Source organism: Bacillus sp. RHFS10 (assembly GCF_016757475.1).
GTDB lineage: Bacteria > Bacillota > Bacilli > Bacillales > Bacillaceae > Bacillus > Bacillus subtilis_G.
This window is the reverse complement of the sequence record NZ_JAESPO010000011.1, coordinates 1-55574: the sequence shown is the minus strand read 5'-3', so window position 1 is coordinate 55574 and position 55574 is coordinate 1. Positions and strand designations below refer to the sequence as shown.

59 protein-coding genes, 2 tRNA genes and 2 rRNA genes are annotated in these 55574 nt (G+C 42.7%); 62 read left to right on the top strand and 1 reads right to left on the bottom strand.

From position 1 onward, the window contains the following. The 14 genes from rrf to rsmI all read left to right on the top strand — a co-directional run. Positions 1-109, top strand: a 5S ribosomal RNA gene (gene rrf / locus JMN17_RS21085); the annotation flags it as partial. 179 nt (positions 110-288) lie between these two features. After that, complete coding sequence (csfB, locus tag JMN17_RS21080; RefSeq protein ID WP_148964443.1) at positions 289-483, top strand: anti-sigma-G factor; 195 nt, start codon at positions 289-291, stop codon at positions 481-483. A 133-nt stretch (positions 484-616) separates the two neighbouring features. Then, positions 617-1231, top strand: coding sequence for a 5-bromo-4-chloroindolyl phosphate hydrolysis family protein (locus JMN17_RS21075; RefSeq protein WP_148964444.1), 615 nt, complete (start codon positions 617-619; stop codon positions 1229-1231). Between the two features lie 19 nt (positions 1232-1250). Continuing rightward, entirely contained in the window at positions 1251-2399 is a 1149-nt protein-coding gene (locus JMN17_RS21070) for a toxic anion resistance protein (RefSeq protein ID WP_202329174.1), read from the top strand. A gap of 82 nt (positions 2400-2481) precedes the next feature. Beyond that, a complete protein-coding gene (locus tag JMN17_RS21065) occupies positions 2482-3921 on the top strand; it encodes an aminotransferase class I/II-fold pyridoxal phosphate-dependent enzyme (RefSeq protein ID WP_087993949.1) in 1440 nt (479 codons plus the stop codon). Next, positions 3918-4556 (top strand): dTMP kinase, encoded by a 639-nt coding sequence (gene tmk, locus JMN17_RS21060; protein ID WP_087993950.1) that lies wholly within the window; start codon positions 3918-3920, stop codon positions 4554-4556. The genes JMN17_RS21065 and tmk overlap by 4 nt, the downstream gene beginning before the upstream one ends. Before the next feature lie 74 nt (positions 4557-4630). Then, positions 4631-4960, top strand: coding sequence for a cyclic di-AMP receptor DarA (gene darA / locus JMN17_RS21055; protein WP_148964448.1), 330 nt, complete (start codon positions 4631-4633; stop codon positions 4958-4960). A 12-nt stretch (positions 4961-4972) separates the two neighbouring features. Further along, the gene (locus JMN17_RS21050; RefSeq protein WP_087993952.1) at positions 4973-5413 is read left to right on the top strand and encodes a YaaR family protein; all 441 of its coding nucleotides are present in this window, start codon (positions 4973-4975) and stop codon (positions 5411-5413) included. A gap of 11 nt (positions 5414-5424) precedes the next feature. Then, positions 5425-6414: a DNA polymerase III subunit delta' gene (gene holB, locus JMN17_RS21045; RefSeq protein ID WP_087993953.1), complete on the top strand. Its 990-nt coding sequence runs from the start codon at positions 5425-5427 to the stop codon at positions 6412-6414. 2 nt (positions 6415-6416) lie between these two features. Continuing rightward, entirely contained in the window at positions 6417-7244 is an 828-nt protein-coding gene (gene ricT, locus JMN17_RS21040; protein ID WP_060397760.1) for a competence/sporulation regulator complex protein RicT, read from the top strand. Positions 7245-7258: 14 nt separating this feature from the next. Beyond that, entirely contained in the window at positions 7259-7618 is a 360-nt protein-coding gene (yabA, locus tag JMN17_RS21035; protein WP_087993954.1) for a replication initiation-control protein YabA, read from the top strand. A gap of 58 nt (positions 7619-7676) precedes the next feature. Then, on the top strand, positions 7677-8420 hold the full coding sequence (locus JMN17_RS21030; RefSeq protein ID WP_087993955.1) for a tRNA1(Val) (adenine(37)-N6)-methyltransferase: 744 nt from the start codon (positions 7677-7679) through the stop codon (positions 8418-8420). Further along, the gene (locus JMN17_RS21025) at positions 8407-8706 is read left to right on the top strand and encodes a GIY-YIG nuclease family protein (RefSeq protein ID WP_087993956.1); all 300 of its coding nucleotides are present in this window, start codon (positions 8407-8409) and stop codon (positions 8704-8706) included. The genes JMN17_RS21030 and JMN17_RS21025 overlap by 14 nt, the downstream gene beginning before the upstream one ends. Next, positions 8681-9559 carry a 16S rRNA (cytidine(1402)-2'-O)-methyltransferase gene (rsmI, locus tag JMN17_RS21020; RefSeq protein ID WP_087993957.1) on the top strand — a complete coding sequence of 293 codons (879 nt, stop codon included), beginning with the start codon at positions 8681-8683 and terminating at the stop codon, positions 9557-9559. The genes JMN17_RS21025 and rsmI overlap by 26 nt, the downstream gene beginning before the upstream one ends. 46 nt (positions 9560-9605) lie before the next feature. Here the strand turns inward: rsmI and abrB are convergent, their stop codons facing one another. After that, entirely contained in the window at positions 9606-9890 is a 285-nt protein-coding gene (gene abrB, locus JMN17_RS21015; protein ID WP_087993958.1) for a transition state genes transcriptional regulator AbrB, read from the bottom strand. A gap of 500 nt (positions 9891-10390) precedes the next feature. Here abrB and metG point away from each other — a divergent pair, with 500 nt between their 5' ends. The 48 genes from metG to JMN17_RS20775 form a co-directional block, all read left to right on the top strand. Next, positions 10391-12385: a methionine--tRNA ligase gene (metG, locus tag JMN17_RS21010; protein WP_202329173.1), complete on the top strand. Its 1995-nt coding sequence runs from the start codon at positions 10391-10393 to the stop codon at positions 12383-12385. A gap of 78 nt (positions 12386-12463) precedes the next feature. Further along, positions 12464-13231, top strand: coding sequence for a TatD family hydrolase (locus JMN17_RS21005; RefSeq protein ID WP_087991884.1), 768 nt, complete (start codon positions 12464-12466; stop codon positions 13229-13231). Positions 13232-13386: 155 nt separating this feature from the next. Next, positions 13387-14700, top strand: coding sequence for a ubiquitin-like domain-containing protein (locus JMN17_RS21000; RefSeq protein WP_087991883.1), 1314 nt, complete (start codon positions 13387-13389; stop codon positions 14698-14700). 145 nt (positions 14701-14845) lie between these two features. After that, a complete protein-coding gene (gene rnmV / locus JMN17_RS20995; protein ID WP_148964455.1) occupies positions 14846-15406 on the top strand; it encodes a ribonuclease M5 in 561 nt (186 codons plus the stop codon). After that, on the top strand, positions 15399-16277 hold the full coding sequence (rsmA, locus tag JMN17_RS20990) for a 16S rRNA (adenine(1518)-N(6)/adenine(1519)-N(6))-dimethyltransferase RsmA (protein WP_087991881.1): 879 nt from the start codon (positions 15399-15401) through the stop codon (positions 16275-16277). Before rnmV ends, rsmA begins: the two co-directional genes overlap by 8 nt. A 160-nt stretch (positions 16278-16437) precedes the next feature. After that, positions 16438-17310, top strand: a complete 873-nt coding sequence (gene prtG, locus JMN17_RS20985; protein WP_087991880.1) for a sporulation-specific protease PrtG — start codon at positions 16438-16440, stop codon at positions 17308-17310. 210 nt (positions 17311-17520) lie between these two features. Next, positions 17521-17781 (top strand): biofilm formation stimulator Veg, encoded by a 261-nt coding sequence (gene veg / locus JMN17_RS20980; protein WP_003218330.1) that lies wholly within the window; start codon positions 17521-17523, stop codon positions 17779-17781. 161 nt (positions 17782-17942) lie between these two features. Next, entirely contained in the window at positions 17943-18128 is a 186-nt protein-coding gene (locus JMN17_RS20975) for a small, acid-soluble spore protein, alpha/beta type (protein WP_003218333.1), read from the top strand. A gap of 146 nt (positions 18129-18274) precedes the next feature. Beyond that, entirely contained in the window at positions 18275-19144 is an 870-nt protein-coding gene (gene ispE / locus JMN17_RS20970) for a 4-(cytidine 5'-diphospho)-2-C-methyl-D-erythritol kinase (protein WP_087991879.1), read from the top strand. 55 nt (positions 19145-19199) lie between these two features. Further along, positions 19200-20057, top strand: a complete 858-nt coding sequence (gene purR, locus JMN17_RS20965) for a pur operon repressor (protein ID WP_087991878.1) — start codon at positions 19200-19202, stop codon at positions 20055-20057. Beyond that, positions 20054-20431 (top strand): 2-iminobutanoate/2-iminopropanoate deaminase, encoded by a 378-nt coding sequence (gene ridA, locus JMN17_RS20960; protein ID WP_003218344.1) that lies wholly within the window; start codon positions 20054-20056, stop codon positions 20429-20431. Before purR ends, ridA begins: the two co-directional genes overlap by 4 nt. Positions 20432-20628: 197 nt before the next feature. After that, on the top strand, positions 20629-20922 hold the full coding sequence (spoVG, locus tag JMN17_RS20955; RefSeq protein WP_087991877.1) for a septation regulator SpoVG: 294 nt from the start codon (positions 20629-20631) through the stop codon (positions 20920-20922). Between the two features lie 191 nt (positions 20923-21113). Next, the gene (gene glmU / locus JMN17_RS20950; protein ID WP_202329172.1) at positions 21114-22484 is read left to right on the top strand and encodes a bifunctional UDP-N-acetylglucosamine diphosphorylase/glucosamine-1-phosphate N-acetyltransferase GlmU; all 1371 of its coding nucleotides are present in this window, start codon (positions 21114-21116) and stop codon (positions 22482-22484) included. 22 nt (positions 22485-22506) lie between these two features. Next, on the top strand, positions 22507-23460 hold the full coding sequence (locus JMN17_RS20945) for a ribose-phosphate diphosphokinase (RefSeq protein WP_064814082.1): 954 nt from the start codon (positions 22507-22509) through the stop codon (positions 23458-23460). Positions 23461-23543: 83 nt separating this feature from the next. Further along, positions 23544-24161, top strand: coding sequence for a 50S ribosomal protein L25/general stress protein Ctc (locus tag JMN17_RS20940; RefSeq protein ID WP_087991875.1), 618 nt, complete (start codon positions 23544-23546; stop codon positions 24159-24161). 106 nt (positions 24162-24267) lie between these two features. Then, positions 24268-24834 (top strand): aminoacyl-tRNA hydrolase, encoded by a 567-nt coding sequence (gene pth, locus JMN17_RS20935; protein ID WP_087991874.1) that lies wholly within the window; start codon positions 24268-24270, stop codon positions 24832-24834. 59 nt (positions 24835-24893) lie between these two features. Then, complete coding sequence (fin, locus tag JMN17_RS20930) at positions 24894-25124, top strand: anti-sigma-F factor Fin (protein ID WP_087991873.1); 231 nt, start codon at positions 24894-24896, stop codon at positions 25122-25124. A 69-nt stretch (positions 25125-25193) separates the two neighbouring features. Beyond that, positions 25194-28727, top strand: a complete 3534-nt coding sequence (gene mfd, locus JMN17_RS20925; protein WP_087991872.1) for a transcription-repair coupling factor — start codon at positions 25194-25196, stop codon at positions 28725-28727. Positions 28728-28862: 135 nt separating this feature from the next. After that, positions 28863-29399, top strand: coding sequence for a stage V sporulation protein T (gene spoVT / locus JMN17_RS20920; RefSeq protein ID WP_202329171.1), 537 nt, complete (start codon positions 28863-28865; stop codon positions 29397-29399). 182 nt (positions 29400-29581) lie between these two features. Further along, the gene (locus JMN17_RS20915; protein ID WP_202329170.1) at positions 29582-31180 is read left to right on the top strand and encodes a putative polysaccharide biosynthesis protein; all 1599 of its coding nucleotides are present in this window, start codon (positions 29582-29584) and stop codon (positions 31178-31180) included. Next, positions 31170-32639, top strand: a complete 1470-nt coding sequence (gene mazG / locus JMN17_RS20910) for a nucleoside triphosphate pyrophosphohydrolase (protein WP_202329168.1) — start codon at positions 31170-31172, stop codon at positions 32637-32639. Before JMN17_RS20915 ends, mazG begins: the two co-directional genes overlap by 11 nt. A gap of 2 nt (positions 32640-32641) precedes the next feature. Beyond that, entirely contained in the window at positions 32642-32902 is a 261-nt protein-coding gene (locus JMN17_RS20905) for an RNA-binding S4 domain-containing protein (protein WP_087991869.1), read from the top strand. 78 nt (positions 32903-32980) lie between these two features. Next, positions 32981-33283 carry a sporulation protein YabP gene (gene yabP / locus JMN17_RS20900; protein ID WP_087991868.1) on the top strand — a complete coding sequence of 101 codons (303 nt, stop codon included), beginning with the start codon at positions 32981-32983 and terminating at the stop codon, positions 33281-33283. Then, a complete protein-coding gene (yabQ, locus tag JMN17_RS20895) occupies positions 33280-33915 on the top strand; it encodes a spore cortex biosynthesis protein YabQ (protein ID WP_087991867.1) in 636 nt (211 codons plus the stop codon). The genes yabP and yabQ overlap by 4 nt, the downstream gene beginning before the upstream one ends. 17 nt (positions 33916-33932) lie before the next feature. Beyond that, positions 33933-34310: a cell division protein DivIC gene (gene divIC, locus JMN17_RS20890; protein ID WP_087991866.1), complete on the top strand. Its 378-nt coding sequence runs from the start codon at positions 33933-33935 to the stop codon at positions 34308-34310. A gap of 80 nt (positions 34311-34390) precedes the next feature. Beyond that, a complete protein-coding gene (locus JMN17_RS20885; RefSeq protein WP_003218379.1) occupies positions 34391-34777 on the top strand; it encodes a S1 domain-containing RNA-binding protein in 387 nt (128 codons plus the stop codon). Positions 34778-34944: 167 nt separating this feature from the next. Beyond that, positions 34945-35021, top strand: a tRNA-Met gene (locus JMN17_RS20880). Positions 35022-35030: 9 nt separating this feature from the next. Further along, a tRNA-Glu gene (locus tag JMN17_RS20875) sits at positions 35031-35102 on the top strand. Between the two features lie 200 nt (positions 35103-35302). Continuing rightward, positions 35303-37786, top strand: coding sequence for a stage II sporulation protein E (gene spoIIE, locus JMN17_RS20870; RefSeq protein ID WP_087991865.1), 2484 nt, complete (start codon positions 35303-35305; stop codon positions 37784-37786). A gap of 85 nt (positions 37787-37871) precedes the next feature. Next, on the top strand, positions 37872-38609 hold the full coding sequence (locus JMN17_RS20865; RefSeq protein ID WP_148964466.1) for a VWA domain-containing protein: 738 nt from the start codon (positions 37872-37874) through the stop codon (positions 38607-38609). Then, positions 38575-39591, top strand: coding sequence for a protein kinase domain-containing protein (gene prkT / locus JMN17_RS20860; RefSeq protein ID WP_202329167.1), 1017 nt, complete (start codon positions 38575-38577; stop codon positions 39589-39591). Before JMN17_RS20865 ends, prkT begins: the two co-directional genes overlap by 35 nt. Before the next feature lie 103 nt (positions 39592-39694). After that, the gene (gene tilS / locus JMN17_RS20855) at positions 39695-41113 is read left to right on the top strand and encodes a tRNA lysidine(34) synthetase TilS (RefSeq protein WP_202329166.1); all 1419 of its coding nucleotides are present in this window, start codon (positions 39695-39697) and stop codon (positions 41111-41113) included. Next, positions 41110-41652, top strand: coding sequence for a hypoxanthine phosphoribosyltransferase (gene hpt, locus JMN17_RS20850; protein WP_202329165.1), 543 nt, complete (start codon positions 41110-41112; stop codon positions 41650-41652). Before tilS ends, hpt begins: the two co-directional genes overlap by 4 nt. Positions 41653-41749: 97 nt before the next feature. Next, positions 41750-43663, top strand: a complete 1914-nt coding sequence (gene ftsH / locus JMN17_RS20845) for an ATP-dependent zinc metalloprotease FtsH (protein ID WP_087991861.1) — start codon at positions 41750-41752, stop codon at positions 43661-43663. A 190-nt stretch (positions 43664-43853) separates the two neighbouring features. Continuing rightward, entirely contained in the window at positions 43854-44630 is a 777-nt protein-coding gene (locus JMN17_RS20840) for a type III pantothenate kinase (RefSeq protein ID WP_202329164.1), read from the top strand. Positions 44631-44641: 11 nt separating this feature from the next. Next, the gene (hslO, locus tag JMN17_RS20835; RefSeq protein WP_202329163.1) at positions 44642-45517 is read left to right on the top strand and encodes a redox-regulated molecular chaperone HslO; all 876 of its coding nucleotides are present in this window, start codon (positions 44642-44644) and stop codon (positions 45515-45517) included. A gap of 48 nt (positions 45518-45565) precedes the next feature. Next, complete coding sequence (locus tag JMN17_RS20830; RefSeq protein ID WP_087991858.1) at positions 45566-46459, top strand: peptidyl-prolyl cis-trans isomerase; 894 nt, start codon at positions 45566-45568, stop codon at positions 46457-46459. 75 nt (positions 46460-46534) lie between these two features. Beyond that, the gene (cysK, locus tag JMN17_RS20825; protein ID WP_087991857.1) at positions 46535-47461 is read left to right on the top strand and encodes a cysteine synthase A; all 927 of its coding nucleotides are present in this window, start codon (positions 46535-46537) and stop codon (positions 47459-47461) included. A 164-nt stretch (positions 47462-47625) separates the two neighbouring features. Next, positions 47626-49038: an anthranilate synthase component I family protein gene (locus tag JMN17_RS20820; RefSeq protein ID WP_087991856.1), complete on the top strand. Its 1413-nt coding sequence runs from the start codon at positions 47626-47628 to the stop codon at positions 49036-49038. A gap of 13 nt (positions 49039-49051) precedes the next feature. After that, positions 49052-49636 (top strand): aminodeoxychorismate/anthranilate synthase component II, encoded by a 585-nt coding sequence (pabA, locus tag JMN17_RS20815; protein WP_087991855.1) that lies wholly within the window; start codon positions 49052-49054, stop codon positions 49634-49636. Beyond that, a complete protein-coding gene (pabC, locus tag JMN17_RS20810; protein ID WP_087991854.1) occupies positions 49636-50517 on the top strand; it encodes an aminodeoxychorismate lyase in 882 nt (293 codons plus the stop codon). Before pabA ends, pabC begins: the two co-directional genes overlap by 1 nt. After that, positions 50499-51356: a dihydropteroate synthase gene (gene folP, locus JMN17_RS20805; RefSeq protein WP_087991853.1), complete on the top strand. Its 858-nt coding sequence runs from the start codon at positions 50499-50501 to the stop codon at positions 51354-51356. Before pabC ends, folP begins: the two co-directional genes overlap by 19 nt. After that, positions 51349-51711 carry a dihydroneopterin aldolase gene (gene folB, locus JMN17_RS20800; protein WP_087991852.1) on the top strand — a complete coding sequence of 121 codons (363 nt, stop codon included), beginning with the start codon at positions 51349-51351 and terminating at the stop codon, positions 51709-51711. The genes folP and folB overlap by 8 nt, the downstream gene beginning before the upstream one ends. Then, complete coding sequence (gene folK, locus JMN17_RS20795) at positions 51708-52211, top strand: 2-amino-4-hydroxy-6-hydroxymethyldihydropteridine diphosphokinase (protein ID WP_202329162.1); 504 nt, start codon at positions 51708-51710, stop codon at positions 52209-52211. The genes folB and folK overlap by 4 nt, the downstream gene beginning before the upstream one ends. After that, complete coding sequence (locus JMN17_RS20790) at positions 52163-52381, top strand: helix-turn-helix domain-containing protein (protein ID WP_202329161.1); 219 nt, start codon at positions 52163-52165, stop codon at positions 52379-52381. Before folK ends, JMN17_RS20790 begins: the two co-directional genes overlap by 49 nt. 13 nt (positions 52382-52394) lie before the next feature. Further along, complete coding sequence (gene dusB / locus JMN17_RS20785) at positions 52395-53396, top strand: tRNA dihydrouridine synthase DusB (protein ID WP_087991849.1); 1002 nt, start codon at positions 52395-52397, stop codon at positions 53394-53396. Between the two features lie 91 nt (positions 53397-53487). Next, positions 53488-54987 (top strand): lysine--tRNA ligase, encoded by a 1500-nt coding sequence (lysS, locus tag JMN17_RS20780; protein WP_087991848.1) that lies wholly within the window; start codon positions 53488-53490, stop codon positions 54985-54987. Between the two features lie 369 nt (positions 54988-55356). Beyond that, positions 55357-55574, top strand: a 16S ribosomal RNA gene (locus tag JMN17_RS20775); the annotation flags it as partial.

The following is a 55574-nucleotide window of genomic DNA, read 5'->3' as shown; positions in this document are numbered from 1 at the left end:
GCGATAGCGAAGAGGTCACACCCGTTCCCATGCCGAACACGGAAGTTAAGCTCTTCAGCGCCGATGGTAGTCGGGGGTTTCCCCCTGTGAGAGTAGGACGCCGCCAAGCAAGGTAAAACCCAGCTCATTGAGCTGGGTTTTTTGTTTATTTAAGAGCGATAAAATCAAACAAATACAAACACCGACAGCTTATATAGCCCATATACTGATTTCAAGTTTCAAAAAGATCTAAATAGTGTATACAATATACGATTTAAGGGAAGGCTAATTGTACGGAGGTGGGAACGATTGGACGAAACACGTAAACCTAATCATACATGTGTGATTTGTGATCAAGAGAAGAATAGAGGCATTCATCTTTATACGAAATTCATATGCTTAGATTGTGAGAGAAAAGTAATTTCTACATCAACTTCCGATCCTGACTATGCCTTTTATGTAAAAAAATTAAAAAGCATTCATACACCGCCATTATATTCTTAAGACCTGAAAAGGTCTTTTTTTATACTCTTTCATAAAGATATTGGTAATAAAGAGAAGATGAAACTTGTTTAGGGATTGAACGTAGTAGATAATAATATTAAAACTGAGAATATACACAGGAGTCGATGATCTCATGCAGAGATTTTTTCACTTTTTAATATGGAGTTTAACGAGCAGTGCGACTTTTGTTTTCATAGGGATATTGAGCTTTTTCGGTTTAAATCAGCCGCTTTTTTTATCTTTTGTTTATGGGTTCGCTTCAGGAGCAGTCGTATATACAGCTGGCATTTGGAATTCGAGACGGTTATTTCTTAAAAAGCATGCGCTGACAGGAAGAGAATATGCCTATATTAAGAAAAACCTAGAGGAAGCAAGGCAGAAAATCATACGCCTTCGAAAAGCTTTATTTCAAGCAAAAAGCATTCAAATGTTTAAACAAAATGCAGAAATACTGAGGCTTGTCAGAAGGATTTATATCCTCACCAACAAAGAGCCGAAGCGGTTTTATCAGGCTGAGCGATTTTTTTACCAAACGCTCGATTCAGTTGTTGAACTGACGGAGAAGTATGCCTTTTTATCATCTCATCCGAAAAAAAGCAAAGAGCTGTCGATGTCACTGAGTGAGGCGCGTATCACACTTGCTGAATTGACAAAGCGTTTAGAGGAAGATTTAACTCAATTAATGGGTGATGATATTGACGAACTGCAATTTGAATTAGATGCGGCGAAACATTCATTAAAGAAATAATGGAAGGAGGGTAAGAGCGATGAACAGAGATCAGAGCGACCTTCATATCGATGAGTTGTTGGCGGACCCTTTTGGAGAAATAGAGGCGGAGGCTGTAAAAGCAGAGAAGCAGCAAGTACGCCTTGTTGATGTTCTTCCTGAGGAAAACAAGGAAAAAGCAATTCAGCTCGCTGAACAGATTGATCATAAAAATATGCAGAGCATTGTCTTATACGGTTCACAAGCTCAGTCGAAACTGCTGAATTTTTCTCACACTATGATTGATCATGTTCAAAAGAAGGATGTCGGGGAGATTGGCGAAATACTTGGAGAGCTGATGAAAAAGCTGGAGCAAGTAAATCCTGATGACCTTCAGTCTAGGAAAAAGGGTTTTTTGGCGCGTGTGTTTGGAAGAGTATCGAATTCTCTTCAGGAGGTGCTTTCTAAATATCAAAAGACCAGCGTACAGATAGACAGAATCAGTTTGAAGCTGGAACACTCTAAAAATGCTTTAATCAGTGACAATAAGCTGTTAGAGCAGCTATACGAAAAAAATAAAGAGTATTTCACCGCCCTGAATGTTTATATTGCTGCAGGGGAACTGAAGCTGGAGGAATTAAAAACAAAAACAATCCCTGAACTGAAGCAACAGGCTGAATCAGGCGAGCACAATCAAATGGCTGTTCAAGAAGTAAACGATTTGGTTCAATTTGCTGACCGTTTAGATAAAAGGATGCACGATTTGCTGCTGAGCAGGCAAATTACAATTCAAAGTGCTCCGCAAATCAGACTGATCCAGAATACAAACCAAGCGTTAGCTGAAAAAATCCAGTCATCCATTGTGACAGCAATCCCGCTTTGGAAAAACCAAGTTGCGATTGCGCTGACGCTTTTAAGGCAGCGCAATGCAGTGGATGCCCAACAGAAAGTAACTGATACAACCAACGAGCTTTTGCTGAAAAATGCGGAGCTTTTGAAGACCAATACAATTGAAACTGTGCGGGCGAATGAACGAGGCCTAGTTGATATCGATACTTTAAAAAAGGTGCAGGAAAGCTTAATCAGCACGCTTGAAGAAACGCTGACCATACAAGAAGAAGGACGAGTCAAACGCCGTCAGGCAGAAGAAGAACTCATGGTGATGGAAGACGATCTGAAGCACAAGCTGCTTACGATGAAGGAAAGGTAGTTACCAGTAAGTCTTATCTTTAAGTTCTGTCAGAGGAACGATATAATAAAGTGTAAGAAAACATATTCAAAGGATTGTTTTAATGAACACACCTTTATATACAGCATTGATTCAGCACGCGAGAAGAAATTCTCATTCATTTCATGTTCCGGGACATCACAATGGAGATGTCTTTTTTGATGACGCTAAGTCGATATTCAATCCGCTGCTCACTATTGATGTAACTGAACTGACAGGGCTGGATGACCTCCATCATCCTTCTGGGGTGATTAAGGAAGCACAAGAGCTTGTCAGTCAATTATATGGATCGGCGGAAAGTTTTTTCTTGGTGAATGGAACAACTGTCGGAAACTTAGCGATGATTTTATCTGTTTGTGAACCGGGTGATATAATTCTGATTCAAAGAAACTGCCATAAATCTGTCTTTCATGCTGTTGATATGGCTGGTGCTGAACCGGTTTATCTCGCACCTGACATTGATGCAGCAATGCATGTGCCTACGCATGTTCCGCTAAATACAATTCAAGAAGCCTTGGCAGCGTATCCAGATGCGAAAGGCTTGGTGCTGACCAATCCGACATATTACGGGCATAGTGCTGATTTGACCGAAGTCATTTCAGAAGCTCATCATTACGGGATTCCTGTTTTAGTGGATGAAGCGCATGGCGCACATTTTGTTTTAGGGGAGCCTTTTCCGCCCTCAGCTTTAAAAATGGGGGCAGATATCGTTGTTCAGTCCGCTCATAAAACGCTGCCTGCCATGACGATGGGTTCTTATTTGCACCTTAACAGCAGCAGAGTTGACAGGAATCGGGTGGCAGAGTTTTTAAACCGATTACAAAGCAGCAGTCCGTCTTATCCGATCATGGCTTCATTAGACATTGCACGCGCTTATGTACAGCGTATGATAGAAGAACATAAGCTTTCTGACATTCTGCAACGTATACAATCATTTAAACAAACGTTTGATTCACTTAGAAATGCAGAAGCAGTCAAACCGGCAGATCCACGTACGATAACGGATCCGCTGAAACTCACAATTCGATCAAAGCGGGGGCATTCTGGGTATACGCTGCAAAACATATTAGAGCGTGCTAACATATTCACTGAGCTTGCGGATGAAAATCAAGTCTTGTTCGTTCTTCCATTGGGAGGAAATCGCAGAATAAACGCTGAAATAATGAAAACCATTGATGCAGAGGTTGAAAACACGCCTCCAGATCAGAGGTTTGCCTCTGCAGAATGGGGCTTGCGGCCTGTTACTGTCTTGCCTTATCAAAAAAAGGTCTTACAAACGTTTAAGAAAGAATATGTGGACTTTAATGAAGCGGCAGGCCGGCTGAACGCGGAGGATATCATACCTTATCCTCCAGGTATACCGATGATCATGGCGGGAGAAAGAATAACGAAAGAAAGTGTGCAAAAGCTCAGCCGCTTGATCAGCATGAAAACGCATGTTCAAGGGAATACGAAAATCAAAGAGAAACAACTACTTGTTTATATAGAAGAGGAGAAATCATGAGCGGTTTATTTATTACATTCGAAGGTCCTGAAGGTGCGGGGAAAACGACTGTTCTGCAGGAAATCAAAAACATACTGACAGCAGAAGGCCTTCAAGTTACAGCAACTCGAGAGCCGGGCGGCATAGATATTGCAGAACAAATACGAGAGGTTATTCTGAATGAAAACAACACATTAATGGACCCAAAAACAGAAGCTCTCTTATATGCGGCTGCAAGACGCCAGCATTTAGTTGAAAAAGTAAAACCAGCATTAGAACAAGGGCAGGTTGTTCTTTGTGACAGATTCATAGACAGTTCGCTCGCGTACCAAGGATACGCAAGAGGGCTTGGGATTGATGAGGTTCTGTCGATTAATGAGTTTGCCATCGGCGATATGATGCCCCATGTAACGGTTTATTTTTCAATTGATCCGGAAGAAGGGCTGAAGCGAATTCATGCAAACGGCTTACGGGAGAAAAACAGGCTTGATTTAGAAAAATTAAGCTTCCATACAAAGGTACAGGAAGGTTATCAAGAGCTGATGAAGCGATTCTCAGAAAGATTTAACTCAGTTGATGCCAGCCAATCCAAAGATCTTGTTGTTCAGGACGTCATGAAGGTAATCAATGAAGCGTTGAAAAAAATTCAATTGTGACCTGTTTCCCGATAGTTGATATAATAATGTAAACGAGATCATTGTTGTTTCTAATCTAAAGGAGGCCTTCACAGATGAAATTGATAGTGGCAGTTGTACAAGATCAGGACAGCAACCGGCTTTTGAAAACCTTAACGGATCACAACTTTAGAGTTACAAAGCTTGCAACGACGGGAGGATTTCTTAAATCAGGCAATACAACGTTTATGATTGGTGTCGAGGATATACGCGTCGATAAAGCATTGAGTCTCATTAAGGAAAACGGACAGAAACGTGATCAGATGATTGCCCCTGTATCTCCGATGGGCGGGAATGCTGATTCATATGTCCCTTATCCAGTCGAAGTTGAAGTTGGCGGAGCGACAGTATTTGTCCTTCCAGTCGATGAATTTTATCAATTTTAAGGATTTGAAACTGTGAAAATTAATAAAGATATACGTACATTTATAGATAATAAGCAGCTTCCTTCTGTGAAAACATCTGAGATCACAGCGTCGTTTAAAACATCAATGGAAAATCAAAGCAGCAAATTGAAATTTGATCAGCTCACCAGGCTGTTATCGGATATAGAGGCGTTTGGAAAAAGGCTGACAAAATCCCGGAATTTTAAAGACTTAGCGAGATTCAAAGGACTTGTGAAACGTTTTGTCAAAGAAGCCGTAGACAGCGGCCTTTCACATGAAACGTCGCAAAGCTTTGACCTGTACGGAAACAGCAGAACGCTAGGACTTGTAAAAGAAATAGATGACAAATTGATACAGCTTACGGAAGAGATGATGGATCAGGAAAAACCGGCAATTGATTTGCTGGAGCGTATTGGCGAAATAAAAGGTTTATTAATTAACCTTTACACATAGAGAGTGATACAATGGCAATATCTTGGAACGAAATGAACGAGCTTCAGCCCAGAGTGATGAAGCTTTTATATAATAGTATTGAGAAGGACAGACTATCACACGCTTATTTGTTTGAGGGAAAAAAAGGAACAGGAAAGCTTGATGCCGCGCTGCTTCTTGCGAAAAGCTTTTTTTGCCTGGAGGACGGCGCGGAGCCTTGTGAGAGCTGCCGAAATTGTAAACGGATAGAGTCAGGGAACCACCCTGATCTCCATCTTGTTCAGCCTGATGGTTTATCGATCAAAAAGGCGCAAATTCAAGCGTTGCAAGAAGAGTTTTCGAAGACAGGGCTTGAATCGCATAAAAAGCTGTATATTATTTCGCACGCAGATCAAATGACAGCGAATGCGGCGAACAGTCTGCTGAAATTTTTAGAAGAACCGAATAAAGATACAATGGCCATCCTCATCACTGAGCAGCCCCAAAGGTTATTGGATACCATCATCTCAAGATGCCAAACCCTTCCTTTTCAGCCTTTGCAGCCCAAAGCAATTGAAGATAGACTAATCGAACAGGAAGTCTCGCCTCATATGGCAAGGCTTCTCGCCAACATGACCAACAATGTAGCAGAAGCAGTCGAATTAAGTCGAAATGATGAGTTTGCAGAGTCTAGAGCGAAAGTGATAAAATTGTATGAAGTCCTACACCAGCGGAAAGGACATGCTTTTTTCTTTATTCAAGATCAATGGATGCCCTTTTTCAAAGAAAAAACCCATCAAGAAATGGGTCTTGATATGCTCTTATTGATATATCGCGATGTGTTGTCCATCCAAATAGGAAATGAAGATAAATTGATTTATCAAGACTTATTCCAATCAATAAAACAGCATGCGCTACAATCAACACAACAAAGCGTTACGAATCAGATTCTTGCTGTTTTAGAAGCAAAGAAACGGCTTCATTCCAATGTGAATGTACAAGGATTAATGGAGCACTTGGTGTTAATGTTGCAGGAGGGATAAGCTTGTACAATGTAATTGGAGTCCGCTTTAAGAAAGCGGGTAAAATATATTATTTTGATCCGAATGGATTTCATATAGAACATGACAGTTGCGTAATTGTAGAAACTGTCAGAGGCGTTGAGTACGGTCAGGTCGTGATTGCAAATAAACAGGTGGATGAGCATGATGTCGTGCTGCCCCTTCGAAAAGTGATACGTGTGGCTGACGAGCGTGACCTTCTCATCGTAGAAGAAAATAAACAGGAAGCTTTATCAGCATTTGACATCTGCCAAAAGAAAGTGGTTGAACATGGCTTGGATATGAAGCTGGTCGATGTTGAATTCACGTTTGACCGCAATAAAGTCATTTTTTACTTCACTGCTGACGGCCGAGTAGATTTTAGAGAGCTTGTAAAAGATTTGGCTTCTATCTTTAAAACAAGAATTGAGCTGCGCCAAATCGGAGTAAGGGATGAGGCGAAAATGCTTGGAGGAATCGGTCCTTGCGGAAGAATGCTTTGCTGTTCAACGTTCCTTGGAGATTTTGAACCTGTTTCCATTAAAATGGCCAAGGATCAGAACTTATCTTTAAATCCTACGAAGATTTCAGGTCTTTGCGGACGCTTGATGTGCTGTCTAAAATACGAGAATGATGAATATGAGACGGCAAAAGAGCAGCTTCCTGATATAGGAGAAATGATTACGACAGCAAACGGCCCTGCGAAGGTCGTCGGACTTAATATTCTGGAACGGGTGCTTCAGGTGGAACTGATAAACCGTGAAAAAGTGATAGAATATACTTGGGAAGAGCTCTTGGAAGAGGGCGTCGTATCCGCACAAACCACAGATTAACGAGGTGTGGAACCTTGGATAAAAAAGAGTTATTTGATACCGTCATTAACTTAGAAGAACAAATTGGCTCACTGTACCGACAGCTGGGGGATTTAAAGCAGCATATTGGTGAGATGATAGAAGAGAATCATCATTTGCAGCTTGAAAATAAGCATTTGCGCAAACGGCTGGACGATACGACGCAGCAGATTGAAAAGTTCAAAGCTGATAAAAAAGAATCAAAAACACAGAAGACAGAGCAATCTGATATAGGCGAAGGGTATGATAATCTGGCACGTCTGTATCAAGAAGGGTTTCATATCTGCAATGTCCACTATGGAAGTGTTCGAAAAGAAGATTGTCTGTTCTGTTTGTCATTCTTAAATAAAAAATAAGGAAAAGGCTTCCGCATAAGACGGGAGCCTTTTTCAAAGGTACTGAAAGGATAAGAAGATGGTTTCATTACGTGATGATGAAAGATTAGATTATTTGCTGGCAGAGGACATGAAAATCATACAAAGTCCAACAGTTTTTGCCTTTTCATTGGACGCTGTGCTTCTCTCCAAATTCGCATACGTTCCGATTCAAAAAGGAAAAATCGTTGATTTATGCACGGGGAATGGCATTGTGCCACTTCTGCTCAGCACAAGATCAAAAGCAGACATTATTGGAGTTGAAATTCAAGAAAGGCTTCATGATATGGCTGTTCGCAGTGTGGAATACAATAAGCTTCAGGAACAAATTCAGATGATACATGATGATCTGAAAAACATGCCGGAGAAGCTGGGACATAATCGATATGATGTTGTCACCTGCAATCCGCCATATTTTAAAACACCGAAACAAACTGAACAAAACATGAATGAGCATCTCCGGATCGCAAGACATGAAATCCACTGCACACTGGAGGATGTCATTTCAGTCAGCAGCAAGTTGCTTAAGCAAGGAGGAAAGGCAGCCCTTGTTCATCGGCCGGGCAGGCTTTTAGAGATTTTTGAGTTGATGAAGGCTTACCAAATCGAGCCGAAGCGTGTGCAATTTGTCTACCCGAAACAAGGGAAAGAAGCAAATACCATTTTGGTTGAAGGAACCAAAGGCGGACGTCCGGATTTAAAAATTCTTCCCCCTTTGTTCGTTTATGACGAGCAAAATGAATATACAAAAGAAATCAGGACCATTTTATATGGAGACAAATAACCATTTTTTCTACGTCGTGAAATGTAGAGACAATAGCTGGTATGCCGGGTACACCAACAATCTGCAGAAACGGGTAAACACACATAATGATGGAAAGGGCGCAAAGTATACAAAAGTAAGACGTCCGGTTGAATTGATTTTTGCCGAAGCTTTCACAACGAAGCGGGAAGCCATGCAGGCGGAATATTATTTCAAAAAACTGACTCGAAAGAAAAAAAAGCTTTATATAGAAGAAAAGCGGAACAGCAAGGAGGCTGTATATGTTAAGGCGCCAAATGAGCTTTAATGGAAAGTCAGACATGGGAATTCTTTATTTGGTCCCAACACCAATCGGAAATTTAGAGGATATGACATTCCGGGCGATCGACACGCTAAAATCAGTGGATGCGATTGCTGCGGAAGATACGAGACAAACGAAAAAGCTTTGTCATGTATACGAAATTGAAACACAGCTTGTCAGTTATCATGAACATAATAAAGAAAGCAGCGGCCACAAAATCATTGAATGGCTGAAATCCGGAAAAAACATTGCCCTTGTCAGTGACGCTGGGCTGCCGACGATTTCTGATCCGGGAGCGGAAATCGTGAAGGATTTTAGCGAGATAGGCGGTTATGTTGTTCCGCTGCCGGGAGCGAATGCTGCATTAACGGCTCTAATCGCTTCAGGTATTGTACCGCAGCCTTTCTTCTTTTACGGTTTTCTGAACAGGCAGAAAAAAGAAAAGAAGAAGGAGCTTGAAAGTCTTAAAAAACGGCAGGAAACGATTATCTTCTATGAAGCGCCCCACAGACTTAAGGAAACCTTGTCGGCGATGGCCGAGATTTTGGGAGATCGGGAAATTGCTGTAACGCGCGAGCTTACTAAGAAATATGAAGAGTTTATCAGAGGCACGATATCTGAGGTCATCGAATGGGCAAACGAGGATCAGATACGCGGTGAGTTTTGTCTTGTAGTAGAAGGCAATAAAAATGAAGAATCAGATGAGGAAGCACAATGGTGGGAAACCCTCACGCCTAAAGAACATGTCGAGCATTACATTGCGAAAGGTGCTACTTCTAAAGAAGCCATTAAAAAAGCTGCAGTCGATCGCAATATTCCAAAGCGTGAAGTGTACGATGCTTACCATATTCAGCAATAAAAAAAACGTTCTTGTGTCGTAACAAGAACGTTTTTTGTAAAAAGTATTATTTTTGGTTTTGAAGCTGCTTTTGGATTTCGCTGATGATTTGCTCAGCGCCTTCTTGGCTAAGAACCAATTTACCGCCAGCAAGTTTAAGGTTATCATCAGAAACTTCACCAGTTACTTGGCAAGTCATGTTTGGTTTATATTTTTTAAGGATGATTTTTTCATCATCAACATAAATTTCAAGAGCATCTTTTTCTGCGATTCCAAGAGTACGACGCAATTCGATAGGAATAACTACACGTCCTAATTCATCAACTTTACGCACAATACCAGTAGATTTCATAAACTTTCTCCTCCCAAGAGATGATTATTTGTTTAAATTATATTTTTCTTCGTCATTATTCGACAAAATACTTACCTTCATAGCATAACAAGGTTTCCAATAATCGTCAATCATTTTGTTTACTATTGATTGTAAGAATTAGTTCTTATAGTCAGTAATGTAACAGAAACTACTGAAATAACAGCTTTTTATAAATTTATAATAAAGCTATTATCCTACTAAAAATCCTTTTAAATCAAGACTTTTGAACCAAGGTTTTTTGTTTCATTTGATTATATACGACAAAATTCGACATGAACAGACTTTTTTTATTTTCATTAAAGATTTTTAATTTTAATTATTCTTTTTCAAGGCATACGTATATATTCTTGATCTTAAAGGCTAAGATGGTATCATAGATAAAGGATAAATATAAATAATAATCATTTTTGATTTGCACTTATCGCCGCTCTCGTCCTTTGGGCGGGAGCTTTTTGACATTCTGATTGGGAGGTTTCAAGATGCCGCAAGAAAACAATACATTTTATATTACAACACCGATTTATTATCCGAGCGGAAAATTACATATCGGCCATGCATATACGACAGTCGCAGGAGATGCAATGGCACGTTACAAAAGATTAAAAGGGTTCGATGTTCGCTATTTAACGGGAACGGACGAGCATGGACAAAAGATCCAGCAAAAAGCTGAGCAGGAAAACATTACACCTCAGGAGTATGTGGATCGCGCAGCGGCAGATATTCAGAAACTATGGAAACAGCTTGAAATCTCAAACGACGACTTTATCCGTACAACAGAAAAACGGCATAAAGTTGTGATTGAAAAGGTATTTCAAAAGCTTCTTGATAACGGGGACATCTATCTTGATGAATATGAAGGCTGGTATAGTATCCCTGATGAAACATTCTACACGGAAACTCAGCTGGATGATATCGAGCGGAATGAAAAGGGAGAGGTCATCGGCGGAAAAAGTCCTGACAGCGGACACCCAGTTGAATTAATCAAAGAGGAATCTTATTTCTTCCGTATGGGAAAATATGCGGATCGTCTTCTGAAATATTATGAAGAAAACCCGACATTCATCCAGCCGGAATCACGCAAAAACGAAATGATTAACAACTTTATCAAGCCTGGACTTGAGGATTTAGCTGTATCACGTACCACTTTTGATTGGGGCGTGAAGGTGCCGGAAAATCCAAAACACGTAGTATATGTTTGGATCGACGCGCTATTTAACTATTTAACAGCACTCGGCTATGATACAGAAAATGATGAGCTTTATCAAAAATATTGGCCTGCCGATGTTCATTTAGTCGGTAAAGAGATTGTGCGATTCCATACCATTTATTGGCCAATTATGCTGATGGCACTCGATCTGCCGCTGCCGAAGCAAGTATTTGCGCATGGCTGGCTTTTGATGAAAGATGGAAAAATGTCGAAATCAAAAGGGAACGTTGTAGATCCGGTTACATTAATTGAACGCTATGGTTTAGATGAGCTTCGTTATTACCTGCTTCGCGAAGTACCGTTCGGGTCTGACGGTGTCTTTACACCGGAAGGCTTTGTTGAGCGGATTAACTATGATTTGGCGAATGATTTAGGCAATCTATTGAATCGTACTGTTGCGATGATCAATAAGTATTTCGACGGACAAATCGGTTCTTACAAAGGTGATGTAACGGAATTTGACAAAACGCTTGCTTCAGTCGCTAATGAAACAGTGAAGTCTTACGAGAAAGCAATGGAAAACATGGAGTTCTCAGTAGCTCTTTCAACATTATGGCAGCTAATCAGCCGTACTAACAAATATATTGATGAGACAGCTCCATGGGTGCTTGCGAAGGATCCAGAAAAAGAAGAAGAACTGAAGTCGGTCATGTACCATCTGGCTGAGTCATTGCGTATTTCAGCAGTACTGCTTCAGCCGTTCCTAACAAAAACACCGGAAAAAATGTTTGAGCAGCTGGGCATTACTGATAAAACTTTGAAATCTTGGGATAGCATTACAGCTTTCGGCCAACAGCAGGATGCAAAAGTACAAAAAGGTGAGCCGTTGTTCCCTCGTTTAGAGGCAGAAGAAGAAATTGCTTACATCAAAGGCAAGATGCAGGGCTCAGTGCCAGCTAAAGAAGAGACAAAAGAAGAGGAGCCGCAAGAGGTTGATCGCTTACCCGAAATTACGATTGATCAATTCATGGATGTAGAACTTCGTGTGGCAGAGGTCATTAAGGCTGAGCCGGTAAAAAAAGCAGACCGTTTATTGAAGCTGCAGCTGGATCTTGGTTTTGAAAAACGCCAAGTTGTATCCGGTATTGCGAAGCATTATACGCCTGAAGAGCTTGTTGGGAAAAAACTCGTATGTGTAACAAATCTAAAGCCGGTTAAGCTGAGAGGAGAGCTTTCTCAAGGTATGATCCTTGCGGGGGAAGCTGACGGCGTATTAAAAGCCGTATCTATCGATCAGTCGTTACCGAAAGGCACAAGAATTAAATAATGACAAACAAAAGGTGTTTCACGTGTAACAATTCGTCGAACACCTTTTGTGTTTCGACAAGAAAGGAGTTTTTTACTTATGTTATTTGACACACACGCGCATTTAAATGCAGAACAATATGATACTGATCTAGAAGAAGTTATTGAACGGGCAAAAGCTGAACAAGTGAATCGAATTGTCGTAGTGGGTTTTGACCGTCCGACCATCACACGTGCGATGGAAATGATTGAGGAATATGATTTTATTTATGCAGCCATCGGCTGGCACCCTGTTGATGCAATCGACATGACTGAGGAAGATTTAGCGTGGATAAAAGAGCTTTCTGTTCATGAAAAAGTGGTGGCGATAGGTGAAATGGGGTTGGATTATCATTGGGACAAATCTCCTAAAGAGATCCAAAAAGAGGTATTCAGAAAACAAATCGCCTTAGCGAAAGAGGTCAATCTGCCTATTATCATTCATAACCGTGATGCAACGGAGGATGTCGTGACCATTTTGAAGGAGGAAGGCGCAGAAGCTGTGGGCGGAATCATGCACTGCTTTACAGGAAGTGCGGAAGTGGCGAGAGAGTGCATGAAAATGAATTTTTATTTATCATTTGGGGGACCGGTGACTTTCAAAAATGCGAAGAAGCCTAAGGAAGTCGTGAAGGAAATTCCGAATGACCGTTTGCTGATTGAAACGGATTGCCCGTTTCTCACACCTCATCCTTTTCGCGGAAAAAGAAATGAGCCGAGCTATGTAAAATATGTGGCTGAGCAAATTGCTGAATTAAAAGGAATGACTCTCGAAGAGGTTGCTTCAATTACGACTGAAAATGCAAAAAGACTTTTCCGTATAAACTGACAAAAAACGCTAGCGGGTTTTGTAAGAGCTTGTCCTTTTCAGCGCTTATTCATAAAAGTTCTACATGCTTTCTTCTCCTCATAGGATAGGGTTGTCGACAAGTCTTTCTTCCGTTTCTCAGTGTATTTCAGGATAATGAAGAAGACACTAGGCTTTTGGGAGAAAGAGAGAGGAGGGTTGACAGCCTTTTAGATACTCTATATAATCTCTCCGAGGAGAAGGAGGCGTTTTTCATCACACAAAAAATGAAAAAGCTGTTTTCCGTAAAGCTTAGCAAAAGCAAAGTCATTCTGGTTGCTGCTTGTTTGCTTTTGGCGGGAAGCGGGACTGCGTACGCGGCTCATGAGCTGACGAAACAATCAGTCTCAGTTTCTATCAATGGCAAAAAGAAACATATACGCACACACGCAAAAACGGTCGGTGATCTTTTAGATACGCTTGATATAAAGACAAGAGACGAAGACAAGATCACACCTGCTAAACAGACAAAGATAACAGCAGATATGGCCGTTGTGTATGAGGCTGCAAAACCTGTCAAGCTTACAATAAACGGGGAAGAAAAGACATTATGGTCAACAGCAAAAACGGTCGGTGCATTACTGGACGAACAAGATGTTGATGTGAAAAAACACGATCAAATTGATCCCGCAATAGATACAGATATTTCGAAAGACATGAAGATTAACATAGAACCCGCATTCCAGGTTACTGTAAATGATGCAGGAAAACAAAAGAAGATCTGGACGACTTCGACTACCGTCGCTGACTTTTTAAAACAGCAAAAGATGAACATAAAAGACGAAGATAAAATCAAGCCTGCGTTAGATGCAAAGCTGACGAAAGCAAAGGCTGATATTACAATTACTCGTATCGAAAAGGTCACCGATGTAGTTGAAGAGAAAATCGCGTTTGATGTGAAAAAACAAGAAGACGCTTCTCTTGACAAAGGGAAAGAAAAGGTCGTCCAAAAAGGAAAAGAAGGCAAGCTTAAAAAACACTTCGAAGTCGTTAAAGAAAACGGCAAAGAAGTCTCCAGAGAGCTTGTGAAAGAAGAAACAGCTGAACAAAGCAAAGATAAAGTGATTGCTGTCGGCACAAAGCAAAGCAGTCCAAAGGTTGAAAAGGTCAATGCTTCCGGCGATTCAAAAACGGTTGTTTCCCGTAGCGATGAGTCAACAGGCAAAGTGATGACTGTATCATCTACGGCTTATACGGCAAGTTGCAGCGGTTGTTCAGGACATACAGCTACAGGCGTTAACTTAAAAAATAATCCGAATGCGAAAGTCATCGCTGTAGATCCAAATGTCATTCCGCTAGGCTCCAAAGTTCACGTTGAAGGCTATGGATATGCCATTGCTGCAGATACTGGTTCAGCGATTAAAGGGAGCAAAATAGACGTCTTTTTCCCGGAGAAATCATCGGCGTACCGATGGGGAAATAAAACAGTCAAAATTAAAATCTTAAATTAATATATACTTATGTATTCAGAGGGTTTTGCGCCCTCTGTTTTTTTCGTTATAATAGACAAAGTGTATTTTCTGCTTTATTAGACGCTCGACACAAGAAAAAGTTTCATGAATATACAAAAGTTTTTAATTTGTCTTGGAGGAAATAATGAAAATTAAAGAGATCATTGTGGTCGAGGGGCGTGACGATACGGCCCGCATCAAATTGGCTGTTGATGCAGACACAATTGAAACAAATGGTTCAGCCATCGATGATCATGTGATTGACCAAATCCGTTTGGCCCAGAAGACCAGAGGTGTCATTATTTTAACAGATCCGGATTTCCCGGGTGAGAAGATCCGCAAAACCATTTCAGAAGCTGTATCCGGCTGCAAGCATGCATTTTTGCCAAAACATCTTGCCAAACCTAAAAACAAGCGGGGAATTGGTGTGGAGCACGCATCGATTGAAAGCATTAGGGCATGTTTAGAAAACGTGCACGAAGAGATGGAAGCGCAGCCGAGTGACATTTCAGCTGAGGATTTGATTCATGCCGGGCTGATTGGCGGATCTGCGGCCAAACGCCGCCGCGAACGACTGGGTGATCTATTGAAAATCGGCTATACAAATGGAAAACAGCTTCAAAAACGGCTGCAAATGTTTCAAATTAAAAAAAGTGATTTTATGAGTGCGCTCGATACCGTTATGCGGGAGGAACAGAATGAATAAAGATATTGCGACACCGATAAGAACGAAAGAGATACTGAAAAAATACGGTTTTTCTTTTAAAAAGAGCTTAGGACAGAATTTCTTAATTGATACGAACATTTTAGACAGAATTGTCGATCACGCGGAAGTGACGGAGAAAACGGGTGTCATTGAAATCGGCCCGGGAATCGGGGCTTTGACCGAGCAGCTCGCCAAGCGGGCGAAAAAGGTCGCGGCATTTGAGATTGACCAGCGATTATTACCGATTCTAAAGGACACGCTGTCTCCTTACGACAATGTCACCGTCATTCATCAGGACGTATTAAAGGCTGACGTTAAATCCGTCATTGAAGAACAATTTCAAGACTGTGATGAAATCATGGTTGTAGCCAACCTTCCTTATTACGTGACAACGCCGATTATCATGAAACTGCTTGAAGAACATCTCCCGCTGAAAGGGATTGTGGTCATGCTGCAAAAAGAAGTAGCTGAGCGCATGGCGGCAGACCCTTCATCTAAGGAATACGGTTCACTTTCAATCGCAGTCCAATTTTATACAGAAGCCAAAACGGTGATGACCGTTCCAAAAACCGTGTTTGTTCCTCAGCCTAATGTAGATTCCGCAGTCATTCGGCTGATCCTCCGCGATGGCCCGGCAGTGGACGTGGAAAACGAAGCCTTTTTCTTTCAGTTGATCAAGGCAAGTTTTGCTCAGCGCCGTAAAACGCTGCTCAATAACTTAGTCAACAACCTGCCGGATGGAAAAGCACAAAAATCAAAGATTGAGCAAGTGCTGGAAGAGACAAATATTGACGGCAAGCGCCGTGGTGAATCTCTGTCTATAGAGGAGTTTGCAGCGCTGTCTAACGGATTGTATAAAGCCCTTTTTTAAAAGGGCTTTTTGTTTTGCGCACCACTTGGACTGCCGCTACATAGGCTAGAGAAGGACCTTAAATTCAATGAGAAGAAAAACTTGGACTCAGCGAAAAAAGGCGCTTTCTCAAGGCTCTTTCTTTCATGATGAGGCTTAGTCTATGTGTGGAGTGAGGAACGTGCAATTTCAAATAGGAGATATGGTAGCCAGAAAATCCTATCAAATGGATGTTTTGTTTCGCATTATAGGAATAGAGCAAACAAGCAAAGGAAATTCAATCGCTATTTTGCATGGTGATGAAGTCAGGCTGATTGCTGATGCAGATATTTCTGATCTTGTAGCAGTAAAAAAAGATGAGCAAATGATGCGGAAAAAGAAAGATGAGAGCAGAATGAATGAATCGCTCGAATTGCTCCGCCAAGATTATAAGCTGCTCAGAGAAAAACAGGAGTACTATGCGACAAGCCAGTATCAGCATCAGGAGCATTATTTCCATATGCCGGGCAAGGTGCTTCATTTGGACGGCGATGAAGCATATCTGAAAAAATGTCTGAATGTCTATAAAAAAATTGGAGTGCCCGTCTATGGCATCCATTGTCATGAAAAGAAAATGTCTGCTTCTATTGAAGAATTACTCGACAAATATCGACCTGACATCTTGGTGATAACAGGGCATGATGCGTACTCAAAGCAAAAGGGCGAGATTGATGATTTGAACGCGTACAGACATTCAAAGCATTTTGTTGAAACGGTTCAAAACGCCCGAAAAAAGATCCCTCACTTAGATCAGCTTGTTATTTTTGCGGGGGCTTGCCAATCCCACTTTGAATCGCTCATAAGAGCGGGGGCAAATTTCGCGAGTTCACCGTCAAGAGTAAACATTCATGCGCTTGATCCGGTGTATATCGTCGCGAAAATCAGCTTTACGCCGTTTATGGAACGAATTAATGTATGGGAAGTGCTCCGTAATACGCTGACAAGAGAGAAAGGGCTTGGAGGTATAGAAACAAGAGGAGTACTGAGAATTGGAATGCCTTATAAGTCCAATTAACAGATGAAAACCTGCATAGGAGAACTATGCGGTTTTTTTATTTTACATAATGATACATAATTTACCGAAACTTGCGGAAAATAATTAAGGAATCATAGAATTTTGTCAAAATAATTTTGTTGACAACGTCTTATCAACGTTGATATAATTTAAATTTTATTTGACAAAAATGGGCTCGTGTTGTACAATAAGTATAGTGAGGTGGATGCAATGGCGAAGACGTTGTCCGACATTAAAAGATCGCTTGATGGGAATTTAGGTAAAAGGCTGACGTTAAAGGCAAACGGTGGCCGCCGAAAAACGATTGAGCGCTCGGGCATTTTAGCTGAGACGTACCCTTCTGTTTTTGTGATACAACTAGATCAAGACGAGAACTCGTTTGAAAGAGTTTCATACAGTTATGCTGATATTTTGACTGAGACTGTTGAGCTGACTTTTAATGATGACGCCGCAAGCTCAGTGGCATTTTAACGGGCAGTGAACCTTTTGTTTACTGCTTTTTGTTTTGCCCTTTTTTTGTTTCCAGTAATTTTAACGAAAGTTTCATCTGTTATTAACAAAAGATAAAAACGGTCACATATTATCGTGACGTGCACGAATGGCTATCACTTCTAAAAAAGGGGTTGTTTCGTTTGGGCAGACGTCGTGGAGTTATGTCAGATGAGTTTAAATATGAGCTGGCTAAAGACCTTGGTTTTTATGACACAGTGAAAAATGGCGGCTGGGGCGAAATTCGCGCCCGCGATGCCGGTAACATGGTAAAGCGCGCCATTGAAATCGCTGAACAGCAAATGGCTCAGAATCAGAATAACCGATAAGGATGTGACCCGGGGGACGTGCAGTTCCCCGGTTTTTATTTTGGATATAAATACATAATAGGCTGCAATATGGATATGTTCATCCTGTACTTCAAATGTGATACAATGTTCATACTTATGTTTAGATGGAGAAGTAGGTGAAAGCTATGCGTATTTTAGAAAAAGCGCCAGCGAAGATCAATCTGTCACTTGATGTCACCCGAAAACGCCCGGATGGCTATCATGAAGTCGAAATGATCATGACGACGATTGATTTAGCGGATCGGATTGAATTGACGGAGCTGGCAGAGGATGAAGTGAGAGTCTCCTCCCACAACCGTTTTGTGCCTGATGATCAAAGAAACTTAGCTTATCAGGCTGCCAAACTGATCAAGGACAGATACAACGTAAAAAAGGGAGTTTCCATCATGATTACGAAGATGATTCCGGTGGCTGCTGGTCTTGCCGGCGGAAGCAGTGATGCGGCGGCGACGCTCAGAGGGCTGAACAGACTGTGGAATTTAAATCTCTCTGCAGAAACGCTTGCCGAGCTTGGAGCGGAAATTGGCTCCGATGTTTCATTTTGTATCTATGGCGGAACTGCACTGGCAACTGGACGCGGCGAGAAAATTAAACACATCAGCACGCCTCCGCACTGCTGGGTCATTTTAGCGAAACCGACAATCGGTGTTTCAACTGCTGAAGTGTACAGACAGCTGAAGCTGGATGATGTTGAGCATCCCGATGTACATGGCATGATTGAAGCTATAGAGGAAAAGAGTTTTCAAAAGATGTGCAGCCGTTTAGGCAATGTGCTCGAATCTGTTACGCTTGATATACATCCTGAAGTTGCGATGATCAAAAACCAGATGAAACGCTTTGGCGCAGACGCCGTGTTAATGAGCGGGAGCGGCCCGACCGTGTTTGGACTGGTTCAGTATGAGTCGAAGGTGCAGAGAATTTATAACGGGTTAAGAGGCTTCTGCGATCAGGTTTATGCGGTGAGAATGATCGGCGAACAGAACGCTCTTGATTAAATCCGTATGTTAAGTTATATTGATCTTAAAATATTCGGATTTTGGGGGTAAGTTCATGAAGTTTCGTCGCAGCGGCAGATTGGTGGACTTAACAAATTACTTGTTAACCCATCCGCACGAGTTAATACCGCTAACCTTTTTTTCTGAGCGGTATGAATCTGCAAAATCATCGATCAGTGAAGATTTAACAATTATTAAGCAAACCTTTGAGCAGCAGGGGATTGGTACTTTGCTTACTGTTCCCGGAGCTGCCGGGGGCGTCAAATACATTCCGAAAATGAAACAGGCTGAAGCTGAAGAGTTTGTGCAGACACTTGGACAGTCGCTGGCAAATCCTGAACGTATCCTTCCGGGCGGTTATGTATATTTAACGGATATCTTAGGAAAGCCATCTGTACTCTCCAAGGTAGGGAAGCTGTTTGCTTCTGTGTTTGCAGAGCGCAAAATTGATGTTGTCATGACCGTTGCCACTAAAGGCATCCCTCTGGCGTACGCGGCTGCGAGCTATCTGAATGTGCCTGTCGTCATTGTTCGCAAAGATAACAAGGTAACAGAAGGCTCTACAGTCAGCATTAATTACGTCTCAGGCTCATCAAACCGCATTCAAACGATGTCACTTGCGAAAAGAAGCATGAAAACGGGTTCAAACGTACTCATTATTGATGACTTTATGAAAGCAGGCGGCACAATTAATGGTATGATTAACCTGTTGGATGAGTTTAACGCAAATGTGGCGGGAATCGGCGTCTTGGTTGAAGCCGAAGGAGTAGATGAACGTCTTGTTGATGAATACATGTCACTTCTTACTCTTTCAACCATCAACATGAAAGAGAAGTCCATTGAAATTCAGAATGGCAATTTTCTGCGTTTTTTTAAAGACAATCTTTTAAAGAATGGAGAGACAGAATCATGACAAAAGCAGTCCACACAAAACATGCCCCAGCGGCAATCGGGCCTTACTCACAAGGGATTATCGTAAATAATATGTTTTACAGCTCAGGCCAAATTCCTTTGACTCCTTCAGGTGAAATGGTGAACGGTGATATTAAAGAGCAGACTCATCAAGTATTCAGCAACTTAAAAGCGGTGCTGGAAGAAGCAGGCGCTTCTTTAGAAACAGTTGTAAAAGCAACTGTATTTATTGCGGATATGGAACAGTTTGCAGAAGTAAACGAAGTGTACGGGCAATATTTTGACACTCACAAACCGGCGAGATCTTGTGTTGAAGTCGCGAGACTGCCGAAGGACGCCCTAGTCGAAATCGAAGTTATTGCATTGGTAAAATAATAATAAAAAGTGATTCTGGGTGACCCTCGGAATCACTTTTTTTATTTACCTTATGCCCGAAATAAAAGCGTTATGACCTAATTGTGTAACTATATCCTATTTTTTCAAAAAATATTTTAAAAACGAGCAGGATTTCAGAAAAAATCGTGGAATTGATACACTAATGCTTTTATATAGGGAAAAGGTGGTGAACTACTGTGGAAGTTACTGACGTAAGATTACGCCGCGTGAATACCGATGGTCGCATGAGAGCGATTGCATCCATCACGCTGGATCACGAATTTGTTGTTCATGATATTCGTGTGATTGATGGAAACAATGGTCTTTTCGTTGCGATGCCGAGTAAACGCACCCCTGATGGAGAGTTCCGAGATATTGCTCATCCTATTAATTCTAGCACGCGAGGGAAGATTCAAGATGCCGTGTTAAATGAGTATCATCGTATGGGTGACACTGAAGCATTAGAATTCGAAGAAGCTGGAGCTTCTTAAAAAATAACCAAAAAGCAAGGACTGCTGAAAGGGCTGACAAAAGCCTTTGCCGGCAGTCCTTTTTTAATTCTGATTTTTCAAACTTAATTGCACTCAATAGAAAATTCTTGCACTTCATGAAGTCTCCTTGAAATCAGAAGATATTTAGGATATATTTTTCTATGGATAAAAGGGATATTGGAGGCCAATAAATGGATAAGCGGTTTGCAGTTGTTTTAGCGGCTGGACAAGGAACAAGAATGAAATCGAAGCTTTATAAAGTCCTTCATCCAGTTTGCGGTAAGCCTATGGCAGAGCACGTCGTGGATGAAGCCTTAAAGTTATCTTTATCGAAGCTTGTCACGATTGTCGGACATGGTGCGGAAGAAGTGAAAAAGAAGCTTGGTGATAAAAGCGAGTATGCGCTTCAAGCAGAACAGCTTGGCACTGCTCATGCTGTAAAACAGGCACAGCCATTTCTTGCTGACGAAAAAGGCGTCACAATTGTCATTTGCGGAGATACGCCGCTTTTAACAGCTGAGACAATGGAACAGATGCTGAAAGAACATACACAAAGAGAAGCGAAAGCTACGATTTTAACTGCGGTTGCAGAAGATCCAACCGGATATGGACGTATTATTCGCAGCGAAAACGGAGCGGTTCAAAAAATTGTTGAGCATAAGGACGCCTCTGAAGAAGAACGTCTTGTAACTGAGATCAATACCGGTACGTATTGTTTTGACAATGAAGCGCTATTCCGGGCCATTGATCAGGTGTCTAATGATAATGCTCAAGGTGAGTATTATTTGCCGGATGTCATAGAGATTCTTAAAAACGAAGGCGAAACTGTTGCCGCTTACCAGACTGGTAATTTCCAAGAAACACTCGGAGTTAATGATAGAGTCGCTCTTTCTCAGGCAGAACAATTTATGAAAGAGCGTATTAATAAACGGCATATGCAAAATGGCGTAACGCTGATTGACCCGATGAACACGTATATTTCTCCTGACGCTGTTATCGGAAGCGATACTGTGATTTATCCTGGAACTGTGATTAAAGGTGAGGTGCAAATCGGAGAAGATACGATTATCGGACCTCATACGGAGATTATGAATAGTTCAATTGGCAGCCGTACGGTGATTAAACAATCGGTAGTCAATCACAGTCAAGTGGGGAATGATGTAAACATAGGACCTTTTGCTCACATCAGACCTGATTCTGTCATCGGGAATGAAGTGAAGATCGGAAATTTTGTTGAAATCAAAAAGACTCAATTCGGAGACCGAAGCAAGGCTTCTCATTTAAGCTATGTCGGTGATGCTGAGGTAGGCACAGATGTTAACTTGGGCTGCGGTTCAATAACTGTCAATTATGATGGAAAGAATAAATATTTGACGAATATTGAAGACGGCGCGTTTATCGGCTGCAATTCCAACTTGGTTGCCCCTGTCACAGTCGGAGAAGGCGCTTATGTTGCTGCGGGTTCAACTGTTACGGAAGATGTACCTGGAAAAGCGCTTGCTATTGCCAGAGCGAGACAAGTAAATAAAGACGATTATGTGAAAAATATTCATAAAAAATAATCCTAAATTCGGAGGTTTATCCATGTCTAATCAATACGGAGATAAGAATTTAAAGATTTTTTCTTTGAATTCGAATCCAGAGCTTGCAAAAGAAATCGCAGATATAGTTGGAGTTCAATTAGGGAAATGTTCTGTCACAAGATTTAGTGACGGGGAAGTCCAAATTAATATCGAAGAAAGTATTCGCGGATGTGACTGTTATATCATCCAGTCTACAAGTGCCCCCGTTAACGAGCATATTATGGAACTGTTAATTATGGTAGATGCGTTAAAACGCGCTTCTGCAAAAACGATTAACATTGTTATTCCTTATTATGGTTATGCGCGTCAAGACAGAAAAGCAAGATCCCGTGAGCCAATCACAGCAAAACTTTTCGCAAATCTGCTTGAAACAGCCGGTGCTACTCGCGTAATTGCGCTAGACTTGCATGCGCCGCAAATTCAAGGATTCTTTGATATACCGATTGACCACTTAATGGGTGTTCCGATTTTAGGAGAATATTTTGAAGGCAAAAACCTTGAAGATATCGTCATTGTTTCACCAGACCACGGCGGTGTGACACGCGCCCGCAAACTGGCTGACCGACTAAAAGCGCCGATTGCGATAATCGATAAACGCCGTCCGCGTCCAAACGTGGCGGAAGTCATGAATATTGTAGGTAATATCGAAGGGAAGACCGCTATCCTTATCGATGACATTATCGATACTGCAGGTACCATTACACTTGCTGCTAATGCGCTCGTTGAAAACGGAGCGAAAGAAGTATATGCATGCTGCACACACCCTGTACTATCAGGCCCTGCTGTTGAACGTATTAATAATTCAACAATCAAAGAGCTTGTTGTGACAAACAGCATCAAGCTTCCTGAAGAAAAGAAAATTGAACGGTTTAAGCAGCTTTCAGTCGGACCGCTTTTGGCTGAAGCCATTATTCGTGTTCATGAGCAGCAATCAGTCAGCTATCTGTTCAGCTAAACCGAATTTTGAGGTTTAAATCCTTATCGTTATGGGTATTGTTTGTAGTAGGACAATAAAACGATTATAGGATGGTGCTGAATATGGCAACTTTAACGGCAAAAGAAAGAACGGATTTTACTCGTTCGTCTCTTCGGAATATCCGTACTTCAGGACATGTTCCAGGTATCATATATGGGAATGACACGGGAAACAAACCTGTATCATTAGACAGTGTGGAGCTGATTAAAACGCTGAGGGACGAAGGTAAAAATACAGTCATCACGCTTGACGTCAGCGGAGAAAAACATTCTGTCATGGTGACAGACCTGCAAACGGACCCGCTGAAAAATGAAATCACTCACGCTGACTTTCAAGTGGTCAATATGAGTGAAGACATTGAGGTGGAAGTTCCGATTTATTTGACCGGAGAAGCCATCGGAGTGAAAAACGGAGGCGTATTGCAGCAGCCGCTGCATGCACTTACTGTAAAGGCAAAGCCAAAAGCCATTCCGCAAACGATTGAGGCTGATATTTCAAACCTTGATGTAAATGAGGTACTCACTATTGCGGATCTGGCTGCTGACGGTGACTACGCCTTTAATCAAGAATCAGATGAGGTCGTAGCTTCTATCCTTCCTCCGCAGCAACAGGAAGCAGCTGAGATAGATGAAGAGGAATCTGCCGATGCTCAGCCTGAAGGTGAAAACAAAGAACATTAATAGCTTAAGGCGTAACCCTCCCGCGGTTACGTCTTTTGTGCTAGAATGAGAAGAATTATAGCCCGCTATGCAGACGGGAGTTTATGTGACTAAGGGAGGATTCGCCATGCTTGTGATTGCCGGTCTCGGAAACCCGGGGAAAAACTATGAAAACACACGGCATAATGTCGGATTTATGGTGATAGATCAGCTTGCGAAGGAATGGAATATTGAGCTGAATCAAAATAAATTTAATGGATTATACGGAACTGGATTTGTTTCCGGCAAAAAGGTTCTACTTGTTAAACCGCTTACATATATGAATTTATCAGGAGAATGTTTGCGGCCTTTAATGGACTATTATGATGTCGAAAACGAAGATTTAACAGTCATTTACGACGATCTTGATCTTCCGGCTGGCAAGATCCGTTTAAGAACAAAAGGAAGCGCCGGAGGGCACAATGGCATCAAATCATTGATCCAGCATCTTGGAACATCCGAGTTTGACCGCATTCGCATCGGAATCGGCCGGCCTGTAAACGGTATGAAGGTCGTTGACTATGTGTTAGGCTCCTTCACCAAGGAGGAGGCACCTGATATAGGTGAAGCGATCGAAAAATCTGTGAAGGCTTGTGAAGCTTCTCTGAGCAAGCCGTTTTTAGAAGTCATGAACGAATTTAACGCAAAGGTATAAAATGAATCAACAAAGCCCATACTACACCAAAATAACTTTTTCATCAGGAGGTCCCTTGTATGGCTTTGCATTATTATTGCCGTCATTGCGGAGTGAAAGTAGGCAGTCTCGAATCTTCCATGGTATCGACTGACTCACTCGGTTTTCAGCACTTAACAAACGAAGAAAGAAACGATATGATTTCTTATAAAGAAAATGGAGATGTTCAAGTTTTGACAATATGTGAAGATTGCCAAGAGGCGCTTGACCGAAATCCGCATTACCACGAACATCACACATTTATTCAATAAAAAGCTTTGGTGTAGATACTAGACCAAAGCGTTTTTCTGTTCTCACAGGAAACAGAGAGGAGGGGCCATATGGACAACATTCAAACCTTTATAAAAGAAAGCGATGACTTTAAATCCATCATCAACGGTTTACACGAGGGGCTGAAGGAACAGCTGCTCGCGGGTCTGTCGGGTTCCGCGCGTTCTGTTTTTACTTCTGCCTTGGCTAATGAAACGAATAAGCCTATCTTTCTAATCACCCATAATTTATATCAAGCCCAGAAAGTAACGGATGATCTGACTGTACTCCTAGGGGATCGATCTGTCCTTTTGTACCCCGTCAATGAACTCATTTCATCAGAAATAGCAGTCGCAAGCCCCGAATTGCGGGCGCAGCGATTAGATGTCATTAATAGATTAACGAATGGAGAAGCGCCAATTGTCGTTGCTCCTGTAGCTGCAATCAGAAGAATGCTGCCGCCTGTAGAGGTGTGGAAAAACAGTCAAATGCTCATTCAAGTTGGCCATGATATCGAACCTGATCAGCTCGCATCACGGCTGGTAGAGGTAGGATATGAGCGGTCTGATATGGTGTCTGCACCCGGGGAATTCAGCATTCGCGGAGGAATCATTGACATATACCCGCTGACTTCAGAGCATCCGGTGAGAATTGAACTTTTTGACACCGAAGTGGATTCAATCCGCAGCTTTAACTCAGATGATCAGCGGTCAATTGAGACCCTTACCTCTATCAATGTTGGCCCTGCTAAGGAACTGATTATCAGATCTGAAGAAAAAGTTCGGGCGATGGAGAAACTTGATAAAGGCCTTGCCGCAAGCCTAAAAAAATTAAAGAACGACAAGCAAAAAGAAATTCTTCATACGAATATTTCTCATGACAAAGAACGCTTGTCTGAAGGTCAGACAGATCAGGAACTGGTGAAGTATCTCTCATACTTCTATGAAAATCCTGCTAGTTTACTAGATTATACACCTGATAACACACTTCTGATTTTAGATGAAGTCAGCCGAATTCATGAGATGGAAGAGCAGCTTCAAAAAGAAGAAGCGGAGTTCATAACAAACCTTCTTGAGGAAGGGAAGATTTTGCATGACATCAGTTTGTCATTCGACTTCCAAAAAATAGTATCTGAGCAAAAACGGTCTCTGCTGTACTATTCTTTATTTTTGCGGCATGTACAGCATACGAGCCCGCAAAATATCGTCAATGTGTCAAGCAGACAAATGCAGAGTTTTCATGGCCAAATGAACGTGCTTGCGGGTGAAATGGAACGCTTTAAAAAATCAAACTTCACCGTTGTATTCTTAGGTGCAAACAAGGAACGTACACAGAGGTTATCTTCTGTGCTGGCTGATTATGAAATCGAAGCCGCCGTGACGGACAGCAAAAAAGCGCTTGTTCAGGGACAGGTCTATATCATGGAAGGTGAGCTGCAATCGGGATTTGAGCTACCGTTAATGAAGCTTGCTGTTATTACAGAAGAAGAACTGTTCAAAAACCGTGTGAAAAAGAAGCCTCGTAAACAGAAGCTTACAAATGCGGAGCGCATCAAGAGCTATTCCGAGCTTCAAATCGGTGATTATGTCGTTCATATTAATCACGGGATCGGAAAGTATTTGGGGATTGAAACCCTTGAAATCAATGGGATCCACAAAGACTATTTAAACATTCATTATCAGGGAAGCGACAAGCTATACGTACCTGTCGAGCAAATTGACCAAGTGCAAAAGTATGTTGGCTCCGAAGGAAAAGAGCCGAAGCTGTATAAATTAGGCGGAAGCGAATGGAAGCGGGTCAAGAAAAAAGTAGAGACATCGGTTCAGGATATTGCGGATGACTTAATTAAGCTTTATGCCGAAAGAGAAGCGAGCAAAGGCTATGCGTTTACTCCTGATCAGGAGATGCAGCGGGAATTTGAATCGGCGTTCCCTTATCAAGAGACTGAGGATCAGCTCCGTTCCATTCACGAAATCAAAAAGGACATGGAACGAGAACGTCCGATGGACCGCTTGCTATGCGGAGATGTGGGCTATGGAAAAACAGAGGTTGCTATACGTGCTGCATTTAAGGCGATAAGTGACGGAAAGCAGGTAGCGCTGCTTGTTCCGACAACAATTTTGGCACAGCAGCACTATGAAACCATTACTGAGCGCTTCCAGGACTATCCGATTAATATCGGCCTGCTCAGCAGATTTAGAACGAGGAAAGAAGCGAACGAAACGCTCAAAGGATTGAAAAACGGTACTGTTGATATCGTCATCGGAACGCACCGGCTGCTATCCAAAGATGTCGTTTATAAAGACTTAGGGCTCCTCATCATTGATGAAGAGCAGCGTTTCGGTGTAACCCATAAAGAAAAGATCAAGCAGATCAAAGCCAATGTGGATGTATTAACATTAACCGCGACGCCTATTCCGCGTACGCTGCATATGTCTATGCTTGGCGTAAGGGATCTTTCAGTCATTGAGACTCCGCCGGAAAACCGCTTCCCCGTACAGACGTATGTTGTGGAATACAACGGCGCCCTTGTCAGAGAGGCGATTGAACGTGAGCTTGCGCGTGGAGGCCAGGTCTATTTCTTGTACAACCGGGTAGAGGATATTGAGCGGAAAGCGGATGAGATCTCTATGCTTGTCCCTGACGCTAAGGTAGCGTATGCGCATGGGAAAATGACAGAAAACGAACTAGAAACCGTTATGCTAAGTTTTCTTGAAGGAGAATCAGACGTTCTCGTTAGCACAACCATTATTGAAACCGGCGTAGACATCCCGAACGTCAATACGCTGATTGTATTTGACGCCGACAAAATGGGACTTTCTCAGCTTTATCAGCTGCGGGGGCGTGTCGGCCGTTCTAATCGTGTGGCGTATGCGTACTTTACGTACCGCCGCGATAAAGTACTGACAGAAGTTGCTGAAAAAAGGCTGCAGGCCATTAAAGAATTCACAGAGCTTGGTTCCGGTTTTAAAATCGCAATGCGTGACTTAACGATTCGCGGAGCCGGGAATCTTCTCGGCGCCCAGCAGCACGGCTTCATCGACTCGGTCGGATTTGACCTCTATTCACAAATGCTGAAGGAGGCCATTGAAGAGCGTAAAGGAGACACAGCGAAAACGGAGAAGTTTGAAACAGAAATTGATGTCGAGCTTGATGCCTATATTCCTGAAACTTATATTCAAGACGGAAAACAGAAGATTGATATGTATAAACGCTTCAGGTCTGTGGCTACAATCGAAGAAAAGAATGAACTTCAAGACGAAATGATCGACCGATTTGGAAACTATCCAAAAGAAGTTGAATACTTGTTTACTGTTGCAGAAATGAAGGTTCATGCGAAACATGAACGTGTTGAGCTGATTAAGCAGGATAAAGATGCTGTCAGATTGACGATTTCTGAAGAAGCAAGTGCTGAAATTGACGGACAGAAGCTGTTTGAGCTCGGCAATAAATATGGCAGACAAATCGGACTGGGAATGGAAGGAAAAAAACTCAAAATTTCCATACAGACGAAAGGCCGCAGTGCCGATGAATGGCTCGAAACCGTGCTGGGCATGCTGAAAGGCTTAAAAAATGTGAAAAAGCAAACCATTTCTTCAACGTAAATTTTGTTACTCTCTGGTGTATATTACATTTGATGTGACGGATACTAATTTCAAGCGAGGCGGAAGGTACATAAAGTAACTGCTTTAGGTCTTTCCCACATGTATATACCATCAAATGAAAGAGAGGCACCAGAGATGAAAGCAACCGGTATCGTACGTCGTATTGATGACTTAGGTCGGGTCGTGATTCCTAAAGAAATTCGCAGAACTCTGAGAATCAGGGAAGGCGATCCGCTTGAGATTTTTGTAGATCGTGACGGAGAAGTCATTTTGAAAAAGTACTCTCCGATCAGTGAGCTTGGAGACTTTGCAAAGGAGTATGCAGACGCGCTTTATGACAGTCTCGGACATTCAGTACTGATTTGTGACCGTGATGTCTATATTTCCGTGTCCGGCAGCTCGAAAAAAGACTACTTAAACAAGCCGATCAGTGAAATGCTGGAAAAAACAATGGATCAGCGCAGTTCCGTGCTTGAGAGTGATGCTAAAACAGTACAGCTTGTTAATGGCATAGATGAGGAAATGAATTCTTACACTGTCTGCCCGATTGTGGCGAATGGTGATCCGATAGGCGCCGTGATTATTTTTTCAAAGGATCAGACAATGGGCGAAGTAGAGCATAAAGCCGTTGAGACAGCAGCTGGATTTTTGGCGCGACAAATGGAACAGTAGGTCTTATTCCTTTTATCGAAAATAGGTATGAAAAGAACAGCTCTCCTGGGGACGCTGTTCTTTTTTCGTGCATGCCCAGAAAGGATTCCGAGGGTTGGGATGTGGTATAATAACCTCGTTTTTATTTGTGCCGCGGCAATACGTGAACCGTATTGTCCCTGACGTTGGGAAGGAGCTTTTGGATGGACGATTCAATAGGCGTCAAACGGCATTGGATTTGGCAGGGGGCTGTTGTTTTAATTCTGGCAGGCGTCATCTCAAAAATATTAAGCGCCGTTTACAGAGTCCCGTTTCAAAACATTGTCGGCGATGTTGGATTTTATATATATCAGCAGGTATATCCCTTTCTTGGTATTGCGGTCATGCTGTCAACATCAGGATTTCCGGTCATTATTTCGAAACTGATGAATGATTATAGTGAAAAAAGCCATCACACCATATTAAAAATATCAGCGTTGTTTTTATCTTTAATCGGTATTTTATTATTTCTTTGCTTATATATGGGTGCTGCTCCAATCGCACTTTTTATGGGAGATTCACATCTCGCCGTGTTAATTCAAGTGACTGCGTTTTCATTTTTGCTGTTCCCGTTTGTCGCGTTGCTTAGAGGCGGTTTTCAAGGGCGGCACGACATGCTCCCTTCAGCCTTATCGCAGATGACAGAGCAGTTACTGCGGGTTGCGGTGCTTCTGGGCTTATCATTTTGGCTCGTCAAAAAGGGAGCCTCGCTTTATACTGTCGGAGCGGCAGCCGCTTCCGGGTCTCTTGCCGGAAGTTTAGTTGCATTGATCATACTTGGATTTTTTTGGTTCAAAATGAAAAGAGGCAAACAAACGGGTAGCCAAAATGAAAATGTCATAACAACAAAAGAATTGGTAAAAAAACTGCTTTTATATTCTATTACCATTTGTATAAGCAGTTTGCTCCTTTTGTTGATCCAGCTTGTCGATGCGTTGAATTTATATGCTTTGCTTTCGGGCGGTGAGGCAAGCGAAGAAGCAAAACGCCTAAAGGGGATTTATGATCGGGGGCAGCCTTTGCTGCAGCTCGGTTCGGTTTTCGCGGTGAGCATAGCGACATCACTCGTTCCGTATATTTCCAAGGCCGTAAAGAACAAAGAGCTTAAGATCATGAAAGAAAAAGCCGCGTCATCTTTAAAATTGTGTCTTGTGCTGGGTACAGGCGCGTCGGTTGGATTGATTTGCATTCTTAAGCCGGTCAACATCATGCTGTTTCAAAATGGTGAAGGGACAGCTGCGTTACAAGTATTTAGCTGCTCCATTTTGTTTGCATCCTTGGCGGTCACGGCAGCCGCAGTTTTGCAAGGCGCGGGATACACAGTTTTTCCTGCGATAGCGGTGGGCGCAGGTGTGGCAGTGAAATGGGTGTTAAATACTCTTTTGGTTCCGCGCTATGGGATTGAAGGTGCATCACTTGCGACAGCGGCTTCCTTTGCGGCTGTCGCCGCTCTTAACTTGTATCTGCTTCGGCAAAAGGAATGGCTCGGTAAGCTCAGAGGCGTTATGATTCCGATCATTGGATCCGCCCTTTTGATGTCGGCTGTCTTGCTTGTATATATGCGTCTCTGGACTTTCTTGATTCCTGCAGCAGGCAGAGGAGCGGCTGCGATTGAAAGTCTGTCTGCTGTCGCCATTGGTGGCGCGGCGTTTATTTGTTGTATGATGAAGTTGGGAATATTTACAGATGAAGAGCTGAACAGTGTGCCTTTTGGCAGTAAGTTAAGCAAAATCAGGAGAAGGAGAGAACAAAATGGCGGGTAATATTACAGTTGTCGGACTTGGTGCCGGAGACATGGACCAATTGACAATTGGCATACATAAGCTGCTGACGAAGGCAGATACGCTGTATGTCAGAACCAAGGATCATCCCTTAATTCAGGAGCTTGAAAAAGATACGAAGAACATCCTTTTTTTTGACGATATATATGAGAAACACGACCAATTCGATGCCGTATATGAAGAAATTGCTGATATCCTCTTTGAAGCGGCGCAGGAAGAGGACGTGGTTTATGCTGTGCCGGGACACCCTTTTGTTGCGGAAAAAACAGTACAGCTGCTGACGGATCGGCAGGAAGAGAAAAACGTGCAAGTAAAAGTCGCAGGAGGACAAAGTTTTCTTGATGCCACATTTAACGCCCTGCAAATTGACCCGATTGAAGGCTTTCAATTTGTGGATGCCGGCACATTGTCTGCGGATGAGCTTGAGCTCAGACATCACCTGATCATTTGTCAGGTTTACGACCAAATGACGGCTTCTGAAGTCAAGCTGACATTGATGGAGAAGCTGCCTGATGATTATGAGGTTGTGATTGTGACTGCAGCAGGAAGCCGTGACGAGGAGATCCAGACAGTGCCTTTATTTGAGCTGGACCGCAATGTCGCCTTGAATAACTTAACAAGTGTGTATATTCCGCCGATTAAAGAAGAGAAGCTGCTTTATCACGAATTCTCCGCGTTCCGAAGCATCATTAGAGAGCTTCGCGGGCCTAATGGATGTCCGTGGGATAAAAAGCAGACTCATCAGTCATTAAAACAGTACATGATTGAAGAGTGTTATGAACTTCTCGAAGCAATTGACGAAGAAGACACAGACCATATGATCGAAGAGCTTGGCGACGTTTTGCTTCAGGTCTTACTTCACGCGCAAATCGGTGAAGACGAAGGTTACTTCACAATTGATGATGTCATAAAAGGAATCAGTGAAAAAATGGTCCGAAGGCATCCCCATGTGTTTAAAGATGTTAAGGTTCAGGATGAAAACGATGTTTTGGCAAATTGGGAAGACATAAAAAAAGCCGAAAAAAATACATCGGAAGCATCCTTATTAGACAGCGTGCCGAAGACCCTTCCAGCTCTTTCGAAAGCCGCTAAACTGCAGAAAAAAGCAGCAAAAGTAGGTTTTGACTGGGAAGACGTCAGTGATATTTGGGAAAAGGTAAGCGAGGAAATGAAGGAATTTTCTGCTGAGATTTCTGAAGAGCCTCATGAACACAATCTCAAGGCCGAGTTTGGCGACGTGTTGTTCGCACTGGTGAATGCAGCCCGCTTCTACAAAATAGAACCGGAGGAAGCACTGGCGATGACCAATGACAAATTCAGGAGACGGTTCTCGTATATTGAGAAAACAGCGAAGGAACAAGAAATCGAGCTGGCCGATATGTCTCTTGAGGACATGGATAAACTGTGGAATGAAGCAAAAGAAACTGAGAGGAGATCATAAATATGAGATTAGATAAATTTTTGAAAGTATCACGGCTGATTAAGCGACGTACACTAGCAAAGGAAGTAGCTGACCAAGGACGAATCTCTATTAACGGAAACCAGGCAAAAGCAAGCTCTGACGTGAAAGCCGGAGATGAATTAAAGGTCCGCTTCGGCCAAAAGCTTGTAACGGTTCAAGTAAATGAGTTGAAGGACACGACGAAAAAAGAAGAAGCTGCAAACATGTATACGATTCTAAAAGAAGAAAAACTCGGCGAATAGGCTTGTTCTAAAAATATCCCCCGCCTCATACAATGCAGTAATAATGCTAAAAGTATCGAGGATATGGGGGCTGAATAGATGAATTCATATTATGATCAAAACGGTTCTTCGTCTGTTCCGGAACAGCACGATGTGACAATGAAAGGCCGGAAGCATTTAGATATTTCAGGGGTTAAGCATGTGGAGAGCTTTGACAATGAAGAGTTCCTGCTGGAAACGGTGATGGGAATGCTCTCAGTCAGAGGCCAAAACCTGCAGATGAAAAATTTAGATGTGGAAAAAGGGATTGTATCTATTAAAGGCAGGGTATTTGATTTAGTGTACTTAGACGAACAACAAGGGGATAAAGCTAAAGGGTTTTTTAGCAAGTTGTTTAAATGACGCTGACGACACAATTCTATACAATGCTGGCGATGTCCGGTATGGGTCTCTGGCTTGGCGCGTCGCTTGATACATACCGGCTCTTTGTCATTCGTGCCAAAACTGCCAGATGGCTATTATTTATTCATGATATTCTTTTCTGGATTGTGCAGGGGCTGCTTTTCTTTTATGTCTTGCTTAGTGTAAATGAGGGAGAATTCAGGCTGTATATCTTTTTAGCGGTTCTGCTGGGCATTGCGACGTATCAGAGCCTTTGCAAGCGAATCTATATAAAAACACTGAAATTCGTCATTTACCTTGCAGTTTCTGTTTATCAATTCTTCAAAAAACTTATTCAGCACGTGTTATTTCGTCCTATTTTGTGGACATGCGGAGCGATTATTTGGCTAGCGGCGTTTTTATTAAAGAAAACATACCGCCTAATCGTTTTTCTTTTGTTGTGTCTATATAAAATATTTATGGTTCTGTGTTTTCCGATCCGTTTTATCGCAAAACAATGTTTGAAACTTCTTCCTGAAAAAATACGTCTAACTATGAGACGTTATTTAGAAAAAGGTGCAGGATTTCTTAAAAAGAAGAAGAAACTATTGATAACCATAAGAACGACCATTACACGTTTTTTGAAGAGATGAAAGGAGGACCGTCTGGTTTGAATTTTTCCAGGGAACGAACGATAACTGAAATACAAAATGACTATAAAGAACAGGTAGAGCGGCAAAATCAGCTGAAGAAAAGAAGACGCAAAGGGCTGTACAGGCGGTTGACTGTATTCGGCGCCCTAGTATTTCTGACGGCAATAGTGCTGGCGAGCTCTGTATGGTCCCAAACATCTTCCCTTAGCGCAAAAGAAGAAAAGAAAGAACAGCTTGAAAAAGAACTAAAAAGTTTAAAGACAAAACAAGAGGATTTAAAAGAAGAAATATCCAAATTGAAGGATGAGGATTACGTCACAGAGCTTGCCAGACGGGACTTATTCATGTCCGGAGACGGAGAAATTATCTTCAATGTGGAGAAGAAGAGCAAGTAGCCTTGTTGACACTTAAATTTTTATTTAGGTATAATTAAGCAAACGATCTTTTTATAAGCCTAAGGAGGAGCACTTTTTTTATGTCGATTGAAGTTGGCAGCAAGTTGCAAGGGAAAATTACAGGTATTACAAATTTTGGAGCATTTGTTGAATTGCCTGGAGGCTCAACCGGTCTCGTTCACATCAGTGAGGTAGCTGATAACTATGTCAAAGACATTAACGATCACTTAAAAGTCGGCGACCAAGTTGAAGTGAAAGTCATCAACGTTGAAAAAGACGGGAAAATTGGTTTATCTATTAAAAAAGCTAAAGACCGTCCGCAAGCCAGACCTAGAAATGATTTCCGTCCGAAAGAATCTTTTGAACAGAAAATGAATAAGTTTTTAAAAGACAGCGAAGATCGCTTGTCATCTTTAAAACGCAATACGGAATCAAAACGTGGAGGGCGCGGAGCAAGAAGAGGATAACTTGCTGCTTTCTATAAATAAATGAAGCATCCGTTCATCCCGACGGATGCTTTTTTATAATTCGCCCCCGCTTTAAAAATCAGAAAATTATAACATTAAAGTTTCTGTTGACGAAAAGGACAAACCTTTGTATTATATAACTTGTGCTTAGAAGCATAAAACAATATGGCGGTGTAGCTCAGCTGGCTAGAGCGTACGGTTCATACCCGTGAGGTCGGGGGTTCGATCCCCTCCGCCGCTACCATATTTGTTTGGCCCGTTGGTCAAGCGGTTAAGACACCGCCCTTTCACGGCGGTAACACGGGTTCGAATCCCGTACGGGTCATCCTAAGAAAATCGGTTTCTGATACAGAAACCGATTTTTTTCATTTTTAGACAACATTCCGGATATTCTTTTGATAAACGAATATCTAGGCAGAAACCGTCGAAGACTTCTTTGGTCTTGTTCCCTTCTTTTGACAAAATCCTATCTGTGCTTTCGCTATAATGACAGGCAACGAATATAACAGGTGGGAGATGAGAGGAATGGAAAAAGCAGAAAGAAGAGTGAACGGGCCAATGGCGGGACAAGCTTTGGAAAAACTCCAATCGTTTTTTAACAGGGGCGCGAAGCTAGTGACTCATCATTTGCATTCACTGTTTTTCTATAAAGGGTTCATTTATGTCGTCATTGGATTTTTGCTTGGACGTGCTTTCATATTATCCGAGGTGCTTCCTTTCGCACTTCCTTTCTTTGGAGCGATGCTTCTTATCAGAAGAGACAAGGCGCTTTATGCGGTGCTGGCTGTGCTTGCGGGTGCGCTGACCATTTCTCCGAAGCACTCATTGCTCATACTAGCGGCTTTGCTGGCATTCTTCGTATGTTCTAAAGTGGCCGCCTTCATCACCGACGATCGCGTGAAAGCACTCCCGATTGTCGTGTTTTTCTCCATGGCTGCAGCAAGAGCCGGATTTGTGTACGCTCAAAATGGCGTGTTTACAACCTATGATTATGTAATGGCTGTGGTTGAAGCTGGACTATCCTTTATTTTGACGCTGATTTTCCTTCAGAGCCTTCCGATTTTTACCGTGAAAAAAGTGAAACAATCATTGAAAATAGAAGAAATTATTTGCTTTATGATCCTAATTGCTTCCGTTCTGACAGGGCTTGCCGGCTTGTCCTACCAAGGTATGCAGGCAGAACATATATTGGCACGTTATGTTGTGTTGAGTTTTTCCTTTATTGGCGGTGCAAGCATTGGCTGTACGGTTGGTGTCGTGACCGGTCTGATTCTTGGCTTGGCGAATATCGGAAATCTCTATCAAATGAGTCTGCTCGCTTTTTCGGGTTTATTAGGCGGTTTGCTGAAGGAAGGGAAAAAAGCGGGCGCAGCAATCGGGCTGATCGTTGGTTCACTTCTTATTTCATTATATGGTGAAGGCTCTGCCGGTCTGATGACAACACTCTATGAGTCATTAATCGCAGTCGGCCTGTTTTTGCTTACACCTCAATCAATTACAAAGAAAGTGGCGAGATATATTCCGGGAACTGTAGAGCATCTTCAGGAGCAGCAGCAATATGCTAGGAAAATCAGAGATGTCACTGCTCAAAAGGTAGACCAGTTCTCCAATGTATTCCATGCGCTGTCTGAAAGCTTTGCCACCTTTTATCAAGCATCAGACGAACCGGAAGATGACAGCGAAGTTGATCTGTTTTTAAGCAAAATCACAGAGCATTCCTGCCAGACGTGCTACAAGAAAAACAGGTGCTGGGTACAGAACTTTGATAAAACATATGACTTAATGAAACAAGTTATGCTTGAAACAGAAGAAAAAGAATATGCATCAAACCGAAGGCTGAAAAAAGAGTTTCATCAGTATTGTTCTAAATCAAAGCAGGTTGAAGAGCTGATTGAGGACGAACTAGCACATCACCATGCCCATTTGACACTTAAGAAAAAAGTGCAGGACAGCAGACGTTTAGTTGCTGAACAGCTTTTAGGTGTTTCTGAAGTCATGGCAGACTTTTCTCGGGAAATAAAAAGAGAGCGAGAACAGCACTTTCTGCAGGAAGAACAAATCATAGAGGCGCTTCAGCATTTCGGAATCGAGATTCAGCATGTGGAGATCTATAGTCTTGAGCAAGGAAACATCGATATTGAAATGACCATTCCGTTCAGCGGACATGGAGAAAGTGAAAAAATTATTGCCCCTATGCTTTCTGATATTTTGGAAGAACAAATTCTTGTGAAAGCCGAACAGCACTCCCCGCATCCGAATGTGTACAGTCATGTAGCCTTTGGATCAACAAAATCATACAGGGTATCTACAGGTGCCGCTCACGCTGCGAAGGGCGGCGGCCTTGTCTCCGGCGACAGCTACAGCATGATAGAGCTTGGGGCCAGAAAATATGCTGCGGCAATTAGTGACGGTATGGGCAATGGTGCAAGGGCGCACTTCGAAAGCAATGAAACGATCAAGCTTCTTGAGAAAATCCTTGAATCCGGCATTGATGAAAAAATAGCAATTAAAACGATCAACAGCATACTGTCCCTAAGGACAACTGACGAGATATATTCCACGCTTGACCTATCTATTATCGATCTTCAAGATGCCAGCTGTAAATTTTTGAAGGTCGGTTCGACGCCTAGCTTTATCAAACGGGGCGACCAGGTAATGAAAGTTCAAGCGAGCAATCTGCCAATCGGTATTATTAATGAATTCGATGTGGAGGTTGTGAGTGAGCAGCTGAAAGCGGGCGACCTCTTGATTATGATGAGTGACGGCATTTTTGAGGGCCCTAAGCATGTGGAAAATCATGATTTATGGATGAAACGCAAAATGAAGGGATTAAAAACAGATGACCCGCAGGAGATTGCCGATTTGCTCATGGAGGAAGTCATTCGCACGAGATCCGGCCAAATTGAGGATGATATGACAGTTGTTGTCGTCCGGATTGACCACAATACACCGAAGTGGGCATCCATTCCTGTTCCGGCCATTTTTCAAAACAAACAAGAAATTTCATAACGCTTTCGTATAAATCAAATTTCTTCTGGCGAAGATGGGAATATATGAATCTGAGAATCCTCGTATTCTCCATGGAGGAATGAATGTGAATAACGGACATTTAAATCAAATTTTGCTGATAACGGATGGCTGCTCGAATCATGGGGAAGACCCGCTTGCAATGGCTGCTTATGCTAAAGAACAGGGGATTACGGTAAACGTCATTGGTATAATGGAAGAAAACCAAATTGATCCTGAAGCGATGAAGGAAGTCGAAGGGATTGCGCTTGCCGGAGGCGGCGTGCATCAAGTCGTTTATGCATCTCAGCTTTCACAAACCGTGCAAATGGTAACAAAAAAAGCGATGACGCAAACCTTACAAGGTGTAGTCAATCAAGAGCTGAAACAAATCCTCGGAAAGAATGTGGAGATGGAGGAGCTTTCACCGGAAAAACGCGGTGAAGTCATGGAAGTGGTAGACGAGCTTGGAGAAACGGTTCATCTTCAGGTTTTGGTTCTTGTTGATACAAGTGCAAGTATGGCGCCTAAGCTTCCAACTGTAAAAGAGGCGTTGATTGATTTGTCTGTCAGCCTGAATTCCCGAATCGGGAATAACGAATTTGCGATGTGTATATTTCCCGGGAAAAAACAAGAGGTTGAGCTTGTGCTGAACTGGACACCGAAGCTGCAATCTCTTTCCACGCTCTTTGCAAAGCTGTCTACAGGCGGTATCACCCCAACAGGTCCGGCGATACGCGAAGCGACACTGCAGTTTGAAAAAATTCGCTCAAGAAGGAGCATGCTGGCAGATGATGAACGACGCTTTGACGAGTTTGGCATGTAGCCTCAAGCCGGGGATGACAATCAAAGGCAAGTGGAACGGAAACGCTTATACATTGCGTAAACAGCTTGGAAAAGGGGCCAATGGAATTGTGTATTTGGCAGAAGCATCAGATGGACATGTTGCCTTAAAGGTGAGTGATGACAGCTTGTCTATTACTTCTGAAGTGAATGTCTTGAAATCTTTCTCAAAGGCCCAGTCCGTTACGATGGGGCCTTCTTTTTTTGATACAGATGATGCCTATGTCCTCAGTACCAATACAAAGGTTTCGTTTTATGCAATGGAATACATAAAAGGGCCGCTGCTTTTGAATTATATCAGTGATAAAGGAGCAGAATGGATACCGGTATTGATGATTCAGCTGTTATCCAGCTTATCGGTGCTTCACCAGCAAGGATGGATATTCGGCGATCTTAAACCTGATAATCTGATCGTAACCGGTCCGCCCGCAAGAATCCGCTGCATTGATGTAGGCGGCACAACAAAGGAAGGCCGGGCGATAAAAGAGTATACCGAGTTTTACGACAGGGGCTATTGGGGGTATGGAACAAGAAAAGCTGAGCCCTCCTACGATCTGTTCGCAGTTGCCATGATTATGATCAACAGCGTGCATAAAAAAGAATTCAAGAAAACAAACCAGCCTAAGGAACAGCTTAGGTCTCTAATCGAAGGAAACACATTGCTGCAAAAGTACAAAAAAGTGCTTTTTTCAGCATTGAACGGAGATTACCAATCCGCAGAAGAAATGAAGAAAGATATGCTCGATGCAGGGCAAAAGGCAGTACAGGGAAAACAAGCTGCAAAAGCACCGCCGCAGCCTGTCACAAGACAAAGACAGCAAAAACCGCGTCAAGGAAAAGTAACGAAGACGCGATATACCCCTAAACAGAAAGCGGCTAAGTCGGGAGGGTTATTTGAAACAACGCTTATCGTGATCAGCGTTTTAGCGTTTTATTTCGCCTACATTATCTTTTTCTTAATCTGAATGGCACAATCTGCAAAGCCTATGCTTCTTCTTTGCTTGGAAGGATTGAAAGTGATAGGATATGAATATCTTTAAAATACCTGCTCATTGCGAGGAGGACATTGTGAAAAGTGTCAAAGATTTTTTTAACAAACACAATCTTGCGTTAAAAGGGGCGACAATCATTGTAGGCGTTTCTGGCGGTCCGGACTCAATGGCTCTTCTTCACGCGCTGCATACGTTATACGGCCGTTCAGTGAATATGATTGCGGCCCACGTTGACCATCGGTTCAGGGGCGCTGAATCCGAGGAGGACATGCGTTTTGTCCAAGCTTATTGCAAGGCTGAACAGCTCGCGTGCGAAACAGCCCAAATCAATGTAACTGCCTATGCACAGGAAAAAGCTCTTAATAAGCAGGCTGCAGCACGTGATTGCCGCTATCAGTTTTTTGAGGACATCATGTCGAAGTATCAAGCGGACTATCTGGCGCTTGCGCATCATGGTGATGACCAGGTTGAAACGATGCTTATGAGACTGGCTAAGGGCACGCTTGGAGCGGGACTTGCGGGAATGCAGCCGGTCAGACGTTTTGGGACGGGGCGGATCATCAGGCCGTTCTTAACCATTACAAAGGAAGAGATCCTTCAATATTGCCGTGAAAACGGCTTGAGGTACCGGACGGATGAAAGCAACGCCAAAGATGACTACACAAGAAACAGATTTAGAAAAACAGTGCTCCCGTTTTTGAAACAGGAGTCCCCGGATGTGCATAAAAGATTTCAGAAAGTAAGCGAGGCACTGACGGAAGATGAGCATTTCTTACAGTCATTAACGAAAGACGAAATGAATAAAGTAATCACAAGCCAGTCTAATACATCAGTTGAAATCAATACCTCTCTATTGCTTGCCCTCCCGATGCCTTTACAAAGAAGAGGAGTTCAACTAATATTAAACTATCTTTATGAAAACGTTCCATCATCCTTTTCAGCTCATCACATTCAGCAATTTCTTGATTGGGTGGAAAAGGGCAGTCCTTCAGGAGTATTGGATTTTCCGAAAGGATTGAGGGTGGTCAAATCATATCAGACATGTTTGTTTACATTTGAACAATGGCAGTGCAAAAATGTTCCCTTTGAATACCAAATAAGCGGAGCTGCTGATGAAACGGCAGTGCTCCCCAATGGATTTCTGATAGAGGCAAAGCGTTATGCGGAATCGCCTGAAGAACATGGGAATGCTGTTTTTATTACAAGTGAAAAAAAGGTGCGATTTCCCTTAACGATTCGGACAAGAAAAGCTGGAGACCGGATCAAACTAAAAGGGATGAACGGCTCGAAAAAGGTAAAGGATATATTTATTGATAAGAAATTGCCTCTCCGAGAAAGAGACAACTGGCCGATTGTGACAGATGCAAGCGGTGAAATTATCTGGATACCGGGCTTGAAAAAATCAATTTTTGAAGATCTTGTGATTCCAAACAGCAACCGCATTGTATTACAATATAGACAGCATGAAAAGTGTAGGGGGCAAGCAAAATCATGATGAAACATGATATCGAGAAAGTACTGATCTCAGAGGAAGAGATACAAGAGAAAGTAAAAGAGTTAGGCGCAGGCTTAACGAGCGAGTATCAAGATACATTTCCGCTGGCAATCGGTGTGTTAAAAGGAGCGCTTCCTTTTATGGCGGATCTTATCAAGCATATTGATACATATTTGGAAATGGATTTCATGGATGTATCAAGCTACGGAAATTCCACGGTTTCTTCTGGAGAAGTAAAAATCATCAAAGATTTGGATACATCTGTAGAGGGCCGGGACATCTTAATTATTGAAGATATCATCGACAGTGGGTTAACCTTAAGTTATCTAGTAGAGCTCTTCCGATACCGTAAAGCAAAATCAATTAAGATTGTTACCCTTTTGGATAAACCGAGTGGAAGAAAAGCGGACATTAAAGCAGACTTTGTAGGCTTTGAAGTCCCCGACGCGTTTGTAGTGGGTTACGGACTTGATTATGCTGAGCGCTATCGCAATCTGCCTTATATCGGAGTGTTAAAACCGGCAGTTTATGAAAGCTGATCGGCATCCTGCTTCCGAGGTGGTTATTGTTTGTATTGGAATGTTTTTCTATGGTACTATTGAACATAGTTGTGCTTACTGTGGGAGGAGGTAAGGAATGAATCGGGTCTTCCGTAATACCATTTTTTATTTACTTATTTTATTAGTAGTAATCGGGGTTGTGAGCTACTTCCAGACCTCAAATCCGAAAACAGAAAATATGTCGTACAGTACGTTTATCAAAAATCTGGATGACGGGAAAGTTGATAGCGTATCGGTTCAACCTGTCAGAGGTGTTTATGAGGTAAAAGGACAGCTGAAAAACTACGACAAAGATCAATACTTCTTGAGTCATGTTCCTGAAGGAAAGGGAGCAGACCAGATATTTAATGCTTTGAAAAAGACAGACGTAAAGGTTGAGCCCGCTCAAGAAACAAGCGGATGGGTGACGTTCCTGACGACCATCATCCCGTTTGTCATTATCTTTATCCTGTTTTTCTTCCTGCTCAATCAGGCTCAAGGCGGCGGCAGCCGTGTCATGAACTTTGGAAAGAGTAAGGCGAAGCTGTATACAGAGGAAAAGAAACGCGTCAAATTTAAAGACGTTGCAGGGGCGGACGAGGAAAAACAAGAACTCGTTGAAGTTGTTGATTTTCTGAAAGATCCCCGCAAGTTTGCCGAGGTTGGCGCAAGAATACCAAAAGGCGTGCTTTTAGTCGGACCTCCGGGTACCGGTAAAACATTGCTTGCCAAAGCTTGTGCAGGTGAAGCTGGCGTACCTTTCTTCAGCATCAGCGGATCTGATTTCGTTGAAATGTTTGTAGGTGTCGGTGCTTCCCGTGTGCGTGACTTGTTTGAAAATGCGAAAAAGAATGCGCCTTGTTTGATCTTCATTGATGAAATCGACGCAGTTGGACGCCAGCGTGGAGCGGGTCTCGGCGGCGGACACGATGAACGTGAACAGACGCTAAACCAATTGCTTGTTGAAATGGACGGATTCAGCGCCAATGAAGGCATCATCATCATTGCTGCGACGAACCGTGCGGACATCTTGGACCCAGCTTTACTTCGTCCGGGACGTTTTGACCGTCAAATCACAGTGGACCGCCCAGATGTCATTGGCCGTGAAGCTGTATTGAAAGTCCATGCGAGAAACAAACCACTGGATGAAACGGTTAACCTGAAGTCAATTGCCATGAGAACACCTGGCTTCTCAGGCGCTGACTTGGAAAATCTCTTGAATGAAGCTGCTCTTGTGGCTGCTCGTCAAAACAAGAAAAAAATCGATGCGCGTGATATTGACGAAGCGACGGACCGTGTGATTGCCGGACCTGCTAAGAAAAGCCGCGTCATCTCCAAGAAAGAACGCAACATCGTGGCTTATCACGAAGGCGGACACACCGTTATCGGACTCGTTTTAGATGAGGCTGACATGGTTCATAAAGTAACGATTGTTCCCCGCGGCCAGGCTGGCGGTTATGCGGTTATGCTTCCAAGAGAAGACCGTTACTTCCAGACAAAGCCGGAGCTGCTTGATAAAATTGTCGGCCTCTTGGGCGGACGTGTAGCTGAAGAAATTATCTTCGGTGAAGTCAGCACAGGAGCGCACAATGACTTCCAGCGTGCGACGAATATTGCAAGAAAAATGGTTACAGAATTCGGTATGTCAGAAAAACTGGGTCCGTTGCAATTTGGACAGTCTCAGGGCGGCCAGGTATTCTTAGGCCGTGATTTCAACAACGAACAAAACTATAGTGATCAAATCGCTTACGAAATTGATCAGGAAATTCAGCGCATTATCAAAGAATGTTATGAGCGCGCCAAACAAATCCTGACTGAAAATCGTGACAAGCTTGAATTGATTGCTCAAACGCTTCTGAAAGTTGAAACACTCGATGCTGAACAAATCAAACACCTTGTCGATCATGGATCATTGCCTGAACGCAATTTCTCTGATGATGAGAAGACCGATGACGTGAAAGTAAACATTCTGACAAAAACAGACGAAAAGAAAGACGATACAAAAGAGTAATTCGCTTTCTTTCTAAAAACTGCCGGCTGACGCTGGCAGTTTTTTTATATAAATCTCGCCTCAGCAGCTGCTTTTACAATCATCCAATTCTGGTTTCGATTTGTTTACAAATGAGCCGCTGATCGTGTAAGGTATTGTAGAATGTTTGTAAAAGTAATGCAGAGAAACTATTCAAAAGTGGTGATAGAGGTTGTTACTGGTTATTGATGTGGGGAACACCAATACTGTACTTGGTGTATACCATAATGGAGAATTAGAATATCACTGGCGTATAGAAACAAGCAGGCATAAAACAGAAGATGAGTTTGGGATGATTTTGCGCTCCTTATTCGAGCATTCCGGGCTCATGTTTGAACAGATAGATGGCATTATTATTTCATCAGTAGTGCCGCCGATCATGTTTGCATTAGAAAGAATGTGCACAAAATACTTTCATATCGAACCGCAAATTGTCGGTCCGGGTATGAAGACAGGTTTAAATATAAAATATGACAATCCGAAAGAAGTGGGAGCAGACAGAATCGTAAATGCTGTCGCTGCAATACACTTATACGGCAATCCGTTAATTGTTGTTGATTTTGGAACTGCTACAACGTATTGCTATATTGATGAAAACAAACAATACATGGGCGGGGCGATTGCTCCTGGGATTACGATTTCAACAGAGGCGCTTTACTCGCGTGCGGCAAAGCTCCCACGTATCGAAATCACCCGGCCTGACAATATTATCGGAAAAAACACTGTTAGCGCGATGCAATCTGGAATTTTATTTGGCTATGTCGGTCAAGTGGAAGGAATCGTCAAGCGAATAAAATGGCAGGCAAAACAGGAACCAAAGGTCATTGCGACAGGAGGCCTTGCGTCGCTCATTGCAAATGAATCAGATTGCATAGATATCGTTGATCCATTCTTGACCTTAAAAGGGCTGGAATTGATTTATGAACGAAACCGCGTAGGAAGTGTATAGGAGGTTTTGTAATGGATTATTTAATAAAAGCACTTGCGTATGACGGAAAAGTGCGCGCTTATGCAGCGAGAACAACTGATATGGTAAACGAGGGACAAAGACGACATGGCACGTGGCCGACAGCATCCGCTGCACTGGGCCGAACAATGACAGCTTCTCTTATGCTCGGGGCTATGCTGAAGGGCGATGATAAGCTGACTGTGAAAGTCGAGGGCGGAGGTCCAATCGGAGCAATTGTGGCTGATGCCAATGCAAAAGGAGAAGTCAGAGCATATGTCTCTAACCCGCAAGTTCATTTTGATTTAAATGAACAAGGCAAGCTTGATGTTAGACGTGCTGTTGGAACAAGCGGAACGTTAAGTGTCGTAAAAGATTTAGGGTTGCGTGAGTTTTTCACAGGACAAGTAGAAATTGTTTCAGGAGAATTGGGAGATGATTTCACCTACTATCTTGTGTCGTCGGAGCAGGTTCCTTCATCTGTGGGTGTCGGTGTGCTCGTGAATCCTGACAACACCATTCTTGCGGCAGGCGGCTTTATTATTCAGCTTATGCCGGGAACCGATGATGAAACCATCACAAAAATTGAACAGCGTCTATCCCAAGTAGAGCCGATTTCTAAGCTCATCCAAAAAGGCCTTACACCAGAAGAAATATTAGAAGAAGTCCTAGGTGAGAAGCATGAGATTTTGGAAACGATGCCTGTTAGATTCCATTGTCCTTGTTCAAAAGAACGTTTCGAAACAGCCATTTTAGGACTAGGCAAAAAAGAAATACAAGATATGATAGAAGAAGATGGACAAGCCGAAGCAGTATGCCATTTTTGTAATGAAAAGTACTTATTTACAAAAGAAGAGCTGGAAGGGCTTCGTGACCAAACTACCCGCTAAGCTCTTTAGCGGGTTTTTTGAATTTGAGAAAAGGGGCTGAAAGCAGGTTTGAAATCAAGAACAATCTGGACCATTATTTTAGGGGCGCTGTTGGCTTGTTGTATTGCCGTTGCATATACGCTGACAAAATCCCAAGCCGGTGCATCGCCATCCGATGAGTCTATTGCGACTGTCGGAGGCAAAAGTGTGACAAGACAAGAATGGCTGAAAGAAATGGAAGATCAATATGGGAAATCGACACTTGAAGATATGATCAATGTCCAAGTCGTTGAGCAGCTCGCCAAAAAGAACAATCTCAAAGTGTCTAAAAGTGAAATTGATGGGGAGTTTTTGCTGATTAAAGCGGTCAACAATTCCTTTTACGAAGACGAACGTACAACAGAGAAAGAGTGGAAAGACCAAATTCGTTATAATATCCTCCTTGAAGACTTGTTAACAAAGGATATTGATATCTCAAACAAAGAAAAGAAATCATTCTATAATAAAAATAAAGAACTGTATCAGTTTGATGATTCGTATCGAATTCGGCACATTGTTGTAAAAGATGAAGAAGAAGCGAAAGAAGTCCTGAAGGAACTGAAAGGCGGCTCAAGCTTTGAAGCTGTTGCGGCGGAAAGGTCTACAGACAGATACACATCACCATACGGCGGAGATTTAGGTTTTGTCACAGAAGCATCAGACAACATTCCGTCAGCATACATTGAAGAAGCAAAAACACTCAAAGAGGATGAATGGTCTGACGAACCGATAAAGGTCAGTAATGGATATGCCGTTATTCAGCTGAAAGAAAAACTAAAGGCGAGAACATTCTCATATGATGAAGTGAAGGATCAGATCAGACGGCAAATCGCAATGGATCAGTTAGGTGATAAAGCGACAGTCAAAACGCTTTGGAAAGAAGCCGATGTATCTTGGTTTTATGGGGAAAAAAGTACTAAATGATTGACAAAAAATTTTGAAATTGATAGATTATATACATAATACCAATACAAATAGTCGGAAATTGAGGTGTCGAGAATGGTACGTGTAGCAAACTCCATTACTGAATTAATCGGGAATACGCCAATCGTTAAATTAAATCGCCTTGCAGATGAAAACAGTGCAGATGTATATCTAAAGCTTGAATACATGAACCCTGGAAGCAGTGTAAAAGACCGTATCGGTTTAGCTATGATTGAAGCTGCTGAAAAAGAAGGGAAATTAAAAGCTGGTGACACAATCATTGAACCGACAAGCGGAAATACTGGAATCGGGCTTGCGATGGTTGCTGCGGCTAAAGGATTAAAAGCCATTTTGGTTATGCCTGATACAATGAGCATGGAGCGCCGCAACCTTCTTCGCGCATACGGTGCTGAGCTTGTGCTGACTCCTGGCGCGGAAGGCATGAAAGGCGCGATTAAGAAAGCTGAAGAGCTTGCTGAAAAGAACGGATACTTTGTGCCGCAACAGTTCAATAATCCTTCTAACCCAGAAATTCACCGCCAAACAACGGGTAAAGAAATCGTTGAGCAATTTGGTGATGATCAGCTTGATGCATTTGTAGCCGGTATCGGTACAGGTGGAACGATTACAGGGGCTGGCGAAGTTCTGAAGGAAGCATACCCTTCCGTCAAAATTTACGCTGTTGAACCGTCAGACTCTCCCGTGCTTTCAGGAGGAAAACCAGGCCCTCATAAAATTCAGGGAATCGGAGCTGGATTTGTGCCTGACATCTTAAATACAGAAGTATACGATGAAATCTTCCCTGTGAAGAATGAAGAAGCATTCGAATATGCGCGCAGAGCTGCACGTGAAGAAGGAATTCTCGGAGGCATCTCATCAGGCGCGGCAATTTATGCTGCTCTTCAAGTAGCGAAAAAACTCGGAAAAGGCAAAAAAGTATTGGCCGTCATTCCAAGTAACGGTGAACGTTATCTGAGCACGCCGCTGTATCAATTCGATTAAAAAAGCCAAACTCCCGGTCCGCCGGGAGTTTTTTTTATATTCGTGCATCAAATATGCCGTGTCTGTGACGAATGTTATTCTTGGAAGAGAAATTCACTTTTTTCACTAACAAGATTGCTTTACAATAAAAAACAAGCAAAAAAGAAAATAGAGGAATGATATAAATGGCACAACGCAGACCGGCAGGCAAAAAAGTACCTTTTCAAAAAGATTCATTCTTACAACAATTTGAGAAACTTGCGCGATCCAAAAAACAGCATGTGCTGCTTGAAAGTGCAAGAGGCGGCAGATACAGTATAGCCGGTCTTGATCCAATTGCGACAGTAAAAGGAAAAGACGGGATTACCACGATTAAGCATGGAGATGAAATTCTGTTTAAAGAAGGCGATCCATTACGCGCCTTCCATAGCTGGTTTAAAACGCTGGAAACAGAAACAAATCACGAGCTTCCAGATTTTCAAGGCGGGGCAATCGGGTTTCTCAGCTATGATTACGCACGTTACATTGAAAACTTTAAAATGCTCTCACTAGATGACTTGGAAACGCCAGATATTTATTTTCTTGTTTTTGATGATATAGCAGTTTATGACCATCAAGAAGAGTCTCTGTGGCTGATTACTCATGTTAATGGTTCTGATCACGAATCTGCGGACGTAAAGTTATCTGAGCTGGAGCGAATGTGGCTGGCTGAGCTTCCTGCTGTCCCTTCGCGAGAGATGAAGCATGAAACAGACGGTTCCTTCGCGGCGCCATTTACCGAGGATGGATTCTCGCAAGCTGTAGAGAAAATTAAACAATACATTGCCAGCGGAGATGTGTTTCAAGTCAATCTATCAATTAGGCAGTCACAGTCAATGTCGGCCCACCCATATCAAATTTACAAAGCCCTGAGAGAAGTAAATCCTTCTCCTTATATGTCATATTTAGAAACACCTGATTTTCAAATCATTTGCGGATCACCTGAACTGCTTGTCAGCAAAAAGGGCAAATTATTAGAGACGAGACCGATTGCAGGCACTCGTTCCAGAGGGGAAACCGATGAAGAAGACAAGGCGCTCGTAAACGAATTGATCCACAATGAAAAAGAACGCGCTGAACATGTCATGCTGGTTGATCTTGAGCGAAATGACTTGGGGAGAGTATCACGGTACGGCTCCGTGCGCGTAAATGAATTCATGGCCATTGAAAAATACTCGCATGTAATGCACATTGTGTCTAACGTCCAAGGTGAACTGCAGGATGGATATGATGCTGTGGATATTATTCATGCTGTATTTCCCGGGGGAACCATTACAGGTGCTCCCAAAGTAAGAACGATGGAAATTATAGAAGAGCTTGAGCCGACACGCCGCGGGCTTTATACTGGATCTATAGGATGGTTTGGATATAACAACGATCTGCAGTTTAATATCGTCATTCGAACCATTTATGCAACCGGAGGGCAGGCATTCATGCAGTCCGGCGCAGGAGTTGTGATTGATTCTGTTCCAAAGCACGAATACAGAGAATCATTCAAAAAAGCTTTTGCGATGCAAAAGGCGTTAGAGCTGAGCAAAGCAGAGACAAAAATCAGATGAGGTGAGCGGAGAAATGATTTTAATGATTGATAACTACGATTCATTTACGTACAACTTGGTGCAGTATTTGGGCGAGCTTGGGGAAGAACTGATTGTGAAACGCAATGACGACATCACGATCGAAGAAATTGACGAACTGTCTCCGGATTTTCTGATGATTTCACCCGGACCGTGCAGCCCCGATGAGGCAGGAATCAGCCTTGAAGCAATTAAGCATTTTGCAGGGGAAATTCCCATTTTCGGTGTATGCCTCGGACATCAGTCCATCGCACAAGTGTTTGGCGGTGACGTGGTGAGGGCAGAGCGGCTTATGCACGGAAAAACCTCGGATATCGAGCATGACGGCAAGACAATCTTTGGAGGTTTGAAAAACCCCCTTGTCGCGACTCGTTATCACTCGCTGATCGTAAAACCTGAGACGCTGCCAAGCTGTTTTACAGTAACAGCCCGAACGAAAGAAGGAGAAATCATGGCGATTCGCCACAATGATCTCCCGATAGAGGGTGTGCAATTTCATCCGGAGTCTATTATGACCTCCTTTGGGAAAGAAATGCTCAGAAATTTCATTGAGACATACCGCAAGGAAGTTATTGCGTGATGATATATGTTAACGGCCGGTATATAGAGGAGAAAGATGCAGTTCTTTCTCCTTTTGACCATGGATTTTTATATGGGATCGGTGTTTTCGAAACCTTCAGGCTCTACGAAGGCTGCCCATTTTTGTTTGATTGGCATATAGAAAGGCTTGAGCGTGCGCTTCAGGATCTGCAAATCGAATATACTGTTTCAAAGCATGAGATTCTTGAGATGCTGGACAAGCTGCTTTGGCTGAATGATATCAGGGATGGCAATGCCCGCGTCAGATTGAACATATCAGCCGGAATCAGCGATAAAGGCTTTGTTGCCCAGACTTACGATAACCCAACCGTTTTATGCATTGTGAACCAGCTGAAACCAGAAAGCCTTCCATTCCAAAAAGAAGGCAAGGTTTTATCGATACGCAGAAACACACCAGAAGGGCCGTTCCGGTTAAAATCTCATCATTATTTAAATAATATGTATGCGAAAAGGGAAATCGGAAATGATCCGCGTATCGAAGGGATTTTCTTAACGGAGGATGGAGCTGTCGCGGAGGGCATCATATCGAATGTTTTCTGGAGAAAAGGGAGCTGCATCTACACTCCGTCAATTGACACAGGTATTCTGGACGGCGTCACGAGACGTTTTGTCATTGAAAATGCAAAGAAAATAGGACTGGAGCTTAAAACGGGCCGATACGAGCTGGAAGCTCTTTTGACAGCTGACGAAGCGTGGATGACAAACTCGATTCTGGAAATCATCCCGTTTACTAAAATAGAAGAAGTAAACTATGCGGGCCAAAACGGAGAAGCTGCCTCTGCTCTTCAAACGCTTTACAAAAAAGAAATAAAGAACATGATTCATGAAAAGGGAGGAAGAGAATGGCGCGGCAAACGATAGACCAAACACAAGTAATCCACACTAAGCCCAGCGCTTTATCATATAAAGAGAAGACACTGGTAATGGGTATTTTAAACGTAACGCCTGACTCTTTCTCGGACGGCGGAAAATATGACAGCTTGGACAAGGCGTTGATGCACGCGAAAGAGATGATCGAGGACGGTGCCCATATCATTGATATCGGAGGAGAATCCACAAGGCCCGGCGCCGAGTATGTGTCAGAGGATGAGGAGATGTCCAGAGTGATTCCTGTGATTGAGCGGATCACAAAAGAACTGGGCGTGCCGATTTCTGTAGATACGTACAAGGCTTCTGTCGCAGATGAAGCTGTTAAAGCCGGCGCATCCATCATCAATGATATTTGGGGAGCGAAACATGATCCGAAGATGGCTTCTGTTGCAGCTGAACACAATGCTCCAATTGTTCTCATGCATAACCGACCAGAGAGAAATTACAATGACTTATTACCGGATATGCTATCGGACTTATTGGAGAGTGTGAAAATCGCTGTTGAGGCCGGTGTGGAGGAGAAGAACATCATTCTTGATCCGGGAATCGGTTTCGCGAAAACCTATCACGATAATTTGGCAGTGATGAACAAACTCGAAATTTTCAGCGGACTGGGGTATCCGGTGCTTTTGGCAACCTCCCGAAAAAGATTCATCGGACGTGTTCTGGATCTTCCGCCTGAGGAGCGGACTGAGGGCACAGGTGCGACTGTGTGTCTCGGCATTCAAAAAGGCTGTGACATTGTCAGGGTCCATGACGTAAAACAAATTGCCAGAATGGCGAAAATGATGGACGCGATGCTGAATAAGGGAGGGGAGCACCATGGATAAGGTCTATGTAGAAGGCATGGAGTTTTATGGATATCACGGTGTGTTCAAAGAAGAAAATAAGCTTGGTCAGCGGTTTAAAGTTGATTTAACCGCTGAGCTGGATTTAAGCAAAGCAGGACAAACAGACGACCTTGAACAAACGATCAACTATGCTGAGCTCTATCACGTATGTAAAGATATCGTAGAAGGGGAGCCTGTCAAATTGGTGGAAACGCTGGCGGAACGTATTGCTGAAACTGTTCTTGAGAAATTTCAGCCGGTGCAGCAATGTACTGTGAAAGTCATTAAACCCGATCCGCCAATTCCCGGACACTATAAATCAGTAGCGGTTGAAATCACGAGAAAAAAATCATGAACAACATAGCTTATATTGCGCTTGGGTCTAATATTGGAGATAGAGAAACGTATTTAAGGCAAGCGGTGGCATTGCTTCACCAGCATGATGCGGTGACAGTGACTAAAGTATCCTCTATTTACGAAACTGACCCGGTCGGATACGAAGAACAAGATGAATTTTTGAATATGGCTGTTGAAATCAAGACGTCGCTGAACCCTTTTGAACTTCTTGAACTGACGCAGCATATAGAAAATGAGTTAGGCAGAACAAGGGAAGTGAGATGGGGACCGCGGACGGCAGACCTTGACATTTTGCTGTTTAATCGTGAAAATATTGAAACAGAGCGACTAATTGTTCCGCACCCGAGAATGTATGAGCGTATGTTTGTCCTTGCTCCGCTTGTGGAAATTTGCCCGCAGGTTGAAAAAGAGGCAACAAGCGCGGAAACAGACCAAGAAGGTGTAAGAGTATGGAAGCAGAAATCTGGGGTAGACGAATTCGTGCATTCAGAAAGCTGAAAGGTTATACTCAAGAAGAATTTGCAAAAGCGTTAGGTATATCAGTTTCTATTCTCGGCGAAATTGAACGCGGAAACCGATTGCCGTCAGCTGCCATCATTCAAGGTGCAGCAGGTGTTTTAAATATAAGCGCGGACGAATTAGCGCCGCCAGAAAAAGATAACAAATGAAGGGAGGTTAAAAATGTTTAAAATCGGTGATATTGAATTGAAAAACCGTGTTGTGCTTGCCCCGATGGCTGGTGTCTGCAACTCGGCATTCAGATTGACTGTAAAGGAATTCGGTGCTGGATTGGTATGCGCTGAAATGGTCAGTGACAAAGCGATCCTTTACAACAATGCAAGAACCATGGGTATGCTTTACATTGATGAACGTGAAAAACCGCTCAGCCTTCAAATTTTCGGAGGAAAAAAGGAAAACCTTGTGGAAGCGGCAAAGTTTGTAGACCAAAACACAACTGCTGATATTATTGATATTAATATGGGATGTCCTGTACCAAAAATTACAAAATGTGATGCGGGAGCGAAATGGCTTCTCGATCCTGATAAGATTTACGAAATGGTTTCTGCAGTAGTGGATGCGGTTGATAAACCAGTTACAGTGAAAATGAGAATGGGCTGGGATGAAGACCACATTTACGCAATAAAAAACGCACAAGCTGTAGAACGTGCGGGCGGAAAAGCAGTTGCGCTTCACGGCCGGACAAGGGTGCAGATGTACGAAGGAACGGCAAACTGGGACATCATCAAAGAAGTAAAACAATCAGTATCGATTCCGGTTATCGGAAACGGAGATGTCAAAACGCCGCAAGATGCTAAGCGTATGCTTGAGGAAACAGGAGTAGACGGTGTCATGATTGGACGCGCCGCACTGGGCAATCCGTGGATGATTTACCGTACGGTTCAATACCTTGAAACAGGTGAATTAAAAGAAGAGCCGCAAGTACGCGAAAAAATGGCGGTATGCAAACTACACCTTGACCGCCTGATTAACTTAAAAGGTGAAAACGTAGCGGTAAGAGAAATGAGAAAACACGCTGCTTGGTATCTAAAAGGTGTAAAAGGCAATGCAAAGGTTCGTAATGAAATCAATCATTGCGAGACAAGAGAAGAGCTTGTACAGCTTTTAGATGCATTTACTGTTGAAGTTGAGGCAAAAGAGCTTCAAGACGCAAAAGTAGGATAATACTCACCTCTATTTGCTGCTCACTGCCAGTTTTGTGCTGGCAGTTTTTCTGCTTCTTTCATGAAACAATATCTGTAATGGAGTGATAACAATGAGTCAAGAAGAGCAAAACCATGAAGAATTGAACGACCAGCTGCAAGTCAGACGCGATAAAATGAATCAGCTGAGAGATAACGGCATTGATCCGTTCGGTGAACGTTTTGAGAGAACTCATCAGTCTCAGGAAGTTATTTCGGCATATCAAGATCTAACCAAAGAAGAGTTGGAAGAAAAAGCGATTGAAGTTACAATCGCAGGCCGTATGATGACAAAACGCGGCAAAGGAAAAGCCGGCTTTGCGCATCTTCAGGACTTAGAAGGCCAAATCCAAATCTACGTAAGAAAAGACAGTGTTGGTGACGAGCAATACGAAGTCTTCAAGTCTTCTGACCTCGGTGATCTTATCGGCGTGACCGGAAAAGTCTTCAAAACAAATGTAGGCGAATTGTCTGTTAAAGCAACTTCTTTTGAATTGCTGACAAAAGCGCTTCGTCCGCTTCCTGACAAATACCATGGTTTGAAAGATGTTGAGCAGCGCTATCGTCAGCGCTACTTGGACCTTATCGTAAATCCAGACAGCAAACATACGTTCATCGCACGAAGCAAGATCATTCAAGCTATGAGAAGATACCTTGATGATCACGGATACTTAGAAGTAGAAACACCAACAATGCACAGCATTCCTGGGGGCGCTTCTGCACGTCCGTTTATCACCCATCACAATGCGTTAGATATTCCGCTCTATATGCGCATCGCAATCGAATTGCACCTAAAACGTTTGATTGTCGGCGGATTAGAAAAAGTATATGAAATCGGCCGTGTTTTCCGTAATGAAGGTGTCTCTACACGTCATAACCCTGAATTCACGATGATTGAGTTATATGAAGCATACGCGGACTATAAAGATATCATGAGCTTAACTGAAAACCTCGTTGCTCATATCGCCCAAGAAGTGCTTGGAACAACTACGATCCAATACGGGGAAGAACAAATCGACCTTAAACCGGAATGGAAAAGAATCCACATGGTTGATGCGGTCAAAGAAGCGACTGGCGTTGATTTCTGGGAAGAGGTTTCTGTTGAACAAGCGCGTGAATATGCAAAAGAACATGGCGTAGAGATTAAAGATTCTATGACAGTAGGCCATATCATTAACGAGTTCTTCGAACAAAAAATTGAAGAAACGCTTATTCAGCCAACGTTTATCTACGGACACCCTGTAGAAATCTCTCCTCTTGCTAAGAAAAATCCTGAGGATCCGCGTTTCACAGACCGTTTTGAGCTGTTTATCGTTGGCCGTGAACATGCAAACGCGTTTACTGAGCTGAACGATCCTATTGATCAAAGAGAGCGCTTTGAAGCGCAATTAAAAGAACGTGAAGCCGGTAACGATGAAGCTCATTTAATGGATGAAGACTTTGTTGAAGCTCTGGAATACGGTATGCCGCCAACAGGAGGTTTAGGCATCGGTATTGACCGTCTGGTTATGCTGCTGACCAATGCACCTTCTATTCGCGATGTGCTGTTATTCCCGCAAATGAGACAGCGTTAATAAAGAAGAGCGGCATCTCTATTTAAGGGATGCCGCTCTTTTTAAATTCTTAAGTATTTCTTCAAAAAAACTATTGCACTATTATTTACAAGGTGGTATATTATTATTCGTTGCCGCTAAACAAGGCGATAACGAAAAAAACTTTGAAAAAAGTTATTGACTTCACTGAGATAATGAGATATAATAATAAAGTCGCTTAAATGAAGTGAACAAAATGATCTTTGAAAACTAAACAAGACAAAACGTACCTGTTAATTCATTTTTTTATAAATCGCACAGCGATGTGCGTAGTCAGTCAAACTAGGCCTGCACAACGCAGGTCACGCAGGTGTCACCGCAGGATGCGGTGGACTTAACCTGTGATCCATTTTATCGGAGAGTTTGATCCTGGCTCAGGACGAACGCTGGCGGCGTGCCTAATACATGCAAGTCGAGCGGACAGATGGGAGCTTGCTCCCTGATGTTAGCGGCGGACGGGTGAGTAACACGTGGGTAACCTGCCTGTAAGACTGGGATAACTCCGGGAAACCGGGGCTAATACCGGATGCTTGTTTGAACCGCATGGTTCAAACATAAAAGGTGGCTTC

What these genes read in the sequence shown, in the direction of transcription:
- JMN17_RS21075 (WP_148964444.1), top strand. Translation starts at nt 617, where the DNA reads ATGCAGAGATTTTTTCACTTTTTAATATGGAGTTTAACGAGCAGTGCG.
- JMN17_RS21070 (WP_202329174.1), top strand. Translation starts at nt 1,251, where the DNA reads ATGAACAGAGATCAGAGCGACCTTCATATCGATGAGTTGTTGGCGGAC.
- JMN17_RS21065 (WP_087993949.1), top strand. Translation starts at nt 2,482, where the DNA reads ATGAACACACCTTTATATACAGCATTGATTCAGCACGCGAGAAGAAAT.
- tmk (WP_087993950.1), top strand. Translation starts at nt 3,918, where the DNA reads ATGAGCGGTTTATTTATTACATTCGAAGGTCCTGAAGGTGCGGGGAAA.
- darA (WP_148964448.1), top strand. Translation starts at nt 4,631, where the DNA reads ATGAAATTGATAGTGGCAGTTGTACAAGATCAGGACAGCAACCGGCTT.
- holB (WP_087993953.1), top strand. Translation starts at nt 5,425, where the DNA reads ATGGCAATATCTTGGAACGAAATGAACGAGCTTCAGCCCAGAGTGATG.
- JMN17_RS21030 (WP_087993955.1), top strand. Translation starts at nt 7,677, where the DNA reads ATGGTTTCATTACGTGATGATGAAAGATTAGATTATTTGCTGGCAGAG.
- JMN17_RS21025 (WP_087993956.1), top strand. Translation starts at nt 8,407, where the DNA reads ATGGAGACAAATAACCATTTTTTCTACGTCGTGAAATGTAGAGACAAT.
- rsmI (WP_087993957.1), top strand. Translation starts at nt 8,681, where the DNA reads ATGTTAAGGCGCCAAATGAGCTTTAATGGAAAGTCAGACATGGGAATT.
- abrB (WP_087993958.1), bottom strand. Translation starts at nt 9,890, where the DNA reads ATGAAATCTACTGGTATTGTGCGTAAAGTTGATGAATTAGGACGTGTA.
- metG (WP_202329173.1), top strand. Translation starts at nt 10,391, where the DNA reads ATGCCGCAAGAAAACAATACATTTTATATTACAACACCGATTTATTAT.
- JMN17_RS21005 (WP_087991884.1), top strand. Translation starts at nt 12,464, where the DNA reads ATGTTATTTGACACACACGCGCATTTAAATGCAGAACAATATGATACT.
- rnmV (WP_148964455.1), top strand. Translation starts at nt 14,846, where the DNA reads ATGAAAATTAAAGAGATCATTGTGGTCGAGGGGCGTGACGATACGGCC.
- rsmA (WP_087991881.1), top strand. Translation starts at nt 15,399, where the DNA reads ATGAATAAAGATATTGCGACACCGATAAGAACGAAAGAGATACTGAAA.
- veg (WP_003218330.1), top strand. Translation starts at nt 17,521, where the DNA reads ATGGCGAAGACGTTGTCCGACATTAAAAGATCGCTTGATGGGAATTTA.
- ispE (WP_087991879.1), top strand. Translation starts at nt 18,275, where the DNA reads ATGCGTATTTTAGAAAAAGCGCCAGCGAAGATCAATCTGTCACTTGAT.
- purR (WP_087991878.1), top strand. Translation starts at nt 19,200, where the DNA reads ATGAAGTTTCGTCGCAGCGGCAGATTGGTGGACTTAACAAATTACTTG.
- ridA (WP_003218344.1), top strand. Translation starts at nt 20,054, where the DNA reads ATGACAAAAGCAGTCCACACAAAACATGCCCCAGCGGCAATCGGGCCT.
- glmU (WP_202329172.1), top strand. Translation starts at nt 21,114, where the DNA reads ATGGATAAGCGGTTTGCAGTTGTTTTAGCGGCTGGACAAGGAACAAGA.
- JMN17_RS20945 (WP_064814082.1), top strand. Translation starts at nt 22,507, where the DNA reads ATGTCTAATCAATACGGAGATAAGAATTTAAAGATTTTTTCTTTGAAT.
- JMN17_RS20940 (WP_087991875.1), top strand. Translation starts at nt 23,544, where the DNA reads ATGGCAACTTTAACGGCAAAAGAAAGAACGGATTTTACTCGTTCGTCT.
- pth (WP_087991874.1), top strand. Translation starts at nt 24,268, where the DNA reads ATGCTTGTGATTGCCGGTCTCGGAAACCCGGGGAAAAACTATGAAAAC.
- fin (WP_087991873.1), top strand. Translation starts at nt 24,894, where the DNA reads ATGGCTTTGCATTATTATTGCCGTCATTGCGGAGTGAAAGTAGGCAGT.
- mfd (WP_087991872.1), top strand. Translation starts at nt 25,194, where the DNA reads ATGGACAACATTCAAACCTTTATAAAAGAAAGCGATGACTTTAAATCC.
- spoVT (WP_202329171.1), top strand. Translation starts at nt 28,863, where the DNA reads ATGAAAGCAACCGGTATCGTACGTCGTATTGATGACTTAGGTCGGGTC.
- JMN17_RS20915 (WP_202329170.1), top strand. Translation starts at nt 29,582, where the DNA reads ATGGACGATTCAATAGGCGTCAAACGGCATTGGATTTGGCAGGGGGCT.
- mazG (WP_202329168.1), top strand. Translation starts at nt 31,170, where the DNA reads ATGGCGGGTAATATTACAGTTGTCGGACTTGGTGCCGGAGACATGGAC.
- JMN17_RS20905 (WP_087991869.1), top strand. Translation starts at nt 32,642, where the DNA reads ATGAGATTAGATAAATTTTTGAAAGTATCACGGCTGATTAAGCGACGT.
- yabP (WP_087991868.1), top strand. Translation starts at nt 32,981, where the DNA reads ATGAATTCATATTATGATCAAAACGGTTCTTCGTCTGTTCCGGAACAG.
- yabQ (WP_087991867.1), top strand. Translation starts at nt 33,280, where the DNA reads ATGACGCTGACGACACAATTCTATACAATGCTGGCGATGTCCGGTATG.
- JMN17_RS20885 (WP_003218379.1), top strand. Translation starts at nt 34,391, where the DNA reads ATGTCGATTGAAGTTGGCAGCAAGTTGCAAGGGAAAATTACAGGTATT.
- spoIIE (WP_087991865.1), top strand. Translation starts at nt 35,303, where the DNA reads ATGGAAAAAGCAGAAAGAAGAGTGAACGGGCCAATGGCGGGACAAGCT.
- prkT (WP_202329167.1), top strand. Translation starts at nt 38,575, where the DNA reads ATGATGAACGACGCTTTGACGAGTTTGGCATGTAGCCTCAAGCCGGGG.
- hpt (WP_202329165.1), top strand. Translation starts at nt 41,110, where the DNA reads ATGATGAAACATGATATCGAGAAAGTACTGATCTCAGAGGAAGAGATA.
- ftsH (WP_087991861.1), top strand. Translation starts at nt 41,750, where the DNA reads ATGAATCGGGTCTTCCGTAATACCATTTTTTATTTACTTATTTTATTA.
- hslO (WP_202329163.1), top strand. Translation starts at nt 44,642, where the DNA reads ATGGATTATTTAATAAAAGCACTTGCGTATGACGGAAAAGTGCGCGCT.
- cysK (WP_087991857.1), top strand. Translation starts at nt 46,535, where the DNA reads ATGGTACGTGTAGCAAACTCCATTACTGAATTAATCGGGAATACGCCA.
- JMN17_RS20820 (WP_087991856.1), top strand. Translation starts at nt 47,626, where the DNA reads ATGGCACAACGCAGACCGGCAGGCAAAAAAGTACCTTTTCAAAAAGAT.
- pabA (WP_087991855.1), top strand. Translation starts at nt 49,052, where the DNA reads ATGATTTTAATGATTGATAACTACGATTCATTTACGTACAACTTGGTG.
- pabC (WP_087991854.1), top strand. Translation starts at nt 49,636, where the DNA reads ATGATATATGTTAACGGCCGGTATATAGAGGAGAAAGATGCAGTTCTT.
- folP (WP_087991853.1), top strand. Translation starts at nt 50,499, where the DNA reads ATGGCGCGGCAAACGATAGACCAAACACAAGTAATCCACACTAAGCCC.
- folB (WP_087991852.1), top strand. Translation starts at nt 51,349, where the DNA reads ATGGATAAGGTCTATGTAGAAGGCATGGAGTTTTATGGATATCACGGT.
- folK (WP_202329162.1), top strand. Translation starts at nt 51,708, where the DNA reads ATGAACAACATAGCTTATATTGCGCTTGGGTCTAATATTGGAGATAGA.
- JMN17_RS20790 (WP_202329161.1), top strand. Translation starts at nt 52,163, where the DNA reads ATGGAAGCAGAAATCTGGGGTAGACGAATTCGTGCATTCAGAAAGCTG.
- dusB (WP_087991849.1), top strand. Translation starts at nt 52,395, where the DNA reads ATGTTTAAAATCGGTGATATTGAATTGAAAAACCGTGTTGTGCTTGCC.
- lysS (WP_087991848.1), top strand. Translation starts at nt 53,488, where the DNA reads ATGAGTCAAGAAGAGCAAAACCATGAAGAATTGAACGACCAGCTGCAA.